Below are 41,047 nucleotides of genomic sequence, written 5' to 3' on the forward strand. Positions count from 1 at the left end.
TGACCAACGCGTCGGGTACGATGTACGGCACCACCTCGAGTGGCGGCACGAACAACGCGGGAACGATCTTCAGTTTCAGCCCGGCGGGCGGGGAGCACATCGTCCATAGTTTTGGCAGCACGTCGGACGGGGCGCTGCCGTTCGGCGGCCTCCTCGACGTCAACGGCACGCTCTATGGAACGACCGAGCGCGGCGGAACGCACACCGTGGGAACGGTGTTCAGCTTCACGCCGTCCACCGGCACCGAAAAGGTCGTCTACAATTTCGGCAAGAGTTCGACGGACGCTGCGACGCCGTCCGGTGATCTCGTCGTCCTCAACGGCGTTCTGTATGGAACGACGCGGTTCGGCGGCGCGAGCAGCGACGGCACTATCTACAGCGTCACAAAGGCGGGCAGAGAAGCCGTCCTGCATTCGTTCCCGTCGATGCCGGGCGACGGAGGCGATCCGGTCGCCGGTCTCGTCAATGTCGGTGGGACGTTGGTCGGCACCACATCAGTCGGCGGCTCGGCCAGCCGCGGTATGGCGTACACGCTAGTCCCTTAGGCGAAGGCCGCGGCGGTCGAGATAAATCTCGACCGCTCCCCTTCTCTACCATTCGATGTCATAGATACAGCATGAGGCCGGTTTCGAACGGGTGGGTCAGCGCCTCGTGATATGGATACGCGCGGATCTCGTAGGTCAGCAAGCCGCAATACTTCGGCCGAAGATCGAGCCGATAGCGTTGCTCGCCGTTCTCCGGCGCGCCATGCGGTGTGAAGCGCAAGACCTCACGATCGCCGATCGCGAGCGGCGCGTTCGGCAAGCTTGCCAAGCACTCGATGCGGACGTCGGATGCTTCAAGCTCGTTGAGCGCGACGGCCACCTCGAGCATGACCGCCGACCCGAACGATTCGGACTCGCCCGCCTCGTCCGTCCGCCGCACGCGCACCCCCGACCACGCATCGCGGACGCGCTGCTTCCATATCGCGAGATCTGAAGCGGCGGCGAAACCGCCCGCGGCGAGCCGTACGGCTTGACGCGACGCCGGCTCGTACAAGCGCGACAGATAGTGCTCCATCATGCGTCCGGCCGAGAAGCGCGGCAATAGCGTCTGCATCGATCGCTTCGAACGCAGCACCCAATCGTTCGAATACTCGTGGACGTCGCGATGGTAGTAGAGCGGGATGACTTCGTCGCCGAGAATGTCGTAGAGACTACCCGCCTCCTCGGCGTTGCGTCGCTCTTGGTCCGGCACCGCGGCGAACGGTTTGATCGCCCAACCGTTGGTGCCGTCGAAACCCTCACCCCACCAGCCGTCGAGCACGCTCAAGTTGAGGACGCCGTTCATCCCCGCTTTTTGGCCGGATGTGCCGCTCGCTTCGAGCGGATATTCCGGCGTGTTGAGCCAGACGTCGACGCCGCTCGTGAGCCGGCGCGCGAGCGCAAGATCGTAGCCTTCGATGAGCAGCACGCGCCCCTGGAACTCCGGCATCTTCGAGTACGCGTGAATAGCGCGCATGAGATCCTGTGCCGGTTGATCGGCCGGATGCGCCTTGCCCGCGAAGACGAAGACGATCGGGCGCGAGTCGTCGGAGACGATCGCGCGAAGCCGCTCGAGATCGTGGAACAACAGCGTCGCGCGCTTGTACGTCGCGAACCTGCGCGCGAACCCAACGGTGAGGATGTTCGGATCGCGAGGATCGAGGAAGCGCGCCATGCGCGCGATCTCGCCGCCGCTGGATCCGTTGCGCTCCCACTGATGCGTGAGCCGCGTGCGGATCGTCTCGAGCATGCGGCTCTTGAGTGTCTGCCGCACGCTCCAGAAGAGATGCTCGGGTATCGAGTCGACGCGTCCCCAGAAGTCCTCGGCGGTGAGATGTGAGCGCCACTCGCCGCCGAAGACCGCGTCGAAGACGTCGACCCACTCGCGCGCGAGAAACGTCGCGACGTGAACGCCGTTCGTCACGTACGAGATCGGATTCTCTTCGGGCGGGATCTGCGGCCACATCGACGCGAGAAGCCTCGACGACACGCCTTGATGGATGCGGCTCACGGCGTTGTGCAGCCGCGATCCGCGCACGGCGAGCGCCGTCAGGTTGAAGCCGTCGCCGTTGTCGGGCTTGTCGCCGAGCGCCATGAACGAGTCGAGCGTCAGGCCCATCTGCTCGTACGACTTCGCGAAGAAACGCTCGATCATGTCGCTCGAGAACACGTCGTGGCCGGCCCGAACGGCCGTATGCGTCGTGAAGACGGTCGCGCCGGCGCACGCTTCGAGCGCCGCCGGAAATTCGACGCCGGCCTGCGTCATCTCGCGGCAGCGTTCGATGATCGAGAACGCCGCATGCCCTTCGTTGACGTGCCACACCGTCGGCGACACGCCGACCGCGCGCAACGCTCGGACGCCGCCGACGCCGAGGACGATCTCCTGTTTGATGCGATTTGTCTGATCGCCGCCGTAGAGCTGGTAGGTGATCGCGCGATCGTCGGCCTCGTTCTCGGGAAGATCGCTGTCGAGGAAATAGAGCTTGATGCGGCCGGCTTGCGCTTCCCAGATGCGAAGCGCGACATCGCGTCCGTCTATCTCGAGCCGGACGCGCAGTTCGCCGCCGCCTGGCGAGAGCGCCGGCGAGAAAGGCAGATCGCGGAAGTCGGTCTGCTTGTAGGTCGCGATCTGATTGCCCTCGGCGTCGATCGTCTGCTCGAAGTAGCCCTGCCGATAGAGCAAACCGACGCCGACGAAGTCGAGGCCGAGATCGCTCGCCGCCTTGCAGTGATCGCCGGCGAGGATGCCGAGGCCGCCGGAATAGATCTGGATGCTCTCGTGAAAGCCGAACTCGGCCGAGAAGTAGGCGATGAGCGTGCCTTTGGTGAGCTCGGTCGCCGTGCGGCGCGATTGGCTTTGATACGTGTCGTAGCGCGACAGCGTGCGATCGTAGGCGTCGAGATAGACGGGATCCTCGGCGGCGTGCGCGAGCTTGCGCTGATCGACGCGCCGCAAAAAGACCTTCGGGTTGTGGCCGCATGCATCCCAAAGGCTGCGGTCCAACCGCGAGAAGAGCGTTCGCGTGTTGCGATCCCAGCTGTAGCGCAGGTCGCATGACAACTCCGCCAGCCGTTCTAACCTCGCGGGAATGGCAGGGCGGATCTCGATCGTAAAGCGCTGCATCGCGTTAGCATTTGTGCCCGCCCGACGGTCGTACCTTGCGATTGCGACCACGTTTGGCCCGTTCCGGTAGGCTGCGGCGCGCGCTCGGTATAACACTTGCGGCCATGCGCGGGATGATACTCGCCGGCGGCAAGTCCACCAGGCTGTACCCATTGACGCTCGACTTGCCGAAGCCGCTCGTGCCGGTCTTAGACCGGCCGGTCGTCGATCACATCATCGACTACCTCGCGAGCCATGGCGTCGACGACGTCGTCATCAACGTCCACTATTTCGCGGAGCAGATCGAGGCGTACATCGGCGACGGATCGCGCTGGGGCGTCGCGATGACGTATCTGCGCGAAAAGGAGCTCATGGGCAGCGCCGGCGCCGTGAAGCAAGTCGCATCGCGATTCGGCGAGACGTTTTTGGTCATCGGATGCGACGACGTCACCGACGTCGACCTGAGCGAAGCCGTCCGCTTTCACCGCGAGCGCGGTGCGGAGGCGACGATCGTGCTGCACGAGGCGGACGAGGTCAGCCAATACGGCGTCGTCGTGACCGACGAATCCGGGCGCATCACCGGCTTTCAAGAAAAGCCGGCTCCGGGAACCGAACGCAGCAGGCTCGTCAACACCGGCATCTACATCTTCGAGCCGTCGGTCCTCGACCGCATACCGGCGAACACGTTCTTCGATTTCGGCAAACAGGTCTTCCCGGAGATGCTCGCCGCAGGCGCGCGCTTCTACGGCATGCGGACGTCGTCGTACTGGTGCGACATCGGCACGCCGGGCGAGTATCGCCGCTGTCACTTCGACGCCCTTGACGGTCGCGTCCGTCTGCGCCAGCGCGACGGCGCCGTCATCCGAGACGGCGTGCTGCTCGGTCCGGACGCACGCGTCGATAAAGCGGCGAACGTGATGCGCCCGGCGGCGATCGGGGCTCGGTCGCGCATCGAATCCGGTGCCGTCGTCGAGCGGTCGATCCTTTGGGATGACGTCGTGATCGAGGCCGGTGCGACCGTGCGCGACGCCGTGCTCGGCGAGGGCGTGCGCGTCGCGTCCGGCTCGACCGTCACGGGCGGCGAATACGGCAAAGCGACCTCAGTCGCGTAGCGCCCAATCGCGTATCGATTTTCGATCCTGGCGCGATTTGTAGCGGTCGAGCTTTAGCTCGACCGGAGGCGAGCTTGCAGTTGCAAGACCGCGGCGGTCGAGATGAATCTCGACCGCTCCCATCAGTAAGGCAAAGCCGCGGTATATGAAGTAACGCCCTATTCGAGGGGGACGCGGGCGCGCGTGTAGGCGGCGCCGTTGAAGACGTCGCCCATCATGATCCCGTTGGAGAAACAGAGCACCGGGTGACGGACGTCGGAAGGCAGGTCGAATGCGACTTCGTACCGCGCCGATTTTCCGGCGTCGATCATCGTGTCGACCGGGTGAGTCGCGTCGATGGCATTCTGCGCATCGAGTGACATGTTGTATCGCTTGCCGCCGTCGTCGGTGACGAAGACGATCGACGGATCCCACTGGTAGCCGACGCGCATCGCCCGGTTATCGACCTGGATCGTCGTGACGTAGAAGACGCCGCGGGCGACGGCTTTGTGCGCGTCATCCCCGACCGTGCGCGCCTTCGTGACGCCGACGACCGTATAGAGGAAATCGTCCTGGCGGATCGGCTCGCCGATCGCGACCTGATACGGAGGCGAACTCGAATAGAAGAAGATGGCGCCCGCGATGACGGCGGCGCCGAAGATGCCGGCGCCGATGAGAAGCTGCAGCCGCTTATCCATGTTTACTTTGTACTACAAAGTAAGCCGGCTGTCAAGCGGAAATCGTCAGTTGTGATGCGCGTGACGCGCCCGGTACGAGCGCGCCTTTGCCACGTTGCCGCAATCGTTGATGTCGCACCACGTGCCCGAGTGGTTTTTCGACCGGTCGTAGAAAGCCCAAGAACAATCGTCTCCGCGGCAGATCTTGAGGTTCTCCCACGTGCCGTCGGACATCGCGTCGACGACGATCGCGATGAGCTTGCCCATGGCGCCGTCGACGGCGGGGGCTAGGGGTTCGAGCTGCACGCGGCCCTCGGAACCGAAAGAGACGCACATCTGCGCGCTACGGGTCGAGCGATTGAGGACGTCGACGGCATTAGAATCGATCTTGCCGTCTGCTCGGGACTCTATCAAACGGATGAGCGCGTCGCGAACCGCGGCCGCCTGACGCACGTCAGATTCCGCGACCGCAGCCTTGGCGGGGATCAGTTGTTCCTCGACGAGCCACTCTTTGAGCGCCGCCGCGCTCGAGAAATCGTCGCGTCCGCTCTTCGTGTTCGTCGAATTCAAAAAGGCTTGGACAAGCTTTAGGCGCCCTGGCGCCGGTTTATCGCCGATCCGATCCGTCATAAGTCCATGATTACCCCCTTAGGCGTGACCATTATAGTCTTAACGCTGGTTACGATACAATAGGTTTGTCCTTCGCAATGGGACATTTAGTAACCTTTAATTTAATTTGACAGGTTACTAATAACTAGTGTACACTCATAGCAGGTTACAGACAAGAGACCAAATCAGGGAGAAACACCAATGAAAAGCGAGAGAAACGCGACGGTCATCGCGCTCAACGAGACGCGCGATGCCCTCGACGGCAGCCGGACGACCCTCGTCCGGATACCTGCCGGAGCCGACACGACGTTGTTCGGCGGATGGGGGGTTCGGATATGATCGGCGACCGCCGCCGGCCCTCCATTCCGGCAGACATACTTCACGAGATCACACGCCAGCGGATCGCGGAGCTTCGCAACGAGGCTAGCCGCGACCGCTGCGGGCGCGTCTAGTGAAGACACACCCCAGCTAGCCCTCAGAGCCGGATCGCCGCGCACGCAACATAAACGCAGTGCGCGCCGGCAGCGCGTAGAACAGACGCGCACTCCGCGACAGTCGCGCCGGTCGTCAGGACATCGTCGACGATAAGGATCCGGCGCCCCACAGCCACACCGAACTTTTTGCCCCGCCCGAACGCCCCTTTGACGTTCGCGCACCGCTCGGTCATACCTAAACTGCTTTGAGGTACCGTCGGCCGATGCCGCGCAAGCGCATCGGCGGCAAAGCGCGCCCGCCAAACCGTCGCGACGGCGCGTGCGATGAGCGCAGCCTGATTGTAGCCGCGCTCATGCAGCCGTTGCGTGTGGAGCGGCACTGGGATGACGACTTCGAAGGGCCAGAAGATGCGCTCGGCGATCCATCGGCCGAATGTCGCGCCGACGGCTCGAGCACCGCGGAATTTCAGTGCGAGTACGGCCGCGCGCAACGCGCCGTCGTAGCATCCGAGCGCCAGTACCGGCGGTACGTCGCCGCGCGCTCCGATGACGATCGCGTCGCGGGTCGCGATCGCCGCCGTGCAGCGACAGCAGAGGACCGCGCCGGTCGCACCGCATCCGGCGCATAACGCCGGCATGAGAAAGTCGAGCATCGGCTCAGACTCACCGCCGTGCCGCTACGCGTCAATAGAGGCAGTATCGCGGCGGATTTGACGCGTCGCACGTACAAAGACGGCACGATGCGTTCCGAAGCGCTCATGACCCTCGCGCTCGCCGAAGCCGAACGCGCGCTCGGCAACACGAGTCCGAATCCGATGGTCGGTGCGGTCATCGCGCGCGGCGATGACGAGATGCCGATAGCGTTCGGATATCACGAGCGCGCGGGCACGGCGCACGCAGAGGCCGTCGCACTCGGTCGCGCCGGAGCAGAGGCACGAGGTGCGACCCTTTACGTCAACCTCGAGCCGTGCGATCACGAGGGAGCAACGCCGCCATGCACGCGCGCGATCATCGAGGCGGGCATCGCTCGCGTCGTCGTCGCGACGCTCGATGAAGACGAGCGCGCCAGAGGCGCCGGGATCCGCCGGCTTCGCGCCGCGGGGATCCACGTCGAGCTCGGGTGCGGCGAGGAACGCGCGCGCGAACTCAACCGGATGTATCTCCATCAGCGGCGGACCGGTCGCGCGTTCGTCACGCTCAAAATGGCGCAGAGCCTCGACGGCGCGATCGCGCCGAAGTCTGGGGAGCGCTATGCGCTCACCGGGCGCGCCGCGACGGCACACGTCAGAAGGCTTCGATTCGAACACGACGCGGTGATGGTCGGCATCGGTACGGTTCTCGTCGATGATCCGCAGCTGACGGTACGTCCCTATCGCGAGCGGGCGGTGCCGTACCGGCGGATCGTCGTCGATTCGTCGGCGCGGCTTCCGCTCGACAAGAAACTCGTGACCGATCGTGCGCGCGCGACGACGCTCGTCGCGACGAACGCGTCTGCGCCACGCGAACGCATCGACGACCTACGCTCGGCCGGAATCGATGTGCTCGCATGCGGAACGAGCGATGGCGGACGCGTCGACCTGCGCGATTTGCTCGAGCGCTTAGGCTCGCTCGGAATGCTTGGCGTGTTGTGCGAAGGCGGGCCGACGCTCGCGTCGGCGCTGCTCGAAGCCGGTCTCGTCGACGAACTGCACACGCTCGTCGCGCCCGTCGTGCTGGGGACCGCGGCTACTGCGCCCGCCTTTCACGGACTTTCGCAGTCGCGACACTTGCGCGTGCGGTCCGTTCGCAAGCTCGGCGACGACGTGCTCATCGTCTCGCGCCCCGATGGAATCGCTTCTGGGGTGTAGCAGTCGAGATTTATCTCGACCGCCGCGGTCTCGCTTCGCGAAAGGTCGCGCGGTGGGACGGCAGAACTGCAAGGTAGTCGCCGGTCGAGCTAAAGCTCGACCGCTACGAGTCTAAGGGAGCGCACACATCTTCACTGGGTTGATCTCGCATCGGACCACCGTCGCCGACGCGAAGCACCTCGCGAGCGGCGGTCTGAAGCTGACGATAAGAAAGCCGGCCGGCTTATCGGCGAAGCGCGGCGACAGCATCGCCGTCAACGGCGTCTGTCTCACGGTCGTTGATGAGGGCGATCTTCTTGGCTTCGACATCGTGCCCGAGACGGTGTCGCGCACGAACCTCGGCGAGCTCAGAGAAAACGACGGCGTCAATCTCGAGACGAGCCTTCGTGCCGGCGATCCGATCGGCGGCCACCTCGTCTACGGTCACGTCGACGCGACGACGGTCGTGCTGAGCAAAGCGAAAGAGGGCGACGGCGCGCGCATGTGGTGCGTCACGCCACCCGAACTCGCACCGCTCATCGCCGAAAAGGGCTCGGTTGCGCTCGAAGGTGTCAGCCTCACGGTCGCAGCGGTGCGGGAAGGCGAATTCGCCGTTGCGCTCATCCCGGAGACGCTCGCGAAGACGACCCTCGGCGACGTCGAGGAAGGCTCGTCGCTCAATCTCGAGGCCGATCCGATAGCTCGTTACGCCGCGCACGCGCTCGAGTACGGCAGACGCCGATGACGCTCGAAGTCCTCAACACGATCGCGTCTATCGGTACGCTCCTCGTCATCGCGGCGACCGCGATCGCTGCCCTCGGGCAGCTCCGGCACATGCGGGGCAACAACCAGATCGTCGCGCTGACCGAGTGTCGCGAGGTTCTCGAGTCAGAAGGGTTCATGCGCGCTCTGCGCTTCGTCGTGCGTGAACTCCACGAACATCTCAAAGATCCCAAGACGCGCGCCGCATTGATGCAGGCGCCGCTCGAGGAAGAGCTCCGCGCGGTCAACGTCGTCGGTAACTTTTTCGAGTCGATGGGAAGCTTCGTGAAGCACGACATCATCGACGAAGCTATCGCGATGGACCTGTGGTCGGGGATCGTCGTGCAGGCCTGGGAGCATTTGGTCCCGGCGCTCGGCGTTATGCGGAGGATCGCCGGGGTAGGCTTGTGGGAGAACTTCGAGTACCTCGCCGCGATCGCCGAAGCATATACCGCCAGTCACCCTTCGGGAACCTATCCAGCTGACAAACCCCGCCTCAAAGTCGAAGATACTTGGGCCACAGAGGACAAAGCGCTCGGGATTTACACGCCGCGCTGAAGCTCGACCGCTACAAAAAGCATAGCGCAGGCCGCGGCGGTCGAGATGAATCTCGACCGCTCCCTAGGCGTGAAGGCCCAGCCGTCGAACTATAGACACATGCCGATAGCGACCATCGAAGAAGCAATCGCCGACATCCGGGCGGGCCGGATGCTCGTCGTCATGGACGACGAAGACCGCGAGAACGAAGGCGACTTGACGATCGCGGCGCAACACGCGACCCCCGAAGCGATCAACTTCATGACGAAGTTCGGTCGCGGCCTGATCTGCGTATCCATGGAACCGAGACGGCTCGAGGAATTGCGCATCCCGATGATGGTGCAAGACAACACCTCGCCGCTCGAAACCGCATTCACCGTCTCTGTCGAAGCGAAGGGACGGACGACGACTGGGATCTCCGCACACGACCGCGCCGCGACGATTCAAACGCTCGTCGACGCCGCGTCAAAGCCGTCGGACTTCGTCTCACCCGGTCACACGTTTCCGCTCCGCGCCCGCGAAGGCGGCGTTCTCGTTCGCGCCGGTCAAACCGAAGCGGCCGTCGACCTCGCTCGCCTAGCCGGGCTTTATCCTGCCGGCGTCATCTGCGAGATCCTCGACGATGACGGCCGGATGATGCGCCGTGCCGCACTCGAACGCTTCAGCGCGGAGCACGACATCAAGCTCATCACGGTGAAGGACCTCATCGCCTACCGGATGCGCAACGAGAAGCTCATCAAGCGCATCGCGACGTTCAAGCTGCCGACGCGCTTCGGCGTTTTCACCGGCTACGGCTACGAATCGCTCGTCGACGGGGCATGCCACGTCGCGCTCGTCATGGGTGAGATCGGCGACGGCAAAGACATCAGCGTCCGCGTCCACTCGGAATGTCTCACCGGCGACGCGCTCGGCAGCAAGCGCTGCGACTGCGCGGCGCAGCGCGACGGCGCGCTCAACATCATCGCTCGCGCCGGCCGCGGTGTCTTTCTCTATCTGCACCAAGAAGGCCGCGGGATCGGTCTTGCCAACAAGCTGCGCGCATACGAGCTTCAAGATAGCGGCGCCGACACGGTCGAGGCGAACCTCAAGCTCGGGCTGCCCGCCGACAAGCGCGAATACGGCATCGGATCGCAGATACTCCACGACCTCGGCGTTCGCGAGATGCGCATCATCACGAACAACCCGCGCAAGATCGCGGGCCTCGAGGGGTACGGCCTGAAGCTGCTCGGCCGCGTACCGCTCATCACCGATCTGCACGACGACAACGCGGACTACCTGCGCGTGAAGAAGGAGAAGCTCGGCCATCTCCTCGACGAGCCCGAACTGACGTCGTGACGGATCGGGTTTCACATGGTCAGGCCGCGGCGGTCGAGCTAAAGCTCGACCGCTACAAAATAGGCGGTCGCTATTAAATGAAACCCAAGAAGTTCGCGATCGTTCGAGCGCGCTTCAACGCGCCCATCACGCAAGCGCTCCTCGACGGAGCGCTGCGCGCGTTCGCCGCCGCCGGCATCTCATCAGCGGATGTCAAGACCGTCGAGGTTCCTGGCGCGTTCGAACTTCCCGTCGCCGCGTTGTGGCTCGCGCAATCGAACGAGTATGCGGCGATCGTCGCCGTCGGCTGCGTCATCCGCGGCGAGACACCGCACTTCGATTTCGTCGCTGGCGAAGCGGCCCGCGGCCTCGGCGAGGTCGCGCTGCGCACCGGCGTGCCCGTCGCCTTCGGCGTCCTGACGACCGACACGGCAGCGCAGGCCGCAGCCCGTGCGAGCAGCGTCGACGCGAGCTCGCCCGAACACGGCAACACGCATCGGACGAGCAACAAAGGCTTCGAGGCCGCGCAAGCCGCGATGGCGATGGCAGCGGCGCGCAGGGAATTCTAACCGTCGGCGTCTTGCAGCGTTTCGGTGATCTCGGTGACGAGCGTCTGCGGGTCGATCGGCCGCACCAAGAACTTGCTCGCACCAAGCGATAGACCGCGCGCGCGGTCGAGCTCGTGCCAATATGTCGACGACACGAAGACGAACACGACGTCGTGTAGGTCCGGATCGGCCTTGAACGCCCGGATGAGGTCGTAGCCGCTTCCGCTAGGCATGTGCACGTCGGTGACGACGAGATCCGGCTTGACGCGCGCGGCGATCTCCAACGCCTCATTCATCGAACGAGCTTCGACGACGTTGTAGCCGAACGGTTCGAGCGTCGCGCGCAGCACCTGCGTGTTCGTCGGCACGTCGTCGACCGCCAAGATCGTGCGGCCGGCGGGTCTCGGACGACCGGGCTCGTCGTCGACGCTCCGCGGCTGCGAGCCGGACGTCGCTTTCGATCGCTTCGCCCCCGGGAGATAGCTGTCGACCTCGCCGACGAACGTCTCCGGACTGATCGGCTTGGCGATGTATCCGTCGAAGCCCGACTCCATGATCGCCTCTTTGTTGCCGACCATCGCGAGAGCGGTGACCGCGACGATCGGCGGCCCGTCCGCGTGGGCGGATTTCGCGCGCTTCAAGAATTCGAAACCGTCCATCTTCGGCATGAGGACGTCGGCGAGGATGAGATCGAAGCGCTCCGCCTCGATCGCGGCGAGCGCCGTCAGCGCGTCGGTCGCGGTCTTGACGGTATGGCCGTACGCGCCGAGCAGGTACTCCATGAGGTAAAGATTTGTCGGGTTGTCCTCGACGACGAGTATCTTCGCGGGCACGTCACGCCCTCGGCAGCACGAGCGAGAAGCGGCTGCCCTTGCCGTACTCGCTCTCGACCGAGATCCGGCCGCCGAGCAGCGCCGCAAGCCGCTTGCTCAGATACAAGCCGAGACCGGCTCCCTCGAAGCGCCGCGTCGTCGAGCGATCTACCTGGCTGAATTGTTCGAAGAGTTTCTCGAGGTCTTCCGCGCGGATCCCGATCCCAGAGTCGGTCACCGAAAACTCGACCATCTCGTCCACCCGCCGCAGTTCGACGCGGACGAAGCCTTTTTGCGTGTACTTGATCGCGTTGTTGACGAGGTTGAGCAGCACTTGGCTCAGTGCGCGGCGGTCGGTGCGGACGGCGATGTCGGTCGCCGGGGCATCGAGCGTGAGCGTCAGGCCTTTCTCACTCGCCAACGATCGAAGGCTCTCGACCACCTCGCGAACGATCGATTGGCTCTCCACCGGCTCGAACATCAGCTCGACTTTGCCCGATTCGATCTTCGCGAGGTCGAGCATATCGTTGATGAGCGAGAGCAGATGGCGCGCGCTCGCCTGGACCGTCCGTAGCTGCTGCTCTTGTTCGGCGTTGAGCGGGCCGGGGAGTTTCATGAGCAGCGTGCCCGTGAAGCCGATGACGGCGTTGAGCGGCGTCCGTAACTCGTGGCTCATGCTCGCGAGAAAGCTGTCTTTGGCCAGGCCGACGCGCTCGAGCTCTTCGTTCTTCTCGCGCAACATCGTTTCGAATTGCTTGCGCTCGGTGATGTCGCGGATCGCGCTCGTGACGAGCGTGCCCTCCTCGGTTTCGAGCGGGCTCAAACTGATCTCGACCGGGAATTCCGAGCCGTTGCGATGACGCGCGAAAAGCTCGAGGCCGGCGCCCATCGGGCGCGGACGCGGGTCTTCGACGTAGCCGGTTCGATGCGCGCCATGCTGCGGCCTCAAACGCTGCGGCACGAGCGCGTCGACCGATTTTCCGAGCAGCTCCTCGCGCGGATAGCCGAAGAGCTTTTCGGCCTGCGCGTTCACGAGGACGATCGTGCCATCGCGCCCGCAGATGACCATCGCGTCGGGCGCGCCTTCGAGCAGACTACGGAATTTGTCATCGGCTTTACTCATGGTCGGCCCGACCTTCAATTGCTGTGGGCGCCACGCCCGCACGGGCCTGCACCATCGTACAGCGCAACCGCCTGGATTACACCAGAGGAATCACCATACTTATCAGACGCCCGGGTCGGGCGCATGACGAGGGGCCCAAAAATGAGCCCCTCGCTGTACGTATTGGTGTTGTCGCGTCCTTCAGGCCGCCGCCCGCTGGGGTACCTCGCGGTTTTCGTCGAGGTCGAGCAGGTCCGGCCACGACCGTACGTCCTTTCGCGCGGGCGCGATCTGATCTCGCAGCGTGAGGAAGTACTTCTCGCTGTCCGAGCCGGGCTCAGGACGAGTCTCCAGCCACTCGCGGTTCCAGCGGTCGATCTCCGCCTTTGATTTCTTCGAGACGTACGCGTCCTTCAGCCATCGCTCGAACGATGCGTCGTCACTGGTCGCAGCGCGCTCGGCGAACGCTTCGTGATCGTCGATGCCGAGAAACTTGAAGACCGCCTGGTCCATGCCGCAGTTGAAGTGGTATTCTCCAACGGTTCCGGCTTTGTACGCGCGCGCTTTGTCGGTCGTTCGTCCGATCTGGACGATGCCGGCGAAGCGCTCGCCGACGCTGCGCGGGTATGTCTTGGTCAAATCCATATGGTGTAGTAGCCCTCTCACTTGTAAGTTTTTACGGTTTGCGGGACAGAAAAGCACCTGTGCTTGCGATTCATCCCAAGAGGATTATACCCACCGTACAGCCGAAAACACAGTAGTTACCCAAAAGTGCCCTAGTAACCCGATTGAAATTTGGCGGTGGCAACCATGACGTACTCAACCAAGCTCACGTGTCCGATCCAGCGGACGATCGCATTTGTCGGCGACAAATGGAAGATCATCGTGCTGCATACCCTCACGACCGGTACGAAACGATTCGGCGAGCTGCAGCGCGCGATGGAGGGCATCACGCCCAAGGTGCTCACGCGTCAGCTGCGCGACCTCGAGCGCGACGGTCTGGTGGCGCGCCGCGTGCATCCTCAGGTGCCGCCGCGAGTCGATTACTCGCTGACGCCGCTCGGCGAGAGCCTCATGCCCGTGCTCAGGCAGCTCCACGACTGGGCGGTAGCCCACGCCGACGAGATCGCGAGCGCGCAAGCTCGCGATATGGTGCGCGAGGACGAGCAGCACGAGAAGGACAGCGCCGCATAGTCCGACGTGACGTCGGTCACTAAGACGCGAAGCGACGGCTGCTCGAAAGGGCAGCCGTTTTGCTTTTCCGAAACGGGCGCGCCCGGTTTCGCAATCGCGTCCGTCGACCAGGCGGCGGTCGCTTTTTGCTTCGTGCTGTTTTGTGCGACGGAAAGCGTCTCGAATGTATCACCTGCCGCAACGCGGCGGACCCGTCCGCAAGTCGCTTCGGCCACCGCTCGATCTCGTCGAGCGGCGCCGTCAGGAGCGGCTCGCGGAAGGTCAGGCGTGGTGGCCTTCGGGCAAAGTCGTTCGGGTCGCGGCCGCGTCGATCGTCGCCGGGTTATGCTGCTCGGCATTCGCCGGACTCGCGCTGGCCGCGGGCACCGGCACCGGATTGACGAGCGTTGCGGTCGATGATGTTCCGCAGCCCGCCGATGCCGCCACCTTGCCTGCGCCGTTCGTCGCCACGAAAGCGACGCACGAGCGCGCTGCGACCGAGCGCGCGGAGCGAGTCCACACCGCTCGATCGTCGCACGTGGCAAGACAGACCCAGGCGCGTAGCAGCGCCGCTTCGCGCCGGATCGCGATCGGGGTGGATCCGTCGTCGTCGGCACCGGCTTCGTCGCTATCGCCTTCTGCCAATCCGACCAGTTCGAACCAAGCGGTGCTTTCGTCGTTCACAGCCGCGCCCTGGCGCCTTACCGCCGACGGCATGTGGACGACGACGGTGTCGCTCGCGATACCCGCCGGAGTCGATCCCTCACGTCTGAACGTCGACTGGTCGTCCGACTTCGCTGACGTTCTCCCGCTCGATCCGAATGCGCCCGGCGCTCCGGGAGCGATGGTCACGGTCGCGGAGGGCACGTCGTTCACCATCGTTGCGGCGACGGACAGCCCGACGATCGGCAGGCAGACGCTCTCGCTCTCATCGCCGTCGAATTCGTTCTCTACGTTTTCGGCAGCGGCGCAGCCGATCGGCGGGCGCATCGTCGTCGTCGGGTGGATGCACTTGCCGCAGGATGGCGTGACACAATACAAGATCTACCGGCGCAGGTCTGGCGCATCACACGGCGTGCTTATCGCGACGGTTTCGCCGATGGGGCGCTCGTGGCGCGACGACTCCGTCGCCCCTGAGACGGCATACACCTATACGGTTGTCGCATCGACGGACAACGGAGCGCTGAGAGCGTCAACGGGATTCGTCACGACGGGCGCCAGGCTCCCGGCGACGAGCGTCAGCGCGATCTCCGGCAAAGGCATGTTCCTCTACTTCACGTCGGATGCGAGCGGCGAGAACTCGTATCTCAAATACGATCCGGCTGCGGTCATCGCGCGCGCGAAGACGAGCGGCATATCGCACATCGAGGTGCGGATGGCGCGTGGGACGTTCGCCGAGGCCGCCACGCCGGCATCGCGTGCGTGGCTTGACGAATTGATCGACCGGGCGAGCAGCGCCGGCATCCGGCTCATCGCGTGGCAAGTGCCGCGCCGTTCGACGACCGCTGATGCGGCGGCAGCGGTCGCAGCGGCTGAATACACGACGCCCTCGGGCAACGGCTTCTCGGGCCTCTCGCTCGACATCGAGGACGGCGACAATTACATGGGCAACGGCGATATCGCGAAGCAGCGTATGGTGGACCAGATCGCGCTCGTGCGCGATGCGGTCGGTGCGGACTACCTCGTCGTCGCGACCGTCATGTCGCCGGCGCTCACGCACTGGACGAACACGCGCTATCCGTTCGCCGGCATCGCGACGTACGCGAGCGTCATGCAGCCGATGGAGTACTGGCATCATTTCTACACGTCGACGCATCATTCGTACACGCAGGATGAGGTGAGCGGCGCGTGCGCCGATTCCGTCTCGCTGACGCGCCAGCAAGCCGGCCGCGACATCCCGATCAACGTAGCGGGTCAAAGCGATGATCTCGGCACGACCGGCAGGCCGTCACCCGATGAGATCGGCTGGTGCCTTGCTGGCTCGAAAGGCGCGGGCGCGATCGGCCAGACGTTCTTCGACTGGCGCGGCACGGGTGACGACGGGTGGTCGGCGATCGCGGACTTCGCGTGGTGACGTCGCATGGCGAAGGCTAAGAGCGGTAGGGCCGGACCGGCGAAGGCCAAACGAGGACCGATCGATCTCGCGACGGCGGTCCGCGAGTCGCGCGCAGCGAGCATCAATCGATCTGCGAAGCCGGACGTGCTCGCAAGCCTCGGCATGGCGATCGCGTACGTGCGAGTCCCGACGAAGATCGGCGACGCGTTCGTCGCGTACGGTCGCGACGGAGTCGACGCGGTGCGGCTCGTCGAAAGCGATGCGGAGTTCGTCAAATGGCACGCGAAGCGATTCAAGACGGCGCCGATCCGCGATCCGAAGCCGCCCGCAGACGTCGTCGACAAGCTGAAGCGCGGACTCGCCGGCGACAAGAGCGCGCGCGTCGCCATCGACTTGGGCAGCCTCACCGATTTCCAACGACTCGTACTGGATAAGACGCGCGAAATCGCTCGCGGCGAAGTGCGGACGTACGCATGGCTGGCGACCGAGGTGAAGCGGCCGCGATCGGCGCTCGCGGTGCGCACGACGCTCGCGAACAATCCGGTGCCCCTGCTCGTGCCGTGCCATCGCGTCGTCGCCGGCGACGACGCGATCGGTGAATACGTCTTCGGCCTATCGGTCAAGAAAAAACTGCTGGCCCTCGAAGGCATCAAGATCGACTAATCGCTCGACGGAGGATTGGGAGCGGTCGAGTGGGATCTGAGTGGAGCGGTCGACCTTTAAGGTCGACCGCCGACGACCTTGCATTGGAACGGCCGCGACGGTCGAGCTAAAGCTCGACCGCTACAGGATCATGAGGCGATTGCCTCCAGCTCCAGCCGATTCGTCCGGGGTCCGAACGCCGACACGATCAGTGCGACGACGACCATCGCGGCGGCGATCATGACGAACACTCCTTGCGTGCCAAATCCTCGCGTGACCGCCGCGACCGCATAACCGACGCCGATCGCGCTCAACCTGCCAAAACTATAGACGAAGCCGACACCTTGAGAGCGGATCCGAGTCGGATAGAGCTCCGCCTGGTACGCATGGAAGGCGCTTGAGAACCAGTTGATCGATAGCGCGATAGCGATGCCCCACAAGATGATGGCGACGGGCGAACGCGCCGCGCCAAACGCAAGCCCCGCGATCGCGATGACGACGGCCAGCGCCGCTATTTGCCACTTGCGCTCCATCCGATCGGCGAAGAACATCGCGACGATCGGTCCGAAAGGATTCGCGAGCGCAATGATCGCCGTGTATTCGAGCGAGTGGACGAATTCGATGTGCTCTTGATAGAGCAGCGTCGTCACCCACGACGTGAAGCCGTAGTAGCCGAACGTCTGAAGGACGTTGAACACGACGAGCATGATGGTTCGAGCACGGAGTGCGGGAGCGAATATGTCGGCGAGCGTCGAGGTCGAGCGGGATGAAGCGGACGTTCGAGATTCGATCCATCTAGACGATTCGGGGAGGCCGCGGCGCAGCTGCCACGCGATGAGCGCGCCCGCCGCACCGATCGCGGCGACGATGCGCCATCCAGGAACCAACGCAGCGCCGAGGCGCAGATCGAGCGGCACCAACCACGCTGCGAGGAACGCGACGACCGGCACGGCGGTGAACGTCACCGCTTGACTGAGCGCGATCAGCCGTCCGCGATCGGCAGCAGGCGCGATCTCGGAGACGTACGCGTCGATCGTTATGATCTGGACGCCGATGCCGACGCCGGCGAGCAGACGCCAGATGTCGATGGCGAGCGCGCTGCCCGCCAGCGACATGAAGAGCGTCGTCAGGGAGTAGAAGATGAGTGACCACGCGAACGTCGCTCGCCTTCCGAATCTGTCGGACACCCAACCGAAGAGCATCGTGCCCGCGAACATCCCGGCGAAACCGGCGCCGACGAAGGTAGCGAAACCGGCCGGCCCCTGTCCGAGCGGCGTGAACAGCTTCTCGCGATACAGACCGAGCGCGATGTACGACGTCATGAAGAGATCGTACGCTTCGAACCACCCGCCCGTAGAGATCCGGGCGACGAGACGGACGGCACGGCTTTGCATCGCCGGCCAAGTTCACGCCGCCGTCAACGGCGGTCCTTCATGAAACAGACGAAGGACTGGCGCGAGGCCGTCGTGCGCGACGACGCCGGCTATTTTGTGCTCCGCAACGACGACACGAACGGCGTCGAGGTGCGGCTATTTCTCACCGATTCGCTGCTCGAATCCGCCGAGGACAACCTCTACGCGCAAATCCGCAATGCGGCGGCGTTTCCCGGCGTGCGTCTCGTCGTCATCACCCCGGACGTCCACTACGGTTATGGAGTGCCGGTCGGGTGCGTCATCCTCACCGACGCCGTCGACGGTGCGATAGCCATGGGCCCGGTCGGATTCGACATCGGCTGCGGCATGATGTCGGCTCGCTCCGAAGTACCATCGTCGTCGGCGACGGCCGATAAGAAGCTCGCATTCAATCGCGAGGTCATGCGGCGCGTCGCGATGGGCGCCGGCGGCAAGAGCCGACGCTTCGCCGGTCTCGATGAGCCGGAGTTCGAACGCCTCGTACGCGGCGGCGCGGAGTACTACATCGACAAGTTCGGCGCGACGATCGATCGGGGACTCGCGGAGCGCGATCGCCTGCCCGTCGACGACGAGTGGAAGATCCCGTGGGGCGGTCGCGGCCGGCCCGAGCGCGGAATCGGTCAGATCGGCACGCTCGGCGGCGGCAACCACTTCATCGAGCTGCAGCGAGAGACGCGCGACGACACGCTATTCCTCCAAGTCCACACCGGCAGCCGCGGATTCGGTCACGGCTTGGCGACGAACTATTTCGATCTCGCGCGCGCCGAGAAACCCGATAAGATCGCCCATCTCGATCTCGGCTACTTCACGCCGGACTCGCGCCATTACCGCGAATACCTCAACGCGGTGAGTGCGGGCGGCAACTTCGCGATCGTCAACCGCCTCGCGATCTACGAAGATGTCGCGCGCGCGTTTTCCGACGTCTTCGACGCGGAGCTGCACCTCGTCTACGAGATCAGCCACAACCTCGTGCAGCTCGAGACGCATCCGGAGTTCGGCGACGTGTGGGTGCACCGTAAAGGTGCGACGCGCGCGTTCGGCCCGAATCACCCGGCGCTGCGCGACACGCGCTGGCACGACCGCGGTCATCCGGTGCTCATCCCCGGAAGCAACATGGATTACAGTTTCATCTTGCGGCCGCTCGAGGGCGCGGTGAAAAGCGCGTACTCCGTCAACCACGGCGCGGGCCGGCGCATGTCGCGGACTCAAGCCGAGCGGACGCTCGACCGGCGCGAAACGGATCGACGCTATCGCGATGCGGGCATTCTCGTCAACGCCGACGGCAAGGTTCCGATCGACGAATCGGCGCCGTGCTACAAGCCGTCGCGCGAGGTCATCGACGCGGTGCGCGAGGCCGGTCTCGCGGAGGTCGAGCACGAGTTGTGGCCGCTTGCCTCGCTGAAAGGGACCGACTGAGCGAAGGCCCATCGGAGCGTGCGCACTGTCCCGTTGGACGCTGTGCCTCCGTCTCGCTCCCGCCGATATCTATACGGAGGACTCGTGGCGGACTGCCGAGCTACGCTCGGCATACCACATCAATCACATCTCGGAGGTCTGATGTACCCGGTCACCCTCGGCGATCTGCTGATGAACGTCATCGAAAGCGAGGCGTCCGATCTGCACATCGTCGTCGGCTGTCCGCCGATCGTGCGACGGTTCGGCGAGCTGCAGACGCTCAACGACCGGACGATCGGCGCGGACGACGCGCGCGACCTCATCGCGTCGATCATGTCGCCCGAACAGCTCCAGGCGCTCAACCGCGCGCGGCAGATCGATTTCGCCTGCTCGATCCTCGGCGTTGCACGCTTCCGCGTCCACGTCTCATTCGAGCGCGACAATCTCACGGCCGAGTTCCGCGCGATCCCATACATCCCGCCGCGCCTCGAGGAACTTATGCTGCCGCCGGTCGTCGGCGAGATCGCGCAGCTGAACCGCGGTCTCGTCTTGGTCACCGGCCCGACGGGCGCCGGAAAATCGACGACGCTCGCCGCGATCGTCGATCGCATCAACCGCACGCGCAACGTCCGCGTCGTCACGATCGAAGAACCGATCGAGTTTCTTCACGGCAGCCAGAAGGCGATCATCACGCAGCGCGAGATCGGCCGCGATACTTTGACATACAGCGACGCGATCCGCGCGACGCTCCGTCAAGATCCCGACGTCATCCTGATCGGCGAGATGCGTGACCTCGATTCGATCTCACTCGCGCTTGCAGCCGCCGAGACCGGCCACCTCGTGCTCGCAACGCTCCACACGCTTTCGGCGCCGGATTCCGTCAACCGGATAGTCGACGTCTTCCCTCATGAGCAGCAGGACCAGGTCCGTATCCAGCTCGCGAGCGTCTTGGAGGCGGTCCTATCGCAACTGCTCGTCATGCGTGCCGATGGCGCCGGCCGAGCATGCGTCGTCGAGGTACTCCTCGGCACGTCGGGCGTCCGGACGCATATCCGCGACAACGAGGTCACAGAAATTCTCAGTTACATGCAGGGAGGTTTCGCGCAAGGGATGCAGACATTCGAGATGCATTTCGCGCGATTGGTCCAGGAAGGCGTCGTCTCTGCCGAGACGGCTCTCGCGAAAGCGCTGCGTCCGGACGACATGCAGCGCATGCTCGGCATTTCGCCCCTCGAGGCGCGCCGGACAGCGACCGGCGGCTAGCGCGCTGCGATGATCGAGACCGGCGGCCCTCGCGGCGTCGGCGAAATCGGCAGCGGCTCGGGCGTCGGCCCGAAGGCGGGCGCCCCTAGCGCCCCCGGCTCTGACCTCTTCAAGGCACCGAATTCACTTCGTTGGCCGTCCGAAAACCGGGCCTTCTGGCTGACGATATTGTTCGCGCCGATCACCATCGCCATCGTCGGCATCGTCCTCCCGGAAAAAATCGGCATCCAGCAGGTCGCGCTGCTCATCGTCGTCGGGATGGTATACGTGACGATCGCTCGCGGGCGGCTCTTGGGCACGAGTATCCGCGCGCACGAAGGTCAACTGCCGAAGCTCTATCTAGTGGTCGAGCGCTGCGCACGATTGCTCGGGTTGCCGATGCCGCACGTGTTCGTCCGCGAAGATCTCTACGTGTGCATCACGGGCATGGGCTTGGGCGACCCATACGCGCTCGCGCTGTCGAGCGTGTGGCTGCCGCATCTCGAAGAGGACGAGCTCACGTTCCTTGTCGGCGCCGAGCTCGGGCACATCGCCGCCGGACACACGCGGCTGACGTCGCTGTTCTCGGCGTCCGGCAAAGAGAATCCGGTGATCGCTTTGGTGTTCGGCGGTTGGCTGCGGCGCACCGAATACACGGCCGATCGAATCGGCCTGCTTTGCTGCGGCTCTTTGGATGCGGCGATCCGTGCTATCTTCAAGTGCTCGTTCCATCCGCTCGCGAGCCAGGTGAGCTACCTCGCGTTCTCTGATCAGCGCCGCGAGCTGGCAGTCGATCCGGGCCTGAAGATGGGCGAGTGGCTCGGTGAGACGCCCTATGCGGTCAACCGGCTTCGCGAACTCCATCAGTTCCACGAGTCGTCGCTCTACTCGCACTGGAAGCCGGAGTTCGATCGTCGACGCGAGGCTCTTGAGTCCGGCGTCGTTCCCGCGCTCGTGGCGCCGTGGGCGCCCCGCGATGCGAGCATGTTCCAGCGGGCGCTCGCGTTCTTCGTCGACTTCATGGTCGTGTCGAACATCGTCTCGGGCGTCACATTCCTACAGGACAATACGCCGACGAAGATCGCCGGGAAGGGCGCTCCGCCCGTCGATACGAGCGACCAGCTCGGGAACGCGATCGGAGCGTGGCTGCAAGCCCACAACGTCGCAGTGACGTTTTCGGCGGGCGGCGCGGTGTCGTTCGTTCTCGTCATGGCGTACAGCGCGCTGCTCGTCGCGTTCACCGGCCGCACGTTCGGCATGATGGCATTTGGCTTGCGCGTCGTGAAGAACGACCTATCGCGCGTGAGCGGCGCTCGGGCGGTATGGCGTTACTTCCTCGCGTTCTGGTCAGTCTTGACGATGGTGCCGATGGTCTGGCCGTTCTTCACGAGGCGCTGGATACACGACATCTTCTCGCAAACGCGTCTCATCCGCGGCGGCTCCTAGCCGGCCGGACGATTTCGTACCGTCGCGATCTTGCAACTAGAGATTGTAGCGGTCGACGTTTACGTCGACCGCCGCGGTCTTGCATGCACGGCCGCGCCGGTCGAGCTAAAGCTCGACCGCTACAGCAGTATATCGCACATCGCGGGACCTTCTCGCCCGCCGCGCGAAGATCGGATCGATGACTCCCGCGCACATCGTCTACGACAACGGCGTCCTTACGCTGCTTGATCAGACCAAGCTTCCGGCCACCGTCGAATTCGTCGAGCTTCGCGACGCGAGATCCGTCGCAAGCGCGATTTCCCGGATGATCGTGCGCGGTGCTCCGGCGATCGGCATCACCGGTGCGTATGGCGTCGCGCTCGCGGTGCGTGCGTCGGCCGGCCGACCCGATTTCTTGGCTTCGCTCGAAACGGCCGCAGAGACGTTGTCCGCATCGCGGCCGACGGCGGTCAACCTCGCGTGGGCGGTCGGCAAGGTCCGCGACGAAGTCGCGTCGCTGGCAGCTTCAGGCGCCGGACCGCAAGCGCTTATCAACGCAGCCGATCGTGGCGCGAAAGCGATCCACGACGACGATATCGACCGCTGCCGGCGCATCGGCGACTACGGCGCGTCGTTGTTGCCGGCAGGCAAAGACGTCATGACGCATTGCAATACCGGCAGTCTCGCGACGGGCGGCTACGGCACGGCGCTCGGGGTCATCCGCTCGGCGTGGCGCGACGGCCGCATCCGCAGCGTGCTCGCCACCGAAACGCGCCCGCTCCTTCAAGGAGCGCGTCTCACCGCCTGGGAGTTACTGAGCGACGGCATACCTCACACGATCATCACCGACTCGATGGCGGGGCACTTCATGAAGACCGGTGTCGTCGGTGCGGTCATGGTCGGCGCAGATCGGATCGCGCGCAACGGCGATACCGCGAACAAGATCGGCACGTACGGTCTCGCCGTACTCGCGCGCGCGCACGGCATCCCGTTCATCGTCGCGGCGCCGCTCTCGACGTTCGACCTAAAAGCTGCCTCCGGAGCCGACATTCCCATCGAACAGCGTGACCCCCAAGAAGTGACGTCGTTCGCGGGCGTTGCCGTCGCACCGGCCGGTTCGTCCGCCGCGAATCCGGCGTTCGACGTGACACCTGCGGAATACATCACGACGATCGTGACCGAACGCGGCGCGCTTTCGGCGCCGTTCGTTGAATCGATTGACAGCGTGCTTTCCAAGGTCCGCGAGAGCGCGGGCACGCGGTCATGAGCCCGGCAACGCGCGCCAAGGCGGGCATACTCGATTTCCTTGCGGCGCCGCCAGGTTCGCCGCCGCCGCTCATCGTCTTATACGGCAAGGAGCATCTGCTCGCCGACCGCGCGATAACCGAGATCGTCAAGGCGGCGGTGCCCGACGAGACCTTGCGCGACCTCAACGTCGACTCGCTCGACGCTTCGTCGCTCGAAAACGCCGGATCGATCATCGGACGCGTCAGCGCGCTGCCGTTCCTCGCGCAGCGGCGTGTCGTCATCGTGCGCGGCTCGATCGATCTCAAGAAAGACGACCGCGACGCGATCGTCGTCGCGTGCGAGGATGTGCCCGAGCATGCGGTCCTTATCGTCGATCATTCGGGCCGGCCGGCGCGACCTCAAGGACGCAAGCCGAAAGACGAAGCCGCCGCCTTTGCCGCTGGCACCAAGGGCTCGCTATTGCTCGACTGCACGCTGAGCGCTCCCGAGGCGGCACGGTTCGTCGACGAATGTGCGGCCGAAGCCGGCGTCAAGGTCGACTCGGACGCGCGTGAGATGCTCGCGGCGACCGAAGACGCATCGGAGATCAAGAACGCGTTGGACCGTCTCGCGCTGACGACAAAGCGGGTCAAGGTCGCTGACGTCCGCGACTATCAAGTGTCTCCACAAGAAGCGAAGCTTTGGGATCTTGCCGACGCCGTGCACGATAGACGCGTCGATCGTGCGCTCGCGCTCGCGCGCGAGTTCTTCGACAGTCCCGTCGGACCGCTGCAGTGGCTTGCGGGCGACGCGCAGGTCATCTGGGAGTTGAGCGCCGGGGCACGACCCGACGAGTATGCACGCGCGACCGGACAAAATGCATGGCGCATCGGCAAGCTGACCGGCGCAGCTCGACGGATCACGCCGGCAGCTGCACGGCGCAACGTCGACATCACGATGAAAGCGCTCGAACGCTGCATCACCGGCAAGCGCGAGCCGGTGCAGACGCTCGAAGAAGTGATCGTGCGCCTGTGCGAGACCCCGAAATAGCGCGCTGAGCATGCTGTCGCAGGCGTGACGGTCTGCAGGTCGGCGGGTCCCCACCCTCGGACCTCATGGTATGGAGATCATTCTTGAGCAGTGTACGCTTCGGGAGTGGCGGCCGAGCGATGAGGCGTCGCTAGTCAAGCACGCGAACAACAAGAACGTCTCGCGCAACTTGTCGGACATCTTCCCATATCCATATACTGCTGAGGCCGCGCGCGCGTGGCTCGGAAAGCATGAGGGCGTCCAACCGCAGCGCGACTTCGCGATCGTGATTGACGGAGACGCAGTCGGCGGCGTCGGTCTGTATCCCGGCAAAGATATCTTCCACCGCTCAGCCGAGATCGGGTATTGGCTCGGCGAGGAGTATTGGGGGCGTGGAATCGTCACCGAGGCGGTGCGAGCAGTGACGAAGTATGGATTCGAGGCCTTCAATCTTATGCACATCTTCGCCGGATGTTTCGAACGCAACACCGGGTCGCGGCGTGTTCTCGAGAAGGCCGGCTTTGAATTGGAAGGCCGCCTTCGCATGCACGCCACGAAGGACGGCGTGACGATGAACGACGTCGTCTACGGGATCGTCCGGCCTGGAGTAAGCGTTCCGGATTAGGCGAGGCCGCGACGGTCGGGCGTAAAGGTCGACCGCTCCACTCTCACGCCGAATGGCCGGGCCGCGGCGGTCGAGATAAATCTCGACCGCTGTCAGACCCTTCCGCTACAATATCGACATCGCGTAAAGGTTGACCGCTCCACCCGTTCATAATATAACCTTGTGACCACTTCGTATTCCTCGCCCTTCTCGTGGCGCTACGGGCACCCCGCGATGCGCGCCCTGTTCTCAGAACAGACGAAGCGCCGCATGTGGCGGCGTCTCTGGCTAGCCCTGGCTCGCGCGCAATCGAAGGCCGGCCTCGTGTCGGGAGAAGAGGTCGCCGATCTCCGCCGCTTCGTCGACGCGGTCGACATCGAGGCGGCGCACAAGATCGAAACCGAGATCGGTCACGATCTCATGGCCGAGCTACGCGTCTACGCCTCGCAGGCGAAGATCGGCGGCGGCAAGCTCCACCTCGGCGCGACGTCGATGGACATCGAGGACAACGTCGAGATCGCGCGTATGAAGGCGGCGATCGCCGGCCGCGACATGCTTGCCGCCAACATCCGCGGCCTGCTCGGCGATCTCGCCGAGAAGATCGAGAAGTACGCGGCCCTCCCGTGCATGGCGTACACGCATCTCCAGGCGGCCGAGCCGTCGACGCTCGGTTTCCGCATGACGCTGTGGGCTCAAGACATCGCCTCGGATCACGAGAACCTCCTCAGACTTGCGGAGTGGCTGCCCGCGAAAGGTCTTCGGGGCGCGGTCGGCACATCGGCCTCGTACGACGCCTTGCTGCGCGGCACGAAGATCACTTCGGACGACCTCGAGCGCGAGATCCTGAGCGAGTTCGGCTTGCACGCGGGCGCGGTGTCGGGCCAGACGTATCCGCGCAGGCTCGACTATCTCGTCGTCTCGGCCCTCGCCGCGTTTGCCGCATCGTGCGCGAAGCTCGCCTTCGACTTTCGGATCCTTGCAAGCGCTGGGTTCGGCGAGCTCGGCGAACCTTTCGGTCGCAAGCAAGTCGGTTCATCGGCGATGCCGCACAAACGCAACCCGATCCTGAGCGAGCGGATCGACTCGCTCGCACGGATCGTCGGCGCGAACGTCAACGTCGTCTGGCAGAACGCCGCCGACAACCTGCTCGAGCGGACGCTCGACGACTCTGCCAATCGACGCTCGGTCATTCCCGAGTCGTTTCTCGCGGCCGACGAGATCTGCTCGCTCGCGCGCAAAGTCATCACCGGGATGCGCGTCGACGAACGGCGCATCGCGATGAACCTCGCCTGGTTCGGCCCGTTCTCGGCGACCGAGGCAGTTCTCATGGCGGCAGCCGCAAAAGGCGCAGACCGCCAAGAGCTCCACGAAGTGATGCGTGAAGCGGCGATGCAGGCGTGGGAGAGCATCGAGCGCGGCCAAGAGAATCCGCTCAAGGGCATCATCGCTCGCGACAAACGCGTACGTGAATACCTCGACGAGAAACAGATCGACGCGCTCATGGATCCGGCGTCGCACACCGGTTCCGCCGCACAGCGGGCGCGCGATTACGCGCACCGCCTGCGCGTACTTGAAGCGCAAGGCGCCACAACCGCGCCATTCTTGACGGAGATGGGGATAGAGGCATGAACAAAGGACCCGAAGTCGCGCGCGGCAAGACCAAGGTGCTCTACCGCTCCGCCGACCGGCCGGACGCGGTCGTCGTCGTTTCGCAAGATCAGATCACCGCGGGCGACGGCGCGAAGCGGCACGTCATCGGCGGAAAAGGGCGTCTCGCCGCGCTGACGACCGCGCGGGTCTACCGCCTCCTGAGCGCATCCAATATTCCGACCCACTACTTGAGCGGCGGCGAAGACGACGACGCGAACGAGATGCTCGTCCGCCACTGCGAGATGATCCCGATCGAGGTCGTCGTGCGCGGCATCGCGGCGGGCTCGTACGTAAAACGCAATCCGGGCGTCAAGCCCGGCACGGTCATCGCGCCTCGGCTCGTCGAATATTTCTTCAAAGACGACGCGAATCACGATCCGCAATACACGGCCGAGCGCATCATCGACGAAGGTATCGCGACCCAGGCTGAACTCGCGCAGATGACCGACATCGCGCGCATCGTCTTCGACGTTCTCGCGCACGCATGGAAGCGCCAGAACGTTTTGCTCGTCGACCTCAAAGTCGAGTTCGGACGCGCTCCGAAAGCCGACGGCGGCACGGAGATCCTGCTCGCCGACGTCATCGACAACGATTCGTGGCGCATCTGGCCCGGCGGCGATCAGTCGGCGATGCTCGACAAGCAGATCTACCGCAACATCCAAGTGCCGTCGGAGGCCGACCTCGCGAACGTCAAAGGCAAATACGAAGAAGTCGCCGAGCGCGTCGGCCAATTCCAGAAGACGACCGGCGGCTTCGTCGGCATCGTCATGGGATCGTCGGGCGACGACGCACACGCCGAACGAATCCTCAAGGCCCTTTCCGCGCTCGGCGTCCCCGCGCGCAAGCACGTCGCTTCGGCGCACAAGACGCCGTTGTACGCGCTCGAAAAAGTGAGCCGCCTCGACGGCATGCTCGGGAGAGTCGTCTACATCACCATCGCCGGCCGCAGCAATGCGCTCTCGGCATTCGTCGATGCGGCGACCGCGAACTGCGTCATCGCATGTCCGCCGATCGGATCAAATTTCTCAGGCATGGATATCCTGTCGAGCTTGAGCCTGCCGTCGGGCATCGCGAGCATGGTCGTCCTCGAACCGGAGAACGCCGCGCTCGCTGCCGCGAAGATCCTCGCGGTCGACGACACGGTCTTGTACGGCCGCGTCCTGGTCGCGCAGTACAAGAACCGGACGAACGTCGTCGACGCCGATGCTCGCGCGGGCGGTTCGGTAAGCCAAGCGCCGCCGAACGGGAAGGCATCGCAGAATTGACCGTGACCCTCGACCCGGTCGCGTACTCAGCCGAGCCGCTGCGGCTCGAAGGATCCGATGCAGAACTCGAGCGCCTCGCCCGTCGCGAGGCGCTCGCGCTCACGGCAGGCGAACTGCGCGCGATCGTCGCGCGCATCGGACGTAACCCGACGCGTGCCGAAGCGCACGCGTTCTCGATCCAGTGGAGCGAGCATTGCTCGTATAAGAGCAGCCGCGCGCTGCTCAAGAAGTTGCCGAAACGGTCGTCCGACGTGCTCGTGCCGGTCGGCGAAGACGCGGGCGTGCTCCGTCTGGGCGAGGTCGACGGCGTGACGTACGGCGTCGTCGTCGCGCACGAGAGTCACAACCATCCGTCACAGGTCGTGCCGTTCGAAGGCGCCGCGACCGGCGTCGGCGGCATCTTACGCGACGTCCTATGCATGGGCGCGGAAGTCGTCGCGAGCGCCGACCAGCTGCGCTTCGGCGGCCTCGGGCTCGGCACGCACCAAGCGTACGTCGCGGCGGGCGCTGTCGACGGCATCGCGGCGTACGGCAACGCCGTCGGCGTGCCGAACATCGCGGGCGACGTCTATTTCCATCCGTCGTTCGCCGACAATTGCCTCGTCAACGTCGTCGCGCTCGGAATCGTCCGCGCCGATCGGATCGTCCACAGCCGCGTTCCAGCAAACGGCGAAGGCTTCGATCTCATCCTCGTCGGCAAGGCGACCGACGCGTCCGGATTCGGCGGCGCAGCTTTCGCCTCGCTCGTCCTCGATGCGAGTGAAGCTCATGCCAACAAGAGCGCCGTCCAGGTGCCGGACCCGTTCCTCAAAAGCGTCATCATGCGCGCGACATACGCGGTGTTCCGCGAGGCGTTCTCGCGCAAGATCCCGATCGGGTGCAAGGACCTCGGCGCCGGCGGCATCATGGGCAGCTCGAGCGAGCTGTGCGATGCGGGCGGCTTCGGCGCGACGATCGATCTCGATGCCGTGCCGGTCGCGACTCCGGGCCTGACGCCGTTCGTCATCGCATGCGCGGAAACGCAAGAGCGCATGCTGCTCGCCGTGCCGCCGTCGTTCACGCCGGTCGTGCTTTCGATCTACAACGAGCGCTTCACGCTCCCGGACGTCGCCGCGAACGCGAAAGCCGCGGTCATCGGCCGAGCGACAGCAGACCGTCGCTATCGCCTACTCGCCAAGGGTGTCGCGGTGTGCGACCTGCCGATCGACGTCCTCACCGGACCGGTTGCTGCAGAGCGCGTGAGCGGTCCCGAAACGGTCAAGCCGCGATCGACCGATCAGTCGACGCACGTCGTCGAGCGCAGCACCATAGAGGATCTGCTGAAAACTGTACTCGCGCATCCCGACGTCTGCAGCCGCCGCCCGCTCCTCGAGCACTACGACTGCGCTGTTCGCGGCGCGACGGTCGCACCGCCGGGTTATGCCGATGCAGGCGTCATCATCGTCAAGCGCGGCGGACATCTCGGCGTCGCGCTCTCCGTTGACGGCAATCCGCGCTACGGCGCGATCTCCGCACGTCACGCGGCGGCGCTCGCCGTCGTCGAGTCGGCGCGCAACGTCGCGGCCGTCGGCGCACATCCGATCGGTCTCACCGACTGTCTCAACTACGGTAATCCTGAAGATCCGATGGCCTACCGCCAGCTCGCGGACGGCGTCGAAGGGTTGGCGGAGGCCGCGAACGCGCTCCACGTCACCGAAGCAGACGACCCGCTCCCGTTCGTCAGCGGCAACGTCAGCCTCTATAACGAGTCGTCGGGCGGTGGCGCGATCGCGCCGTCGGCGATCGTCGCGTGCATCGGTCGCGTCGATGATGTCGGGCGCGTCGTTTCGATGCGGCTCACCGCGGGAGAGCACCGGCTGCTCGTCCTCGGACCGCGCACGGCTGCGCTCGGCGGGTCGGTCGCCGGCATCGTCCTCGGTGCGCCCGTGAGCGAGCTGCCCGATGTCGATTATGAAGAGGCTTCCGCATCGATCCGCGCCGTCGTCGAAGCGATCGAAGCAGGCGTGGTGAGCGCCGCACACGACATCAGCGACGGCGGCCTGCTCGCGTGCGTCGCGGAGATGTGCCTGGGCGGAGACGCCGACGGTACGATCGGCGCAAGGCTCACCGCGCCATCGGTCTGGGCGCCGGATATTTCACCGATCGCTGCGCTTTTCGGCGAGGCAGGCGGGTTCGTCGTCGAGATCCCGGCCGATCGCCTCGGCCATTTCGAAGCGATCTGCACTCGCACGGGCGCAGCGCCCATCGCGATCGGCACGACCGGCGGTGCGACGCTTCACGTGAGCGGACTATGTGACGTACCGTTGACGACGCTCGCAGAGGCCTGGACAGGCACGTTGCGGGAACTCTACGCGTGATGAATAGCATTTATGATTTCGAAGCAAGCAACGCGCGGCGAAATGTAGTAGGCCGACCGAAGGTCGGCGCCGAGCTGCGCTCGGCCTACTACATCCCCTTAATCGTTGCAACTATTTGCGCGTTTGCGCTCATGGGTGCGGCGCCGGCGCCGAGCGCGACTGCCGCGCCGGCAAACGTCGTACGCGCGACGCTTGCGAACGGGATGCAAGTCGTCATCCTGCCGAACGCGCTAGCGCCGGTCGCGACAACGGTCATGATGTATGGCGTCGGCTCCGACGACGACACGATGCCCGGCATCGCGCACGCCACGGAGCACATGATGTTCCGCGGCACGAGCGATCTGTCGGCTGGTCAACTCTCGGACATCGCCGCCCGCATGGGCGCGGTCTACGATGCGCAGACGTCGAACGAGTGGACCCTCTACTGGTTCAAGCTGCCATCGGCCTACGTCGACGTCGCGCTCCACGTCGAGGCCGATCGCATGTCGAATGCGACGATCAGCCAGGCGGACTGGGCGACCGAACGCGGCGCGATCGAGCAAGAGATTCAAGCGCAGGCGAGCCAGCCCGGATATAAGATCAGCACGAAGGTGCAGTCGGCGTTCTTCAGCGGTACGCCGTTCGCGAACACGACGGGCGGCACGGTCGCAAGCTTCGACAAGATGAAGGCCGACGACATCAGGGCGTTCTACCGCGCGTGGTACCATCCGTCGAATGCAACGCTCGTCATCGCCGGCGATATCGATCCCGAAAAGACGCTGGCGAGCGTCCATGCGCTCTTCGACAAGATCCCGGCGGCCACGCTACCGGCGCACGCGCCGATCAACGTGCCGCCGCTTCCGTCGACGACCATCACCGATACGATCGACTTCCCGCTCGGCTTCGGCGCTTACGCCTATCGCATGCCTGGTTCGACGAGCCCGGACTACGCGCCGGCGATCGTCCTCAACGACGTCTTCGATAGCGGGCGCGGTGCGTTCGCCGACCTCCAGGCCCAAGGCAAGGTCCTCGCCGCGATCAGCTTCTCGTCTGCGTTCCCGGAGACGGGCGTCACCTTCTTCATCGCTATCCCGACTCAAGATAGCAACGCGCAAGGCGCGCTGACGCAAGTGCAAGGCGTCATCGACTCATACCGGGCCAATGGCGTACCGGCGGATCTCATCGAGGCCTCGAAGACCAGGCTGCTCGCGCAGCGCGCGTTCGGCCAGGCGTCGATATCCGGTCTCGCGTTCTCTTGGGGAGATGCGATGACGAATCGCCAGCCGTCGCCGGACGCGCTCTACGATGCCGTCGCGAAGGTGACGCCCGCGGATGTCAACCGGGTCCTGACGACGTACTTCGACCCCGATCATCAGGTGTCGCTTATCATCACCGGCAAGCAAGACGCGACGTTCGCGCGCCCGGACCCGAACGCGGGCGTCGAAAACGTCGGCTACACGCCGACCAAAGAAGAAGCGCTGCCCGCTTGGGCGGCCGTCGCGCTCAAAGCGCCGCTCATCGCACCCGCCGCCGACACGCTCGTCGTCACGCGAAAACTGCCGAATGGTCTACGCCTACGAGTGCGGCAAGAGAAGACGGCGCCGGTCGTCGTCCTCAGCGGCGTCATCCGCAACGACCCGCTGCTCTACGATCCACCAGGCAAGGAAGGCGTCGCGCTGATGGTCGGCGAGATGCTGCCGTGGGGCACGACGACGTACGATCGCAAGGGCTACCAGGAACAATTGGACGACGCGGCCGCAGACGTCACGCTCGGCACGGCGTTCGGGCTCGAGGTGCAGTCGCAGACGTTCGATCGTGGCGTCCAGCTCCTCGCCGACGGCATGCTCCATCCGGCGCTCGCGCAATCGTCGTTCGAAGTCGTCAAGGCGCAGACGCTCCAAAGCGTCAACGCGGCGAACGCGCTTCCGTCCGAAAAGGCGGACCTCGCCGAGCGGCTTGCGCTCTATCCGAAGGGCGATCCGCGCCGGCGCGATACCAACGCCAAGACGATCGGCGCGATCAAGCTCGACGATCTGCGCAAATACCTCGCGCTCGCGTACCGGCCGGACCTCACCGAGATCGCTATCGTCGGCGACATCACGCCCGATCAAGCCGAGGCTGCGATCGAGCGGTACTTCGGCGACTGGAAAGCCATTGGACCGGCGCCGTCGTTCAGCTACCCCATCATAAAAGAGACGACGCCGAAAGCGGCCTCGGTGACCGTCAAGTCGTCATCAAACGTCCAGTCGCAGGTGACGCTGAAAGAAGAGCTCCACCTGCACTCGGACGACAACGACTACGTCGCGCTCCAACTGGCGAACACGATCCTCTCGGGCGAGGGGACGGGGTCGATGCTTTTCAAAGAGCTGCGCACGCGCCGCGGATACGTGTACGGCGTCGATTCAGCGCTCAACTCGCAGCCCGAGGGCGCCGAGTTCTCGATCTCGTTCGCGAGCGAGCCGCGCGACGTCAATCCGGCCGAGTCGGCCGCCATCGCGATCATCAAGGGCCTGCAACGCACGCCGCTGCCGGCGGTCGAGCTGCAGCGAGCAAAGGCGTCGCTGCTGGCGAAGAAAGTGCTCCCCCTGGACAGTTACGAGGGTGTCGCGTCGGACATGCTCGCGGGTGCTTCCGAAGGAATCACCGGGGATGTCTCCGATCGTTGGTTCTGGCAAGCGCTGCTTGCGATAACGCCCGCGCAACTCGAGCGCGCCATGCGCCGCATCGATACGGATCGCTTCGTCCGTGTCATCGTGGAGCCCGGTTCGTGAGCGAAGCCGGTGCGGCTGTCGACCAGCACGCCGCGCGCGTCGCCGTCGTCGTCTTTCCGGGGACGAACTCCGAGGACGAAACCGTCGACGCATGCCGCGATGCGGGCATGGACGCCCGTCTTTTCTGGTGGAGCGAGGATCCCGAGTCGCTGCGCTCGTTCGACGCGTACGTCTTCTCGGGCGGCTTCGCGCACGAGGATCGCGTCCGCGCCGGTGCGATCGCCTCGAAGAGCCCGTTGGTAGCCGTCGTGCGCGAAGAGGCCGAGCGCGGTAAGCTGATCCTCGGCATTTGCAACGGCGCGCAGATCCTCGCCGAGAGCGGCATGATCGGCGATGTCGCGATCGGGCGCAATCTGCCGTCTCGCCATTACCAGTGCCGCTTCGTCGACGTCGTCGCGGGCGACGAGCCGAGCAGGTGCGCGTTCACGCGATTCTTGGAGCCCGGAGCCTCGTTGCGCATGGTCGCAGCGCATGCCGAAGGACGCTTCACGGGCGACGCGCGCTATTTCGACGATCTCGAGGAGCGCGGCCGAATCGTGCTCCGCTATGCCGGCAAGGCGCACAACGGCGCGATGCACCGCGCGGCCGGCATCTGCAACGACGATGGCAACATCCTCGCGCTCATGCCGCACCCGGAGCGCGCCGCATGGGCGTTCAACGTCGCGTTCGACGACCCGTCGCTGCGCTCGGACGAGCCGAACCGGCCCGTCGGCGCGCACGCGATATTCGAATCGATGGCGCGCAGCCTGCGCGATCTGAAAACCGCACGCTAGAAGGAGCGAATTTCAAGTGCCTACGACCCACACGCCGCCGACCGGAGACGAGTCGATCGCGATCGCCGGTGAGGCGCGCAACCTCCAGGCGAAGATCAAGACGAAGCGCGGCGATATCGTATTCACGTTCTACCCGAACGACGCACCGAACACGGTCGCGTCGTTCGTCAAGCTCGCGCGCGCCGGTTTCTATGACGGCTTGACCTTCCACCGCGTCGAACCGGGCTTCGTCATCCAAGGCGGCTGCCCGCTCGGCACCGGCACCGGCGACGCCGGCTACAAGTTGAAGGCGGAGTTCAACGCTCGACCGCACGTGAAGGGCACGGTCGCGATGGCGCGCGCGCAGAGCCCGAACTCGGCGGGATCTCAGTTCTACATCTGTTTGGGAGATGCGAGTTTCCTGGACCGTCAGTACACGGTATTCGGCCAGGTGAAGTCCGGACAAGACGCGGTCGATGCCGTCCGCGTCGGCGACGTCATGGAGAAGGTGACGATCGAGCCCGTCTCGTGAGCGCGTCGAGGATGAGCCGCTCGCGCTCCTCGTAGCGCGCCGTCGTATCGCGTACATACGTCTCGACGTCCGCCTTGTCTGCGACGGACGGATGTCCGGCGCGAAACGGCGGATCGGGATCGTACTCGAGCCCGAGCTGCACCCGCTTCGCGACGTCGGCTCCGCGCAGCCGTGCGATGAGCGTGAAACCGAAATCTATTCCGGCGGTGACGCCGCCGCCCGTGATGAGGTTGCCGTCTTCGACGACGCGTTTCGACACCGGCGTCGCGCCGAAAAGCTTCAGCAAATCGAGATAGCGCCAATGCGTCGTGGCTTGGCGGCCTTCGATCAGTCCCGCGACGCCCAAGAGCAGCGCTCCAGTGCAGACCGAGGTGACGTATTGCGCCGCTCGCGCCCTCGAAGCGACGAAATCGAGCAGCTTGTCGTTCGCTAACGACGCACCGATGCCGTGACCGCCGGGGATGAAAAGGACTTCGAATGGCGGCGCGTCGTCGAACGTCGCGTCGGGCGTGACCGCCGGCGCGAGGTCGGGGACGACCGGAGCGCCTGTTTCAGCGATGGTCAGCGCTTTGACGTCCGGCGCTCGCGAGAAGACGTCGAGCGGTCCGGCGAGATCGAGCAGCTCGAAGCCGGGGAATACGACCATGCCGATCGTCGTCAACGCGCGCGCACCTCGCTTGCGAAGGGCAGGTCGCGCGTAGTCCCGCGTCGGACTTGGCCACGCGATGCCCGTGTATGAATTCGGCGTTGAGTTGACCGTCGGCGACAATACCGCCTTCACCGTGCGCGGCGCGCTGCGCGGCTTGGGCTACGTCGATCTCGATCGCGTCGAACGCAGTGAGCTGCTGCGGCTCAAGCTTCCCGAAGGCGGACTATCGATCGACGCTTGCGGCGCAGCGCTGACGCACGCCGAGGTCGTGTTCAATCCGAACAAACACCGGCTCTCGCATTCGGGCCTGCCGGAGACCGCCGTCTATGAGGCGGTCGTGACGGACGTCGACGACGACTCGAACGCTCTCGCCGACGTTCTTCGCGAGCGGTTCGGCATCGATGGGCTCGAGAACATCGAGCGCGCGACCGCGTGGCGGCTCTACGAGACCGGCGGCAAGCCAGCCGACGCGCAGCTGCTCGAATGGGCGTGCACCTCGCTGCTCGCGAACAAGTTCTCGCAATCGTTCACGGTCCGCCGCTCCCCCACGCGCACCGCCGTCAAATAAGCCTTCTAAGAAGCGACTTGGGAGCGGTCGAGATTTATCTCGACCGCCGCGGTCATCTCAGTCGTCTTGGGGTCAACAAAAATAAAAGGTGCGAGCACAGGACGTAGAGCTCGCACCAGGGGTGGGTGTTAGGAGTGCCGGAGTCAGTATAGCACGCGGATGCCGCGCGCCGCATCACGTTGGCACTATGTTGTCAGCCGCGCAACAGCCTCGCGAGATCGATGGCATCTGCTTTATGCTTACGATTGCCTGTGAGCCGCGCCGACAGTTCGTATGCCGCGACGAGCTCCGGCGATTTGCCGAAGCGCTCGATGAGCGGCAGCGCCTCGCGGACCGCGAGCAGCGCCTGCGCGCGTTCGCCGCGTCCTTCGTACGCGAGGGCTCGGATCAGGCACGCATAGCCGACGAATCCCGCTTTGCCTTGCCGCTGCATCGCTTCGCCCGCGCGTAGCGAGGCTGCGAGCGCTTCGACATAGCGGTGCGACAACAGGAGAAGCTCGGCTTCAGCGAGCTCGAGTCTCGCCCAACCCGCGCCGCCTTGTTCGACGCGAGAGCGTCCCTCGTCGATCAAGCGACGCGCTGCGTCGAAATCGCCGACCTCCGCTTCGCTTTCGGCGGCGGCGGCGCTCAGGAGCGCGAATTCCGTGCCTTTCATCGTCGCGCGAGCGATGCCGATCGTCCGGCGCGTCGTCTGCGCGGCGCCTTCGGCGTTGCCGTTGAGCCGTTCCATGCTCGATAGCCAGCCGAGCGCCATGAGCGCGTCGTGGAGCATGCCGCGCCGCTCGGCGAGAACCGCAGCAGCCGACATCTCGCGCATCGCCCACGCGACATCGCCGTCTTTGACGAGATGGACCATCGACGACGCGGCGAGCAGTGCGTAATGAGCGTCATCCGGCGGATCGTCCAGGCGCTCGAGCGCGTTCCATGCGCTTTCGACCTCACCGCCGGCGGTCTCGATATTGCCGGTGAGCCAGTGGAGCACTGCCGAATTTGCGTGCGCGCGGACCAAGACGTCGGTCGCGCCGAGAGGAGCGTCACCGAGCAGGCTCGTCGACTTGAGCGCCGCGAGATCGTAGCCTTGGAACGCAGCCGGGGTTTCGCCGCGGACGCGAGCGATCGTCGCGGACGAGAGGTCGATGTCGCACTCGACGAGCAGGCTCTGCCTGTCCTTGGGCGCTTCGCTCGTCGCGATCGCACGTCTGGCATTTTCGACTGCGGTCGCGGCTTTTTCCGTGTAGCCGGAGTCGACGAGTGTGATCGCTGCTGCATTGAAGGCACGGGCGCGCTGGAGACTCGACGTCGAATTCGTGGCGACCTGATCGAGGACGCCGAGCGCGTCGTCGAACTTGCCCATGTTGCGCAGCAAGGTCGCGTAGCGCAATTCGAGGTCGAAGCTGTCGCCGAGGTTGACGACGGCGAGCACCGGCGGCGCATATCGCGGCAGATCCTCGACGAGGCGAAGACGAATGCCGTCGAGATCGCGGAAAAGCGTCCTTAGCGATATGCCAAGGTCGCGAGCCACTGCTTTATATGGCTCGGTGCCGATGACGCAGCGTCTGACGATTTCGGATTGGCGGTGAGAGCGATCGCCGTCGAAGGGGTTGCCCTCTGAGGGATCGAGCGCTCGTAAGACCGAGGCGACCGCTTGCGCCACACGTGACACGACGACGCGATCCGGGAGTTGCTCCGAGCCTTCTCTATCCGCAGCGAGAAGGTGCGCGACGAGCGGATTCGACCGTAGCGCCTTCGCGTTGCGCATGTTGTGGAGGAGGTGTCGTGCGGCTACGTCCGTCGCATCGATTGGTTGAGCGTATGCTTGATTATCCACGGCTGGCCCCTCGCTGCCGCTGTTATGTAGCATTTATTTTCGGCGTGTCCCGACTAGGCCCTCGCGCCGCATCGTGTTCTGAGCCTCATATCCTAGCATGCAGGCGCCGCAAATCCCGGTACAAACTGCCAAAATAGTGACAAACTGCTCAAGGCTTGTCAGCAGCGCGTCCTTTCGCGGACCTGCCGATGCATGGGCGTCCGACGCGCGGCGGAGGAAATGACACATGGACGGGCGCCGTGCCCGCCTGAGTCGAGGCCTCCGCAAGCCCTACGGGGGCCTTGGCTTTTCGCGCTCTTTTTCGCGAACGTTCGATCAGAAAAATGGGAGCGGTCGAGATTCATCTCGACCGCCGCGATCTATCCATCTATCCATCTAAGGCAGATCGAACGCGTCGCGAACGGCACGGCTTCGCAACGAGATGTACGCCCACAGGAAGGCGGCGAGTATGGGCAGCACGGCGATCGCCAACAGTCCGACCGCCGACGCGTTGTAACTAGGATTCTCTATCATCAACTCCGTGAAGAAGTTCGGGTCGACCGCTTGGACGACCGACCAGGCGATGATGAACATCCCGCCGACGACGACGAGTCCGTATGTCGGCCCCTGAAGAGTCGCTCGCCAGGAGACGAGCAGCTTGTAGAGCTGCTCGAGTTTCCTGACGCCGTATCCCAACAAAGCGAGCACTCCGACGAAGATGCAAATGAGGATCACGTTCAGCTCGAAGATCGGATCGTCTGCAAGCGAGCGAAAGATCGCTTCGAGCGGCAACATAAAAAGAGCGCACGCGGTCGTGATCGCGCCGAGCAGCGTGTAGAGGTAGGCATACATGTATGCGGCCCTACTTCGATAAAACAGGCCGACGGTTGCGGCTACATATATGAGGTGAAGGGCGATGGTGCCTGGATAGAGCGGCCACAGCGGCTGACGAAAATCGTATACCAGCACGCAGATCCCACCGAAGAGCAACATCGCTGCGATGATGTACACGCGAAGCCGCGTGCCGCTATCAGGCCACGGACCGCTGCGGCCCCGCACGAAATCGGCCAACCATCGTATGGCGGCATTCATCGCAGGCGGCATTCGCCCGCTCCAAGGTCGGACCCGCCTGACGCGAGAATACATCGGGGCAAATGCCGAAAACTCAGCCACAGCTGTTCACCATCGCGACGCTGGGCAGCCACTCGGCCTTGCAGATCCTCAAAGGCGCCAAGGACGAGGGCTTCCACACGCTAGCGGTGGTGACGCCGCAAAACCAGCCCCTTTACTCGAGCTTCGCGTTCGTCGACGAAGTCGAGGTCATCGACAAGTACTCGGACTTCCCGGGGCTCGAGCCGAAGCTCGCCGGCCGCAAGATCATCCTCGTGCCGCACGGATCGTTCGTCGCCTACCTATCGCTTCGCGAGCACAAGGCGATGACGACGCCGTACTTCGGCAACAAGGCCGTGCTCGATCTCGAAGCCGATCGAATGAAGCAGCGCGATTGGCTCCTTCGCGCCGGCTTGAGGATGCCGCGCCAGTTCACGCAGGCGAGCGAGATCGATAGGCCCGTCATCGTGAAGCTGTACGGCGCGCTCGGCGGTAAGGGCTACCTCTTCGTCAAGAACGCCGACGACTTCAGCACGCGGGCCGCCAAGCTCAAGCAGCAGTACATCATGCAGGAGTACATCATCGGCGTTCCGGTGTACATCCACTACTTCTATTCGCCGCTCACCGGCAAGCTCGAGATCATGTCGATGGATCGCCGCTACGAGAGCAACGTCGACTCGCTCGGGCGCATCCCGTCGGCCGACCAAGAAGGCTGGGATCTGCAGCCTTCGTACGTCGTCATCGGCAACCAGCCGATCAGTTTGCGCGAATCGCTGCTCGCCGAAGCCTTCCATATGGGTGAGGCCGTCGTGCGAGTCAGTCGCGAGCTGTGCCCAGAGCGCGGCCTTTTCGGTGCGTTCTGTCTCGAGACGATCGTCACGCCGGAGGCGGAGTTCTACTTGATGGAGATCTCCGCGCGCATCGTCGCCGGCACGAATCTCTTCATCGACGGATCGCCGTACTCGTATCTCAACTATGACGAGCCGATGTCGACCGGCCGGCGCATAGCCCGCGAGATCAAGAACGCGCTGCTCTCGAACAGCCTCGAGATGGTGCTCGACCAGTCGAGCAAGTTGCCGGAGTTCTACCTCGCCGATCTCGAATCGCCCGGTGTCGCGATCTCGGGTCCCGGCGTGCCGGCGAACTAGAGGAATGGCCCAAGGCTCGAAAGCCCCCGACGCGCTCGCTCGATACGACCGGCGCGCGCTGACCGTCTGTTCTATCGGCAGCCATTCCGCGCTCGACGTGTGCCTCGGCGCGAAGCGCAACGGTCTGCGGTCGCTCGTCGTCGCCTCGCGCGGTCGGGAGACGACGTACGACACGTACTACCGCACGCGGGCGGACGGCGGCTGCGTCGACGACACGATCGTGCTTGCGCAATTCGCCGACATACTCGACACCGCTGTCCAACGTGACCTGCTCGGCCGCAATGTCATCTTCGTACCGAACCGCTCATTCGAGGTCTATCTGCGGCAGCGATACACGTACGACGAGATCGAGGCGGGCATGCTCGTGCCGTTTTTCGGCTCACGCAAACTGCTGCGTGCCGAAGAGCGCGGCGAGGATTCGCCCGACGACCAATACTCGCTGCTCGACCGCGCCGGCATCCGATATCCGCGGCGCCTCGCGGGGCCGTCGGACATCGACGGATTGACGATCGTCAAGGCGCCGCACGCGAAGGTGTCGTTCGAGCGCGCCTTCTTCCTTACGACCGATCCGCTTCATTATAGAGAGCGCTCCGCCGAACTCGTCGAGCGCGGCGTCGTGACCGTCGATGGGCTCTCGACCGCGGTCTTCGAAGAGTACGTCATCGGTCCGACGGTCAATTTGAATTTCTTCTGGTCGCCCATCTCGAACGAGCTCGAGCTGCTCGGCACCGACACGCGACGCCAAACCGACATCGACGGCGCGCGCTCGCTGCTCGCGCGCGAACAGGCCGCGCTAGGAGACGGCTACGTGCCCGGGATGGAAGAGGCGGGGCATATCGCGACGACGCTCACCGAGTCGATGCTCGAGCAGGCCTTCGATATGGGCTCGCGCTTTGTGAAGGCCGCCTACGAGGCGATGCCGCCCGGCATCATCGGGCCGTTCGCCCTCCAGTGCATCATCGCGTCCGGGCCGCCGAAATCGTTCGTCGTCTACGACGTGTCGCTGCGTATCCCAGGATCGCCTGGGACCAAGTACACGCCGTACAGCGCGTATCGCTGGGGTACCGAGATGTCGGTGGGCGAGCGAATCGGGAAAGAGATCGCGCTCGCTCGCGACTCGAATCGCCTCGCCGACATCTGCACCTAAGGCAGAGAAATTCGAAAGGGAGCGGTCGAGATTTATCTCGACCGGAGACGAGCTTGCAACTGAAAGGCCGCTCTTAGCCGAGCTTCGCTCGGCCTACTACATTTATCCACAATGCGAGGCCGCGGCGATCGAGATAAATCGGGTCTTCGGGAATTGTGGTGGCTCGGGAGAAGTATCCCCGAGCCGCTTCGTTGTACCCCGAGGCATGCGTGATCGAGATTTTCAAGCGACGATTTTAGGCATCCAGCAGCCGTGGGTCGTGCACGACG

Annotated in this window: 37 protein-coding genes (1 of these 37 running past the window's edge); 26 read left to right on the forward strand and 11 right to left on the reverse strand. The window is 64.6% G+C overall.

The features are described 5' to 3' along the window. Nucleotides 1-545: the 3' portion of a choice-of-anchor tandem repeat GloVer-containing protein gene (locus VFO25_03095; protein HET9341890.1), read on the forward strand. The gene continues 472 nt to the left of window position 1, outside the view; 545 of the gene's 1,017 nt are visible here — the last part of the coding sequence; the start codon falls outside the window, past its left edge; its stop codon occupies nt 543-545. Between the two features lie 58 nt (nt 546-603). Here the strand turns inward: VFO25_03095 and glgP are convergent, their stop codons facing one another. Continuing rightward, nucleotides 604-3,147, reverse strand: a complete 2,544-nt coding sequence (gene glgP, locus VFO25_03100; protein HET9341891.1) for an alpha-glucan family phosphorylase — start codon at nt 3,145-3,147, stop codon at nt 604-606. A gap of 104 nt (nt 3,148-3,251) precedes the next feature. Here glgP and VFO25_03105 point away from each other — a divergent pair, with 104 nt between their 5' ends. Next, a complete protein-coding gene (locus VFO25_03105; GenBank protein HET9341892.1) occupies nt 3,252-4,238 on the forward strand; it encodes an NDP-sugar synthase in 987 nt (328 codons plus the stop codon). A gap of 158 nt (nt 4,239-4,396) precedes the next feature. On the opposite strand, the gene VFO25_03110 is transcribed toward VFO25_03105, so the two are convergent. Further along, on the reverse strand, nt 4,397-4,915 hold the full coding sequence (locus VFO25_03110; GenBank protein ID HET9341893.1) for a DUF4352 domain-containing protein: 519 nt from the start codon (nt 4,913-4,915) through the stop codon (nt 4,397-4,399). 45 nt (nt 4,916-4,960) lie between these two features. Beyond that, nucleotides 4,961-5,524: a CGNR zinc finger domain-containing protein gene (locus VFO25_03115; GenBank protein ID HET9341894.1), complete on the reverse strand. Its 564-nt coding sequence runs from the start codon at nt 5,522-5,524 to the stop codon at nt 4,961-4,963. A 180-nt stretch (nt 5,525-5,704) separates the two neighbouring features. Here VFO25_03115 and VFO25_03120 point away from each other — a divergent pair, with 180 nt between their 5' ends. Continuing rightward, nucleotides 5,705-5,842, forward strand: coding sequence for a hypothetical protein (locus VFO25_03120; GenBank protein ID HET9341895.1), 138 nt, complete (start codon nt 5,705-5,707; stop codon nt 5,840-5,842). Nucleotides 5,843-5,978: 136 nt separating this feature from the next. Here the strand turns inward: VFO25_03120 and VFO25_03125 are convergent, their stop codons facing one another. After that, nucleotides 5,979-6,590, reverse strand: a complete 612-nt coding sequence (locus VFO25_03125; protein HET9341896.1) for a ComF family protein — start codon at nt 6,588-6,590, stop codon at nt 5,979-5,981. Between the two features lie 57 nt (nt 6,591-6,647). Here VFO25_03125 and ribD point away from each other — a divergent pair, with 57 nt between their 5' ends. The 5 genes from ribD to ribH all read left to right on the forward strand — a co-directional run bounded on the left by ribD (nt 6,648) and on the right by ribH (nt 10,945). Further along, nucleotides 6,648-7,784: a bifunctional diaminohydroxyphosphoribosylaminopyrimidine deaminase/5-amino-6-(5-phosphoribosylamino)uracil reductase RibD gene (gene ribD / locus VFO25_03130; GenBank protein HET9341897.1), complete on the forward strand. Its 1,137-nt coding sequence runs from the start codon at nt 6,648-6,650 to the stop codon at nt 7,782-7,784. A 139-nt stretch (nt 7,785-7,923) separates the two neighbouring features. Then, nucleotides 7,924-8,508: a riboflavin synthase gene (locus VFO25_03135; GenBank protein ID HET9341898.1), complete on the forward strand. Its 585-nt coding sequence runs from the start codon at nt 7,924-7,926 to the stop codon at nt 8,506-8,508. After that, nucleotides 8,505-9,083, forward strand: coding sequence for a hypothetical protein (locus tag VFO25_03140; GenBank protein HET9341899.1), 579 nt, complete (start codon nt 8,505-8,507; stop codon nt 9,081-9,083). The genes VFO25_03135 and VFO25_03140 overlap by 4 nt, the downstream gene beginning before the upstream one ends. A 99-nt stretch (nt 9,084-9,182) precedes the next feature. Continuing rightward, nucleotides 9,183-10,397: a bifunctional 3,4-dihydroxy-2-butanone-4-phosphate synthase/GTP cyclohydrolase II gene (locus VFO25_03145; GenBank protein HET9341900.1), complete on the forward strand. Its 1,215-nt coding sequence runs from the start codon at nt 9,183-9,185 to the stop codon at nt 10,395-10,397. 77 nt (nt 10,398-10,474) lie between these two features. Then, nucleotides 10,475-10,945: a 6,7-dimethyl-8-ribityllumazine synthase gene (ribH, locus tag VFO25_03150; GenBank protein ID HET9341901.1), complete on the forward strand. Its 471-nt coding sequence runs from the start codon at nt 10,475-10,477 to the stop codon at nt 10,943-10,945. On the opposite strand, the gene VFO25_03155 is transcribed toward ribH, so the two are convergent. From VFO25_03155 to VFO25_03165, 3 genes are all read right to left on the reverse strand, one after another. Further along, nucleotides 10,942-11,757, reverse strand: a complete 816-nt coding sequence (locus VFO25_03155) for a response regulator (protein HET9341902.1) — start codon at nt 11,755-11,757, stop codon at nt 10,942-10,944. The two genes, ribH and VFO25_03155, sit on opposite strands and share 4 nt — an antisense overlap. 1 nt (nt 11,758) lies before the next feature. Further along, nucleotides 11,759-12,859, reverse strand: coding sequence for an ATP-binding protein (locus VFO25_03160; protein HET9341903.1), 1,101 nt, complete (start codon nt 12,857-12,859; stop codon nt 11,759-11,761). A gap of 180 nt (nt 12,860-13,039) precedes the next feature. Continuing rightward, nucleotides 13,040-13,483 (reverse strand): DUF5069 domain-containing protein, encoded by a 444-nt coding sequence (locus tag VFO25_03165; GenBank protein HET9341904.1) that lies wholly within the window; start codon nt 13,481-13,483, stop codon nt 13,040-13,042. Nucleotides 13,484-13,648: 165 nt separating this feature from the next. On the opposite strand from VFO25_03165, the gene VFO25_03170 reads away from it, so the two are divergent. The 3 genes from VFO25_03170 to VFO25_03180 all read left to right on the forward strand — a co-directional run bounded on the left by VFO25_03170 (nt 13,649) and on the right by VFO25_03180 (nt 16,730). Beyond that, nucleotides 13,649-14,032 carry a helix-turn-helix domain-containing protein gene (locus tag VFO25_03170; GenBank protein ID HET9341905.1) on the forward strand — a complete coding sequence of 128 codons (384 nt, stop codon included), beginning with the start codon at nt 13,649-13,651 and terminating at the stop codon, nt 14,030-14,032. A 163-nt stretch (nt 14,033-14,195) separates the two neighbouring features. Beyond that, nucleotides 14,196-16,085, forward strand: coding sequence for a fibronectin type III domain-containing protein (locus VFO25_03175; protein HET9341906.1), 1,890 nt, complete (start codon nt 14,196-14,198; stop codon nt 16,083-16,085). Between the two features lie 6 nt (nt 16,086-16,091). Next, on the forward strand, nt 16,092-16,730 hold the full coding sequence (locus tag VFO25_03180) for a methylated-DNA--[protein]-cysteine S-methyltransferase (GenBank protein ID HET9341907.1): 639 nt from the start codon (nt 16,092-16,094) through the stop codon (nt 16,728-16,730). A gap of 128 nt (nt 16,731-16,858) precedes the next feature. Here the strand turns inward: VFO25_03180 and VFO25_03185 are convergent, their stop codons facing one another. Beyond that, entirely contained in the window at nt 16,859-18,103 is a 1,245-nt protein-coding gene (locus tag VFO25_03185; GenBank protein HET9341908.1) for an MFS transporter, read from the reverse strand. Nucleotides 18,104-18,142: 39 nt separating this feature from the next. Between VFO25_03185 and VFO25_03190 the strand changes: the two genes are divergently transcribed. From VFO25_03190 to VFO25_03245, 12 genes are all read left to right on the forward strand, one after another. Further along, nucleotides 18,143-19,537, forward strand: a complete 1,395-nt coding sequence (locus tag VFO25_03190) for an RtcB family protein (GenBank protein HET9341909.1) — start codon at nt 18,143-18,145, stop codon at nt 19,535-19,537. A gap of 141 nt (nt 19,538-19,678) precedes the next feature. Further along, nucleotides 19,679-20,779, forward strand: a complete 1,101-nt coding sequence (locus VFO25_03195) for a PilT/PilU family type 4a pilus ATPase (GenBank protein HET9341910.1) — start codon at nt 19,679-19,681, stop codon at nt 20,777-20,779. A gap of 9 nt (nt 20,780-20,788) precedes the next feature. Continuing rightward, on the forward strand, nt 20,789-22,204 hold the full coding sequence (locus VFO25_03200; protein ID HET9341911.1) for an RDD family protein: 1,416 nt from the start codon (nt 20,789-20,791) through the stop codon (nt 22,202-22,204). A gap of 178 nt (nt 22,205-22,382) precedes the next feature. After that, nucleotides 22,383-23,450, forward strand: coding sequence for an S-methyl-5-thioribose-1-phosphate isomerase (gene mtnA / locus VFO25_03205; GenBank protein ID HET9341912.1), 1,068 nt, complete (start codon nt 22,383-22,385; stop codon nt 23,448-23,450). Then, complete coding sequence (locus tag VFO25_03210) at nt 23,447-24,460, forward strand: hypothetical protein (GenBank protein ID HET9341913.1); 1,014 nt, start codon at nt 23,447-23,449, stop codon at nt 24,458-24,460. The genes mtnA and VFO25_03210 overlap by 4 nt, the downstream gene beginning before the upstream one ends. A gap of 70 nt (nt 24,461-24,530) precedes the next feature. Next, entirely contained in the window at nt 24,531-25,064 is a 534-nt protein-coding gene (locus VFO25_03215; GenBank protein HET9341914.1) for a GNAT family N-acetyltransferase, read from the forward strand. 162 nt (nt 25,065-25,226) lie between these two features. Further along, the gene (gene purB, locus VFO25_03220) at nt 25,227-26,672 is read left to right on the forward strand and encodes an adenylosuccinate lyase (protein ID HET9341915.1); all 1,446 of its coding nucleotides are present in this window, start codon (nt 25,227-25,229) and stop codon (nt 26,670-26,672) included. After that, on the forward strand, nt 26,669-27,958 hold the full coding sequence (locus tag VFO25_03225; protein HET9341916.1) for a phosphoribosylaminoimidazolesuccinocarboxamide synthase: 1,290 nt from the start codon (nt 26,669-26,671) through the stop codon (nt 27,956-27,958). The genes purB and VFO25_03225 overlap by 4 nt, the downstream gene beginning before the upstream one ends. A gap of 2 nt (nt 27,959-27,960) precedes the next feature. Further along, nucleotides 27,961-30,315 carry a phosphoribosylformylglycinamidine synthase subunit PurL gene (gene purL / locus VFO25_03230; GenBank protein ID HET9341917.1) on the forward strand — a complete coding sequence of 785 codons (2,355 nt, stop codon included), beginning with the start codon at nt 27,961-27,963 and terminating at the stop codon, nt 30,313-30,315. Next, nucleotides 30,315-33,065, forward strand: a complete 2,751-nt coding sequence (locus tag VFO25_03235; protein HET9341918.1) for a pitrilysin family protein — start codon at nt 30,315-30,317, stop codon at nt 33,063-33,065. Before purL ends, VFO25_03235 begins: the two co-directional genes overlap by 1 nt. Further along, nucleotides 33,062-33,838: a phosphoribosylformylglycinamidine synthase I gene (gene purQ / locus VFO25_03240; GenBank protein ID HET9341919.1), complete on the forward strand. Its 777-nt coding sequence runs from the start codon at nt 33,062-33,064 to the stop codon at nt 33,836-33,838. Before VFO25_03235 ends, purQ begins: the two co-directional genes overlap by 4 nt. Before the next feature lie 16 nt (nt 33,839-33,854). Next, complete coding sequence (locus tag VFO25_03245; GenBank protein HET9341920.1) at nt 33,855-34,349, forward strand: peptidylprolyl isomerase; 495 nt, start codon at nt 33,855-33,857, stop codon at nt 34,347-34,349. On the opposite strand, the gene VFO25_03250 is transcribed toward VFO25_03245, so the two are convergent. Continuing rightward, nucleotides 34,315-35,010, reverse strand: a complete 696-nt coding sequence (locus tag VFO25_03250) for a DJ-1/PfpI family protein (protein HET9341921.1) — start codon at nt 35,008-35,010, stop codon at nt 34,315-34,317. The two genes, VFO25_03245 and VFO25_03250, sit on opposite strands and share 35 nt — an antisense overlap. Nucleotides 35,011-35,074: 64 nt before the next feature. On the opposite strand from VFO25_03250, the gene VFO25_03255 reads away from it, so the two are divergent. Further along, a complete protein-coding gene (locus VFO25_03255) occupies nt 35,075-35,566 on the forward strand; it encodes a hypothetical protein (GenBank protein HET9341922.1) in 492 nt (163 codons plus the stop codon). 193 nt (nt 35,567-35,759) lie between these two features. Here the strand turns inward: VFO25_03255 and VFO25_03260 are convergent, their stop codons facing one another. Continuing rightward, nucleotides 35,760-37,394: a hypothetical protein gene (locus VFO25_03260; GenBank protein HET9341923.1), complete on the reverse strand. Its 1,635-nt coding sequence runs from the start codon at nt 37,392-37,394 to the stop codon at nt 35,760-35,762. Nucleotides 37,395-37,769: 375 nt separating this feature from the next. After that, on the reverse strand, nt 37,770-38,465 hold the full coding sequence (locus tag VFO25_03265) for a hypothetical protein (GenBank protein HET9341924.1): 696 nt from the start codon (nt 38,463-38,465) through the stop codon (nt 37,770-37,772). A 62-nt stretch (nt 38,466-38,527) separates the two neighbouring features. Here VFO25_03265 and VFO25_03270 point away from each other — a divergent pair, with 62 nt between their 5' ends. Next, on the forward strand, nt 38,528-39,631 hold the full coding sequence (locus tag VFO25_03270) for a formate--phosphoribosylaminoimidazolecarboxamide ligase (protein HET9341925.1): 1,104 nt from the start codon (nt 38,528-38,530) through the stop codon (nt 39,629-39,631). Between the two features lie 4 nt (nt 39,632-39,635). Further along, nucleotides 39,636-40,778 (forward strand): DUF1297 domain-containing protein, encoded by a 1,143-nt coding sequence (locus VFO25_03275; protein HET9341926.1) that lies wholly within the window; start codon nt 39,636-39,638, stop codon nt 40,776-40,778. Nucleotides 40,779-41,047 lie beyond the last annotated feature (269 nt).

This window comes from Candidatus Eremiobacteraceae bacterium (assembly GCA_035710745.1).
Lineage (GTDB): Bacteria > Vulcanimicrobiota > Vulcanimicrobiia > Eremiobacterales > Eremiobacteraceae > JANWLL01.

Excerpts from the sequence above, each read along its gene's own strand:
- VFO25_03195 (HET9341910.1), top strand. The coding sequence starts at position 19,679 with ATGTACCCGGTCACCCTCGGCGATCTGCTGATGAACGTCATCGAAAGC.
- VFO25_03210 (HET9341913.1), top strand. The coding sequence starts at position 23,447 with ATGAGCCCGGCAACGCGCGCCAAGGCGGGCATACTCGATTTCCTTGCG.
- VFO25_03170 (HET9341905.1), top strand. The coding sequence starts at position 13,649 with ATGACGTACTCAACCAAGCTCACGTGTCCGATCCAGCGGACGATCGCA.
- VFO25_03145 (HET9341900.1), top strand. The coding sequence starts at position 9,183 with ATGCCGATAGCGACCATCGAAGAAGCAATCGCCGACATCCGGGCGGGC.
- VFO25_03270 (HET9341925.1), top strand. The coding sequence starts at position 38,528 with ATGCCGAAAACTCAGCCACAGCTGTTCACCATCGCGACGCTGGGCAGC.
- VFO25_03140 (HET9341899.1), top strand. The coding sequence starts at position 8,505 with ATGACGCTCGAAGTCCTCAACACGATCGCGTCTATCGGTACGCTCCTC.
- VFO25_03200 (HET9341911.1), top strand. The coding sequence starts at position 20,789 with ATGATCGAGACCGGCGGCCCTCGCGGCGTCGGCGAAATCGGCAGCGGC.
- VFO25_03235 (HET9341918.1), top strand. The coding sequence starts at position 30,315 with ATGAATAGCATTTATGATTTCGAAGCAAGCAACGCGCGGCGAAATGTA.
- VFO25_03175 (HET9341906.1), top strand. The coding sequence starts at position 14,196 with ATGTATCACCTGCCGCAACGCGGCGGACCCGTCCGCAAGTCGCTTCGG.
- VFO25_03125 (HET9341896.1), bottom strand. The coding sequence starts at position 6,590 with ATGCTCGACTTTCTCATGCCGGCGTTATGCGCCGGATGCGGTGCGACC.
- VFO25_03275 (HET9341926.1), top strand. The coding sequence starts at position 39,636 with ATGGCCCAAGGCTCGAAAGCCCCCGACGCGCTCGCTCGATACGACCGG.
- VFO25_03110 (HET9341893.1), bottom strand. The coding sequence starts at position 4,915 with ATGGATAAGCGGCTGCAGCTTCTCATCGGCGCCGGCATCTTCGGCGCC.
- VFO25_03225 (HET9341916.1), top strand. The coding sequence starts at position 26,669 with ATGAACAAAGGACCCGAAGTCGCGCGCGGCAAGACCAAGGTGCTCTAC.
- ribH (HET9341901.1), top strand. The coding sequence starts at position 10,475 with ATGAAACCCAAGAAGTTCGCGATCGTTCGAGCGCGCTTCAACGCGCCC.
- VFO25_03180 (HET9341907.1), top strand. The coding sequence starts at position 16,092 with ATGGCGAAGGCTAAGAGCGGTAGGGCCGGACCGGCGAAGGCCAAACGA.
- VFO25_03165 (HET9341904.1), bottom strand. The coding sequence starts at position 13,483 with ATGGATTTGACCAAGACATACCCGCGCAGCGTCGGCGAGCGCTTCGCC.
- VFO25_03255 (HET9341922.1), top strand. The coding sequence starts at position 35,075 with ATGCCCGTGTATGAATTCGGCGTTGAGTTGACCGTCGGCGACAATACC.
- VFO25_03115 (HET9341894.1), bottom strand. The coding sequence starts at position 5,524 with ATGACGGATCGGATCGGCGATAAACCGGCGCCAGGGCGCCTAAAGCTT.
- VFO25_03105 (HET9341892.1), top strand. The coding sequence starts at position 3,252 with ATGCGCGGGATGATACTCGCCGGCGGCAAGTCCACCAGGCTGTACCCA.
- VFO25_03120 (HET9341895.1), top strand. The coding sequence starts at position 5,705 with ATGAAAAGCGAGAGAAACGCGACGGTCATCGCGCTCAACGAGACGCGC.
- VFO25_03265 (HET9341924.1), bottom strand. The coding sequence starts at position 38,465 with ATGAATGCCGCCATACGATGGTTGGCCGATTTCGTGCGGGGCCGCAGC.
- glgP (HET9341891.1), bottom strand. The coding sequence starts at position 3,147 with ATGCAGCGCTTTACGATCGAGATCCGCCCTGCCATTCCCGCGAGGTTA.
- VFO25_03190 (HET9341909.1), top strand. The coding sequence starts at position 18,143 with ATGAAACAGACGAAGGACTGGCGCGAGGCCGTCGTGCGCGACGACGCC.
- VFO25_03215 (HET9341914.1), top strand. The coding sequence starts at position 24,531 with ATGGAGATCATTCTTGAGCAGTGTACGCTTCGGGAGTGGCGGCCGAGC.
- VFO25_03160 (HET9341903.1), bottom strand. The coding sequence starts at position 12,859 with ATGAGTAAAGCCGATGACAAATTCCGTAGTCTGCTCGAAGGCGCGCCC.
- mtnA (HET9341912.1), top strand. The coding sequence starts at position 22,383 with ATGACTCCCGCGCACATCGTCTACGACAACGGCGTCCTTACGCTGCTT.
- VFO25_03185 (HET9341908.1), bottom strand. The coding sequence starts at position 18,103 with ATGCAAAGCCGTGCCGTCCGTCTCGTCGCCCGGATCTCTACGGGCGGG.